This window comes from Alkaliphilus peptidifermentans DSM 18978 (assembly GCF_900101495.1).
Lineage (GTDB): Bacteria > Bacillota > Clostridia > Peptostreptococcales > Natronincolaceae > Alkaliphilus_C > Alkaliphilus_C peptidifermentans.
Map to the genome: position 1 here is coordinate 1 of NZ_FMUS01000014.1, position 57,671 is coordinate 57,671.

Genomic DNA, 57,671 nt, shown 5'->3' on the forward strand with positions numbered 1-57,671 from the left:
CTCCTTAACATCCTTTGTAAAATCCTTTTCCAGCTTAACAAGATCAAAAACATCAGAAATCTTCATTAAACCAATGAATTCTTCCTGAGGCATAATTTCACCTAGCTTACCATATCTTTCAGCTCCAGCAACAGCATGTTTATACCAAGGCATTTCATAGCCCCTTAAATCCTCAGGCTTAATAGTACCTATATATGCTTGGTTTGGTGGATAGCTAACAACATCTTCATATGAACGAAAATGATTTGGTAGCTTTTTTAAATATTCAGATTCAGGATTAGCTAATCTTTCCATCGTTTGCGTGGTACCATTGTGTAGAATCATATCAGGTGTATGGATTAATATATACCCTGCACCCTTTACTACTGCATTTGACATTTAATGCACCTCCCATTATTAAACACATATACAATTGAAATAGATGGGTAATTTATACCCATCTAAAACCACTCATAATATTATATCCGATAATTTATTAATACTTTGTAAATTCGCTTCTAATGGCTGTCATTTCTGTTATTATTTCATCAACCTCTAAAACCATTTCCATCATACTTATTTGATCATCATATGCAGTTGGGTCTACTGTTTCTTTAAATTCTGGCTCTACTGCATGAAATACCTTAAGTCCTAACTGGACTCCTGCTAATGGACCTGCAAAGGTTGGATCTCCATTGGTTACAGTTTCAGCAGCTAATCCTGCTGCTTCTGCTTCTGCTGCACCTAGAAGAACAATCACGTTTTCAGCACCGTGTTGTTCACATAGATCCTTAACTCTTTTTTGGTTCTCCAAATCCATAGCTCCTGCAGCGGTTCAGACAAAGCATTCGGTAGATGAGAAAACAATTTCTGCTGAGGTTGACTTTAAACATTCTTCAATGGCAGGTCCTGGAATACCATCTCGGTCACCAATGATGATGATTTTTTTACCATCAAACATACCCATATTACAACATCCTTTCCTTAGTTTTTTAGATTTATAAAATCAATTTGTTTATAATACTTTTTCTTTATATCATTAGTTTTATATAAGCTTTATATGTAAATTCTACAAAGTTCTACATTGATCTTCTATATATATTTTTGAATCATAGCTTCTATCTTTTCTACTGTTGCATCTTCCTTGGTTACTTCGTCGATTTTTTGTCCTCCCTTATATATGGAGATAGTGGGAAGTCCCAAAACTTTTTGCTGAATCGCCAATCTTCTTGCTTTTGTTGTATCCAATTTGCAAAATTTCATTTTGGTATTATATTTTTCAGATAGCTCCACAACTGAAGGCATTAATGCTTTACATGGCTCGCATCCTTCACTCCAGAAATCAACAATTACATACCCATCTGCTTCTAGCACCTCTGTCAGAAAAGTGTCTTTATCTAATACTATCATTGCTTCACCTCCTTCACCGTTAAATGTTATCAATGGATGTCTAATAAGAAGAATTTGTCTTTTATACTATTTCATAGGCTTACTTTGTGATAATTATATCATAGTGAAATATATATGTAAATGAGTTTATATTATAAACGCGTTTATTTATTTCAAAAACTACTTAGCTATAGTTAATATCAATGTTAAATTACTCAAATATGTCTATTTTCAATAAAAATATCTTTAACGTTGTGATATAATAAACAATGTGTTTCAGAATAATAAAGAATGGTGATAAAAAATGGCAATAGATAATAAATTGATTAAGAAAAAAAGAATGATGGGTTATTTTATTGAGGCTGCTAGTAATATTATTGAAAATGAAGGCCTTGAGGCTGTAACAGTAAGAAAAGTTGCGTCACTGGCAGGCTATAACAGTGCTACCTTATACAATTATTTCGAGAACCTCCATCATTTAGTATACTTTGCCTCCGTTAAATATCTTAAGGAATATGTAGATTGTATTTCTAGTAATATTAAATTTGCTAAAACTCCTATTGATAAATACCTTTGCATTTGGAAGTGTTTCTGTGAATTTTCCTATGACAAGGCACAAATTTATCACATGTTATTCTTCAATCAATTTAGTGACTCTTTTGTGGATGTAATACAGGAATATTATCAAATTTTCCCTGAGGAATTGGGCGAACACCCAGAGGAAGTGCTAGAAGTATTATTAAAACAGAACATCTATGAACGAAATAGCACCTGTTTAAAGGCCTACGTAAAAAACTCTGATATTTTATATGAAAGTTTAGAATCAATTAACGAAATGATACTCCTAGTATATCAAAGTATGCTTTATCGTATTATGAACAATCAAGTAAATTATACCAATGAAGAGGCAGTTAAGATTACTATGAATTACATTAAAAAAACCCTACTATCTTATGGATTAATAGGGCAATAACGCATACAGACTGAAGACAAAGTAATATTTATAAGATAAACTCGATTTTTAAAACTTAAGTAAACAGTTAGTGAAGTTAAAATAGAAAGAGCGAAAAGATAATCAGATAAGAGTTTTCAACTGTTTGAGCGGAAGCGAGTTTTGAAAGCTCCTGATTATATTTAGCTCATTCCAGACTTAGTTCTGAGCGGGTTTACGTAGTTTTGAAAATATCAGAGTTTGTCTAAAACTTCGCCGTCTATTTACTATAGACGGCTTTTCCTCTCCAATACCTTCTTTAATAAGGAAACTGATGTGTTAGCTATAAGATTACTGTCAACATTAAGATCAGTAATCATTTTCATAGCCATAGTAAAGTTGCCAATTTCCAATGCTATGTGTGCATCACTTCCTAAAGCTACAGGAGTCTGTTGTGAAAAACATTCTTCTAAAATTTCATAGCAGTTTTTACTACTCCCCACCCTGAAGCTGTCAGGTTTAAGGGAGCTATTATTAATTTCGATAAGAGTACTGGTTTCTTTTGCACCAGATACAAGACTTTTTATATCTATTGGAAAGCTGGGATTTCCCGGATGACCAATCATATGGATATATGGTTTTTCCATAAGTTTACGTAAAACTCTCGTATTTTCTTCAATGGTAGATGGCTTAATACATGGTCTATGAAAACTGGCTATTACAAAGTCCATTTCCATCAATACACATTCCGGAAGATCCAGCTTTCCATCATAGTCAAGTATATTAACCTCTACTCCCTTTAGAATCTCTACCCCAGCTATTTTTTTTGGTATGGCCTTTAAATTGCGAAAATATAAAGAATCTGCAGCTCCTGGCATGGCAGGACCATGATCTGTTAAGGCTAATAGTTGAAAATCTACCGATGCTGCGAAGCTTGCCATTTCCATCACAGTACTAAAGGCATGTCCACTCGCTATGCTGTGACAATGAACATCGAGAACAAAATTCATATTAACACCTTCCTCTTGATATAATAGCTCTTACCATTATTATAACAAAGGATAAGAATAAAAGCATTTCATATATCCTATGCAAAAAACAATTAAAGGGGATCAAATCCCCTTTAATTGTATCTAGGTACCTTTAGCACAAGAAGCTTCTTCCTCCAAAAAGAACAATTAATAATAAGAAGAAGAATAGTAGACTATCTCCAGAGCCTCTAAAAATACCGCAGTTGCAGAATATAACTACCAGCAACAGAAAGAAAAATAATAGGCTATTCTGACCACCAAATAATCCGCCGAATATACCTTTTGATGCATCACTCATTAATATCACCCTCCTGAATCATTAAATTAGAACCATTTATGTTCTACACCATAATATGATTGTAATTGTCAATTTGTTACAATATTGAAAGTCCCTCCTTCTAGCATATTCCTGATGGTCCCATAAATAAAACCACTAGTATTAAGAAGAAGAATAGTAAGCTATCACCTGAATCTGCAAATATTGGACAATTGCAGAAGATTATCACTAGTAAAAGGAAAAAGAATAAAAGACTTGTGTTTTTAAAGCCTCCAAATAAAACATTTGACTTTACTTCTGACATGCTATTCACCTCCTATAAAATTAATGGAAAACATTATCTTACTTTTATACTATGTATATTTCATTATATGGGTACCTAATTAACCCAAATTAAAAGAGGGTGTACTCACCCTCTTAACTATTTAACAGAAAAATTTTGACCCTCCAAATAATACTATTAACAATAAGAAGAAGAATAATAAACTATCTCCAGAGCCTTTAAAACAAGGACAGGCACAGAATATTAAAACCAGTAGTAAGAAAAAGAATAGTAAGCTACTATCGGTACCTATACCTAAAAACCCTCTACCTGTTGACATCCTCCTCACCTCCATTTACTATAATATCTAAATATTTAATATGTTTTTGCAATATAATAAGTCTATAGAGTTTTTAATTTACTTTAATAAGCAGGTAGAACCCTGAGGTTCTACCTATTCATTACCAACCGCCAAATAATCCGCGACCACCAAAAAGAACTACTAACAATAGGAAGAAGAATAATAAGCTATCCCCTGCATCTCTAAATAGGGCGCAATTGCAGAAAATTATCACTAGTAAAAGGAAAAAGAATAGTAAACTGTTATTTGATCCAAAAATACCTCCTAGGAACCCAGTGCCTTTAACAGCTTCACTCATGTACATACACCTCCCGGTAAAATATGGTACCCAATTCAGGGTCTCACTACATGATATGAATAACACAAAAAGTTGTGCCCTCTGAATTATAAAAAATACTTATAAACAAATATCATTGACTTTCTACAAGAACATTATTAATATAAAAGCATACTTTAAATATATAATTATTTTGATTACAAACAAACATAAGGTATGAGGTGGTATTGTTGAATATTGTAGTACAAAAATTTGGAGGAACTTCGCTTTCAACAAAAGAAAGAAGAGAAATGGTTGTTGATAAGATACTTGAAGCAAAGACCAAGGGAAAAGCTGTTGTTGTGGTTGTATCTGCTATTGGTCGCAAAGGCGACCCCTATGCTACTGATAGCTTAAGGAATCTAATTCTAGCAGATAATCCAAGCTGCAGTTTAAGAACAATGGACTTTTTAATGTCATGTGGCGAAATGATCTCGGCTTCTGTTTTATCAGCCTTATTAGAGCAACATGGCGAAAAAGTAATTGTTTTAAATGGTGCTCAAGCAGGAATATTGACAGATGATGATTTCAGCAATGCAGAAATCATATCAATTGATGAAAAGAAAATATTGTCTTATCTTCAAGAGGAAAAAATTGTTGTTATTTGTGGATTTCAAGGTATAAGCCAAAGTGGAGATATTACCACTTTAGGTAGAGGTGGAAGCGATACAACAGCAACAGCTTTAGGTGTTGCTCTAAATGCAGAGTTCGTAGAGATATATACAGATGTTGATGGTATTATGACAGCCGATCCAAACGTAGTACCAACAGCAAAAATTATTGAAGAAATTAATTATGAAGAAGTGTTTCAAATGGCTGATAAGGGAGCCAAGGTTATACATCCAAGGGCAGTAGAAATAGCTCAGAAAGATAACCTTGTTGTGAAAATCAAAAATACTATGTCTAAGCATCCAGGTACATCGATACATCATTATCGTAAAAATGGAGAAAGTCGCTATTCAACAAAGATGAAGGAGAAGCTTCTTACAGCTATAACCCATAAGGATAGTATCGCACAGGTTTCTATTTTTTTGGAGGATGACCTTCAACTGGAAAGCACTTTACTGACCACCCTTGCTAAAAACAACATAAGTATTGATATGATAAACTTTTTTGTAAACAAAAAAATATTCACGATAGATTTATCTCAAGTGCCGCTATTGAAAAAAATATTAAATGAATTAGAGTTGCCCTTTGAAATCATTGAAAAATGCAGCAAGGTTACTATTATTGGCAACCGTATTACTGGTATTCCTGGCGTAATGGCTACAATTGTTTCGGCGCTTTCAAAGGAAGGAATAAAGATACTCCAAAGCTCCGACTCCCATTCCACCATTTCTTGCCTGGTAAAGGAAGACGAAGCAACCCGATCTGTAAATATCCTTCATAATGCTTTTAACTTAAGTGTATAGCAAAAAGAGCTTGAATTTTATAATTCAGGCTCTTTTTCAATCAAGTACTTTAAATATTTACTCAATTAAAGCCAAAAACAATATTTATCTTTAGCTTTTAATTATTCTTCCTCTAGTCTTTGTAAAATAAGCTTATATCCGTCAGCACCATAATGTAGACATCTATTTACTCTACTGATGGTTGCAGTACTTGCTCCTGTTACTTCTTCAATATCACTATATGTTTTGCCTGCCTTCAATAGCTTAGCCACTTCTAGTCGCTGCGATATTGATTGTAGCTCTTTTATTGTGCAAACATCTTCAAAGAAACGATAACATTCCTCAATACTTTCAAGTCTTAATATAGCTTCAAATAGTGCATCTGTAAAAGGATCTTTAATTTTTGATTGATAGGACATAATTTCACCTCAATCCTTAGTATTGATGTATCTATTCGATTTATTTTCTGCTTTTCCTGTTAATTTAATAAAAAACTTTCTAAAAGAAAAGCTTAGCTAAATATATAATTTATATTAATATCTTTATGCATTATGTATGTTTGTTTTTAATTTATCTATAGCTTCACTTAAATCCTTACCAATTAGATTCTGCCCCTTGGATACATCATTTAACCTCTCAATTTCCTTTGAAACACCCTTTACTTCTTGATTAATTGTATTTAGTATGTCAGAAATCTGATTTGTAAAATCTTCGTTATTACTGGCTAGTTTTTGAACCTCTTTAGCAACTACCGCAAAGCCTTTTCCTTGTTCACCTGCTCTAGCCGCTTCGATAGATGCATTTAATCCAAGAATATTAGTCTGCTGAGTAATTCTACCCATGATTTTTATTATTTCATCGGTTTCTTGTACTAAATTAATGGTACGTGATGCAAATTGATTTAAAGCATTTGATAGCATTCCGATATTTTCTATGCTTGAATTCATTTTCTCAATACCGCCAGAAGTTACAGTGGTTAATTCATCTACTTCCTTTAGTTGAGCTTCAATTTTATTATGGAGTTTTTCTTCATTTTCAACCAGATGCATCATTAAGTTGGCAGCCTTACTACACATGATTGATACATTCTGTTTATTATGCTTCATTACCTCCTCTTTAACCTTACTTGCCCCTGTAGCTTCTATAACTATATCTAATTGCTTAGAAAATAAATCCTCTATTCTTGACGAGCTAAAAATATTAAGGCTTTTTGCCATTTGTATTCCTGGCGCCTCATCATTAATATCAATTATTCCTGCTATGTTTATTTCTTTCATCTTACTTAATGTTTTTAATATTGAAGTTCCACCATTTCCTCCACCTATAATCCCAACACGCATATATAAATCCCCCTTTTTATTTCCGTATCTATAAAGCACTCATCACTAACTATTTTATATTAATAAATATTATTCATCAATGAATATATAAAATTTTACCATATTAAATTTATATATAACTTCACATACTAACACTAATTCTGAAAATGGAGGAATTCACGTGAAAAAAAAATCCAAAGAAAGTTTTCGAAATCCACAGGATATTATAGATGAGACATATAATGGACGAGACTATGATATTATCAATAAATCAATGAACTCCTATGTAATGCCATTGGACATGGTTAAAGATGTAGATGCATTTAATAGTCAACACTTTTACCAAGAGACTTGGGACAGGATTTCTAAAGAAATCAAAAACAAACCACAATAAGGCACTATTGATAAAGATAATTAACAAAAAAATAACTGGTGAAAAAAACCAATATCTAAAGCATGTGACAATACATCAGAAAAGGTTTTTTCATCAGTTTTTTTAATTTGAAAGCTTTAAGTTAACAATTTCAGAGCTTGAAAATAGCCTCATGGGTGGACCCCATGTTCCAGTCCCTGACGATGTATAGATAAAACTCTTTCTATATTGGTATAAGCCATATGCATAACGGTAAACAATAGGAACAAAAAAATTCAATGGGGGTATTTGCCCTTTATGGGTATGGCCAGAAAGCTGAAGATCTATACCCTTTTCAACTGCCCTCTTAAAATTGACAGGTTGATGAGACAATAAAATATTATATCCATTTAAATCGTAATCTGACAAAATATCTTCAATTTTTACTGGGTTAGTTGTATTTCTACGTCCGTATAGATCATCAACTCCAATTAAATTTACTCCATCAAGTATAATACCTTTATTATCTAGTACCTCAATATTTGCTTCTTTACAAAACATGTTGAAATTATCTAAACCTGCATAGATTTCATGATTCCCAGAAACAGCATAAACTCCATATTTTGATTTGAGTTCTCTCATTATCGGAATAAATTCTTCTACCCTTTTATATTCATCATCTACCATATCTCCAGTTATAACAATTATGTCTGCCTCTAAGTTATTTACCTTTTCTACAATTCCCTTTACCCAATTAGTTGATGTCAGCATACCTAGATGAATATCTGAAAGATGAATAATTTTTAGTTCACCCACCAGGTTTTTAGAGGCCTTAACTTCTACCTCTTTAATCACAGGTCCCCTAAGTACATTGAGAATAGATAAAGCTACAAGAATAGGAATGGTAAGCATAGCAGTATTGATAATTAGTTGTGTGTACTTAGGTAATACAAAAGCAAATACATCATTTATAAACAAGACAAACACTGCTATTGATAAACAACCCATCCATGCAGCACCTAGATAAGATATCCAAGGTATAAATCTCCCTTTTTTTATTAGCTTTCCTAAAACATAGCTGCTTCCAGCAAACCAAAATACCAACTGAAGAAGGAGCCTCACATTCCCCGTAATAGTAAAGTAATTTACTAGATGTAAATATACATAGTAATTCATACCACCATAAATACTTATAAAAATTACAAAGAACATAAAAAATAATATTAATTTCTTTAGCATAGAAACCTCCAATTTATTAAGTTTATCTAGTAGCATTATATACTAAAATTATTCCTACTGGAAGATAGCGGAACAAAAGAGATCATACGGGGGACCGCCCCCTTAACAACCCCGTATTTAATAGGAAAGTGCCGGATTTACCGACACTTTTATTTTTGACACTATTTACTCTTAGTATGCAAAGAAAGTACGCCCGCCGAAAAGAACTATCAACAGCAAGAAGAAGAATAGTAAACTGTCACCAGAAGCTCTAAATATACCACAGTTGCAGAATATAATCACCAATAATAGGAAGAAAAATAATAAGCTATTTCCCCCAGTAAAAATGTTTGCAAATAAGCCATCTGCCATCTTTCTCACCTACCTTTCATATTTATATAAGTGTCCTAATTCATGGTATGTAAGCTTCCTATTATAGGTGCATTTCAATTACAATAAAAAAACCTACAGTAAAGGGTTAGGGAGATTTTGGGAGGTTCTTACCTATTTGCCCTATTTAACTGCAGGTTTAAAAATATATAAAGTTAGATGAGGTTTAAGAATCGCCTAAAAATAATTAGGGAATTTCCTTACTTAACAGCAATATCTTTTCTATAGAATTTTCCATTAAACTGAATTTTTTCTACATTCCCATAAGCTTTTTTACGAGCTTCTTCAATGGATTTACCAGTAGCAGTAATTCCTATTACACGTCCACCATTGGTTACAATGCTATTACTTTTGAGAGCTGTTCCCGCATGGAAAACCATAATGTCTTTATCTACATTTTCAAAGCCCGATATCTCTAATCCCTTAGGATATTCATTGGGATACCCTTCAGATGCCAAAACTACACAAACAACTGCCTCGTCAGACCATTCAACTTTAGTACTACTTAATTGTTTATTAATGATATTTATAAATATATCATATAAATCTGTTTTCAACCTCGGCAGTACCACCTGAGTTTCAGGATCACCAAATCTTACGTTATATTCCAGTACCTTTGGTCCGGCATCCGTAATCATTAATCCAACAAATAGTATTCCCCTATAGTCCATTTTCTCCTGTTGTATTCCTTTAAGGGTAGGTATTAGTATCCTACTCATAACTTCATTTGCAATATCATCAGTATAAACGTAATTTGGTGAGTAGGTACCCATACCACCTGTATTGGGACCCTGGTCTCCATCAAATATTCTTTTATGGTCTTGACTGCTGACCATAGGTACAATGCTTTTTCCATCAACAAAGCATAAAACAGAGGTCTCAACACCCTCTAAAAACTCTTCAATAACAACTTTACTTCCAGCTTCATTAAAGACCTTGTTTATTAAAATATCCTTCAACCCTTTTTCAGCTTCTTCCATACTCTCGCATATCAAAACTCCCTTACCTGCTGCCAAGCCATCAGCCTTAATAACTACAGGAAAGCTATATAGCTGTAGTGCTTTTAGACCTTCTTCATAGTTGGTAATTTCATTAAATCTGGCAGAAGGAATATTGTATTTTTCCATGAATTTTTTAGAGTATGATTTACTACCCTCCAGCTGAGCAGCATCCTTAGATGGTCCAAAAATGTTCAACCCTTCTCTTCTAAAGGTATCTACTATCCCCTCCACCAACGGTCCTTCTGGCCCAACTACTGTTAAATCGACATTTATTTCCCGGGAAAATTCGACTAGTTTTTGAATGTCAGAATCAGAAATATCTACACATTCAGCAATATCTGCTATGCCAGGATTACCAGGAGCACAATATATTTTCGAGACAAGGGGGCTTTGGCTAAGCTTCCATACGATAGCATGCTCCCTTCCCCCACCACCTATAACTAGTACCTTCATACCTTCACCACCTTTTTTTATAAGTTAAGAATTAATAATTAAGAGTTAAGAGTTTAGAGTTTTGAGTTAAAGTCAAAAGACTGGTCTCATTCACCATTCAACATTTAACATTCAACATTTATTCTTTCTTTTCCCTTTTCATTCTTCACTCTTCACTCTTCACTCTTCATTCTTCACTCTTCATTCTTCCCTTTATTTCTAGTGTTTAAAATGTCGCGTTCCAGTAAAAATCATTGATATGTTATTGGCATTACATTCATTTATTGACTCATCATCCTTCATCGAACCTCCAGGCTGGATAATTGAAATTATTCCAGCTCTACTTGCAACTTCAACAGTGTCCTTAAAAGGGAAAAAAGCATCAGAGGCTAGAACACTTCCCTTTAAGTCATGCTTAGTATTATTAATGGCATTTTCAAGGGCCCAAACTCTACTGGTTTGACCTGGCCCTAAGGCAAGGGTTTGACGATTTTTAACAATTGCAATGGCATTTGATTTCATATGCTTTACAACCTTAAAGGCAAAAATCAAATCCTCCATTTCTTCTGTTGAAGGCTGCTTTTCTGTTACCACATCTAATTTTTCTGTTAAATCTCCATCCTTTTGTTGTAGTAGTATACCTCCATATACCTTTTTCTGATCGTTATCCATCCGCTTTGTGCTTTTTATATTTTCCAATTGAATTAATCTGATGTTTTTCTTGCTCTTAAATATTTCAAGAGCTGCTTCTGTAAAACCAGGTGCAATAATTACTTCTAAGAAAATATCCTTCATAGCCTCTGCAGTTTTAACGTCTATAACATCATTAGCTGCTATAATCCCTCCAAAAATAGACACTGGATCAGCCTGATAGGTCTTCTGATAAGCTTCATATATGTTTGTTGCTGATGCAACTCCACAGGGATTTGTATGTTTAACAGCAACAATAGTGGGTTCATCAAATTCCTTTAGAAGCTCCAACGCACCATTGGCATCATTAATATTATTAAAGGAGAGTTCCTTGCCTTGAAGCTGTTTTCCCTCCACCAAGCTACCTGTTTGTTTACCAATTTCTCTGTAGAATGCAGCTTTTTGATGAGGATTTTCCCCATACCTTAGGTCCTGTACCTTTTCGTATGTCATAGTTATGGTTTGAGGATAGTCGGTAGTGTCTTTTCCAAGGTAATCTGCAATCATGGCATCATAATGACTAGTATGTCTAAAAACCTTTAATGCTAAGTTATATCTAGTATCTAAAGTTGTATTGCCTGTTACTTCTAGCTCCTTTAAGACTCTTCCATAATCGCTGGGATCAATAATAACTGTTACATCATTATAGTTTTTTGCAGCTGATCTAAGCATGGTGGGGCCACCGATATCTATATTCTCAATAGCCTCCTCTAGGGCTACTCCTTCCTTTAATATGGTTTCTTTAAAGGGATATAAATTTATGATAACCATATCAATAGTAGTAATCCCCAGTTCATTTAAGGTTTGCATATGCTCCTGATTCTCTCTAATTGCTAAAATGCCCCCATGAACAACTGGATGTAGTGTTTTCACTCTACCATCAAGGCACTCAGGAAATCCTGTTACATCCGAAACATCTATTGCATTAATTCCTGATTCTCTTAAAAGCTTAGCGGTTCCTCCAGTTGAGATTATTTCCACTCCCATTTTCTGCAGCTGCATAGCGAAATCTACGATTCCGGTTTTATCCGAAACACTTATTAATGCTCTATTAATCATTCCTCACCCTCCATTATCCTTACACGATTTTTGACAACCTCTATTCTTCCCTCAGAGAATAGCTTTACCGCTTGAGGGAGGATTTTATGTTCAAGCTTCAACACCTTCATTTGAAGAGTCTTTTCATTATCCTCATACTCTACTGATATTGCTTCCTGAATAATTATTGGTCCTCCATCGGTTTCTTCATTAACAAAATGGACTGTAGCACCGGAGACCTTCACTCCTCTTGCAATAGCTTCTTGGTGAACCCTTTCTCCATAATAGCCTCTCCCAGAAAAACTAGGTATTAAAGAGGGATGAATGTTAATAATTCTATTTCTAAAGCCTTCGATCACCTCATTTGAAATAATCTCAAGATAACCAGCTAAAACTACAAGGTCTATTTGATTTTTTTCAAGAGTATCAAGCACCATTTTTTGTCGCTTGTCTTTATTGCTATAGTTATATCTATCAACAATTATGGTGGGTATGTTATGCTTTTCAGCCCTTATTAAGCCGTAAGCATTTTTATTACTGGAAATTACTAGCTTAATTTCTGCATTAATGTAGCCCTTTTCTATTTCATCTATTAATGCCTGTAGATTGGTACCTCCACCTGAAATTAGTACAGCTACTTTTAACCTTGACATAATACCACCTGTCTTTGCCCTTCAAGGATATTTCCAATTTCATACCCTTTTTCACCTATTTCCGCTAGTGTTTCCAGTACGTCCTTTGCCTCATTTTTGTCAACCACCAGCATCATGCCAATTCCCATATTAAAGGTTTTGAACATTTCAGAATCATCAATGTTACCCTGCTGCTGTATGATATTAAATATAGGTGATATTGGCCAGCTTCCAACCTTTATATTGGCCGCTGTGTTTTGAGGTAATATTCTAGGAATATTTTCGAAGAAGCCTCCACCTGTAATGTGGACAATCCCCTTCACCTTAGATTTTTTTAGAACCTCCAGCACAGGCTTTACATAAATTTTAGTTGGTGTCAGTAGTTCATTCCCCAACTTCTTTTCTAAACCATCAATTTCGCTATTTATATCATAGCCTTTTATATCAAATAAAAGCTTACGTACTAAAGAAAAACCATTACTATGAATTCCACTGGATGGTATTCCTATTACTATATCCCCGGGAATAATACCTTCCCCTGTGATAAGATTTTGTCGGTCGACAATACCTACTGCAAATCCCGCCACATCATATTCACCATCCTGATAAAATCCAGGCATTTCTGCTGTTTCACCACCAATTAAAGAACATCCCGATTCTTTACAGCCCATAGCAATACCCTTAACTATTTCAGCTGCCTTTTCTGCCTGTAATCTTCCTGTAGCAATATAATCTAAAAAGAAAAGAGGCTTTGCTCCTTGGCATAATATATCGTTAACACACATTGCAACACAATCTTGACCTATTGTATCGTGTCGATCTGTCATAAAGGCAATTTTTAATTTAGTCCCTACTCCATCGGTACCAGATACCAAAATCGGCTCCTTCATATCCTTTACGTCAAGGGCAAATAAGCCTCCGAATCCACCTATATCTGTTAATACTTGAGGAGTAAATGTACTCTTCACATGCTGCTTCATTAAATCAACTGCCCTTTGTCCTTCATCTACATCAACACCAGCAGTGCTGTAGGTAAGCTTATCCATGTTATTTCTCTCCTCCCAATCTTTTAAAGGTTTTTTTACATGACGCTTCAGGCACTTCAATTGGATAAGTACCACAGAAGCATGCATGACAGAAGGGATCATCATCTATTCCAACAGAATCCTTCAAGCCCTTAAGACTAATATAGCCTAAACTGTCTGCTCCAATAATTTCACGTATCTCATCAACAGTTTTTATAGCTCCAATAAGCTGGTTACGATCTGGGGTATCTATACCATAATAGCAGCTATGGGCCACAGGGGGGGAGCTAATACGAACATGTACTTCTTTAGCACCAGCCCTTTTAAGACTATTTACTATTTGTCCACTGGTGGTTCCCCTAACTATGGAGTCATCAATCATAACAATTCGCTTTCCCTCGACAGTTTGTCTCATCGGATTCAGTTTAATTAGTACTGCCATCTCCCTCATGGTTTGATCTGGTTGTATGAAGGTTCTACCTATATATCTATTTTTTATAAATCCTTCACCAAATGGGATCCCAAGAGTATCAGCATAGCCTATGGCTGCAGGTATTGAAGTATCTGGTACAGCAATTACCATATCTGCATCTACAGGATGTTCATTTGCAAGAATTATTCCTGCATTTTTTCTTGCTTGATATACACTCACTCCATCGATAACGCTATCGGGACGAGCAAAATATATATATTCAAAAATACACGAGGATTTTTTTACTTCCTTTTCAATTTGCTTGAAACTCATTCCCTTTTCGTTAATAATAACCATTTCTCCAGGCTCAACATCTTTAACAAATTTAGCCCCAATTACATCTAATGCACAGCTTTCTGACGCAATAACATATCCATCATCAAGCTTTCCCACACATAGGGGTCTTAAACCATAAGGATCTCTAACACCAATAAGCTCCTTTTCCGTCATAACCACCAGGGCATAGGCACCCTTAATCAAATCCATAGTTCGTTCGATGGCATAGGCCAATCCTTCATTACTATAGCGGGCAATTAAATTAACTATGACCTCACTATCTATAGTTGTCTGAAATACTACACCGTCATCCTCCAGCCTTTCACGAAGCAAGGCTGCATTTGTTAAATTACCATTATGGGCTAAGCCTATGCTACCCCTTCTATATTTTACCACCAATGGCTGGGCATTGGCTATATAGCTTTCTCCAGTAGTGGAGTATCTAACATGTCCTATGCCAATATGACCCCTCAATTTCTCAAATATTGTGTCATTAAACACCTCAGAAACCAAACCCATTCCTTTATGAAAATGGGCAAAGTCGCCATCATTAGTGGCTATACCAGCGCTTTCCTGCCCACGGTGCTGCAGGGCGAACAATCCATAATACACTAATTTGTCTACCCGTGCATCATGATTGTTACGATATACTCCTACAACACCACATTCTTCCTTCAATTTATCAAAATCTATTCTATCAAGCATTTGATTGCCCCTCTCCATAGCTCCTCAATTTCAGCTACAGGAAGCTCAATAACTGTTTCTTGATTCATTACTATCTGTAGTTTATTACCCATTACCTTCCCAATTGACCTAAAGGGAACCCTTGACTCCTCTAGTATTCTTGCAACCGCATCAAGGTTTGCAGGCTTTACAGATATTAAAAATCTAGATTGACTTTCGGAAAATAGCTCTAGGTCTCTTCTTAAATTAGTATTTAATGTAATTTCAGCCCCTAAGCCCTTTTCCATAGAGCACTCAGCTAAGCCTACAGCAATTCCACCCTCACTTAAATCATGGGCAGATTCCAATAAACCTCTTTGGATAGCTTCTAAAATAGCCTCTTGAACTCTTTTTTCCATAGCCATGTTAATAAAGGGTATTTCTCCTGTCTCTAAATGGTGAATTATAGAAAGGTATTCGCTTCCACCAATTTCTGCTTTAGTTTCCCCAAGCTGCAATATAATGTCTCCTTCAGACTTAAAATACATGGTACAAGCCTTTTCAACATCATCCAATACTCCCACCATTCCAATAATTGGGGTTGGGTGAATGGCATGGGTATCTGTCTCATTATAAAAGCTAACGTTTCCGCTAATAACTGGTGTATCCAATTCTCTACATGCTTCGCTGATACCAAGAATTGATTCCCTAAACTGCCAATATCGGTCAGGCTTTTCTGGATTTCCAAAGTTTAAGCCGTCTGTTACGGCAAGGGGTTTAGCACCACTACAAACAATGTTTCTAGCGGCTTCAACTACTGCTATTTTACTTCCTTCCCTTGGATCTAGGTAACAATATCGACTATTACAGTCGGTTGTTAATGCTATCCCTTTTTTTGTTCCTCTAATCCGTAGTACAGCGGCATCAGACCCTGGCTTAACTACAGTATTAGTTCTAACCATATGATCATACTGTCTATATATCCATTCCTTACTTGCGATATTAGGTGATTTCAACAGGTTTAACAAGACTTCATTATACCCTGTAGGCTCTTTTATATCATTATATTTGAATTTCTTAGCTTCTTTATAATACTCAGGAACCTGATAATCGCTATAGTACTTAGGAGCACCTGAAGAATCTAGGCTTTCAGCTGGTATATCAGCCACCACCTTTTCGCCTTCCTTCACTACAAGCTTATCATTATCAGTAACCTTGCCAATAACAACAGCGTGTAATCCCCATTTTTCTACTATTTCTTCAACTTCTCTTTCTCTTCCCTTTTCAACAATCAATAGCATTCTTTCCTGAGATTCAGATATCATCACTTCAACAGGATGCATTCCCTTTTCTCGGCGAGGAATTTTCAACACATCTATTTCCATACCACCCTCACCCCTTGTGGCGGTTTCACAGCAGGCTGAAGTTAAACCAGCAGCACCTAAATCTTGAATCCCAACAATAGAGCCCGTATCAAGAAGCTCTAAACAAGCCTCCAGCAGTAGCTTTTCCATGAATGGATCACCTACCTGTACAGCAGAACGTTTTTCTTCAGACTCTTCAGTAAGCTCTACTGATGCAAAGCTGGCTCCTCCTATACCGTCTCTTCCCGTGGCTGCACCTACATACATTATTGAATTGCCGACACCCGATGCATTTCCCCTATGAATTTTATCATGCTCTATTATACCTACACACATGGCATTTACCAAAGGGTTGCCATTATAGGAGGAATTAAAGTACACCTCTCCTCCAACAGTTGGTATTCCTATACAATTACCATAGCCTGCTATTCCTTCTACAACACCTTCTAGAAGATATTTAACTCTATCATATTTTTCAATTTCTCCAAATCGTAATGAATTTAATAGTGCAATTGGTCTAGCACCCATGGCGAATATATCTCTTATGATTCCACCGACTCCTGTAGCAGCACCTTGGTAAGGTTCTATTGCTGATGGGTGGTTATGACTTTCTATCTTCATTGCAATTGCAAGATTATCCCCTATATCTACAATTCCTGCATTTTCACCGGGCCCTTGAAGAACCTTTTCTCCAGAGGTAGGGAAGTGCTTGAATAATGGTCTTGAATGCTTGTAGCTACAGTGTTCTGACCACATAACACCATACATATTAAGCTCCAGCTCATTTGGCTCTCTGCCTATATAGTCAATAATTCTGTCGTATTCGTCTCTGGTTAATCCTACAGCATCATAGTTATTCACTTTTCCAACCTCCTTCTAAAAAGCTTATTATGGACTGGAGTATAAATTTACCGTCATCATTTCCAAGTAAATCCTCACAAGCCCTCTCTGGATGAGGCATCATTCCTAATACATTTTTATTTTCGTTGCAGATTCCTGCTATATCTAAAACCGAGCCATTGGGGTTTTCTTGATATGTGAAAAGAATTTGTCCATTTTTTTTCATCTTTTCTAGTTCTTCATCATCAACAACATAGTTACCTTCACCATGGGCAATGGGAATGTTTATTATTTGTCCATGTGTACATCTATTTGTAAAGGGAGTTTCTTTGTTTTCAACCTTCAATGCAACAGTGTCACAAATAAATTTTAAGTTTTTATTCCGAACAAGGGCTCCTGGTAAAAGCCCCATTTCTGTCAGTATTTGAAATCCATTACAAATACCAACCAATAGCTTACCCTTATCTGCATGGACCTTAACTGCATCCATCACCCGCGAAAAAGGTGCAACGGCGCCACATCTCAAATAATCTCCATATGAGAATCCGCCGGGTAAAATAACACAGTCATACTCCTTAACTTCCTCTGTATCATGCCAAATATATTCTACATCTTGTCCTAAAGTATCCTTCAAGGCATGATAGCAATCTATATCACAATTTGAGCCAGGAAAAACAACGATTCCAAATTTCATGATAAGCCTCCTTATATGATTTAGTAAATATATGAGAAGAAATTTGTACTAGTAAATTTCAACAACAATTCAACATTCATCATTCAACATTTTATTTACTCTATTTCAAAACTATACTGTTCAATTACTGTATTTGCCAATAGCTTTTCACACATTTCCTTCAACTGAACTTCTGCCTCTTCCTTTGTTATCTGCCCCAGTTCTATTTCAATTAGTTTTCCTATACGCACATCCTCTACTTTATCATATCCTATTTTATTCAAAGCTCTTCCAATGGCATTCCCCTGTGGATCTGCAATACTCTTCTTAGGTGTTACATAAACCTTTGCCTTCATTATTATATTCCTCCTATTTGTTTAATCTTTTTAATACCTCTTGATAGGTTTCTTCAACATTACCCAAGTCTCTTCTGAAACGATCCTTGTCCATTTTTTCATTAGTTTTCAAGTCCCATAATCGACAGTTATCGGGAGATATCTCATCTGCAAGTATAACTTTGTCTTCATATCTGCCAAATTCAAGCTTAAGATCTATGAGCTTTAAGCTCTTTGTAATAAAAAATTGTTGTAGTATTTCATTTATTTTGAGAGATGTATATTTTATTATCTCCACTTCTTTCTTTGTTGCAAGGCCTAATATTTCTATGTGATCATCATTAATTAATGGGTCACCCAATTCATCATTTTTATAAGAGAATTCTAAAACACTTGATATCAATGGAATACCTTCTTCTAGCCCAAGTCTCTTGGCCATTGATCCCGCCGATACATTTCTAATAATCACTTCAAGAGGAATTATCTCTACAGATTTCACCAGCATCTCTCTGTCATTCAATAGCTGAATAAAGTGATTCTCAATTCCCATTTCCTCTAATAGCTGAAATAGGATAGCTGACATTTGGTTATTAACAACACCTTTGTTTAAAACAGTACCCTTCTTTTCACCATTAAAGGCTGTTGCATCGTCTTTATAAGTAACAATATATTGCTTACTATGATTGGTCTTATATACTTTTTTAGCCTTACCCTCGTAAAGCAACTCTAGTTTTTGGATTCCCATATTTTTTTCCTCCTTTAGAAGAAGTCACTTTAAACTAGCTAACTATTTATCCATCTGCAGCAAGTAATCCTCAAAGCCGATTTCCTCAAGCTTCATTGCCTTTTTAACTACCATATTCTTTAAGCCTTCCTTGTAGTGTTTCAATTTTTCAGCTATTATGTTATATTTTAAAGCAAGAATTTGTGCTGCCAATATTCCTGCGTTTTTTCCTCCATTAATTGCGACAGTTGCCACTGGTACACCAGGAGGCATTTGCACTATTGAGTAAAGTGAGTCTAACCCATTTAAGTTTTTAGTTTTTACAGGCACACCTATCACTGGCAAGGAAGTTATTGATGCCACCATCCCAGGTAAGTGGGCTGCTCCTCCTGCCCCTGCAATAATCACTTCTATCCCTTTATTTTCAGCGTTTTTGCTATACTCATAAAGCCTTTCAGGGGTTCGATGGGCAGAGACAATTGTACACTCATAGGTCACTCCAAGCTCAATTAATATTTCTGCTGCCTCCTTCATTACCGGCAGATCTGAATCGCTGCCCATAATAATTCCAACCTTAGGATTAGTCATTATATTCAGCCTCCTCACCTATAATTTTTATATATCCTCTAATCAGTTGTGCCTTCCCTAGTGCTTCATTTATATCAGAATCTAAAACAGTTACATGACCCATTTTTCTTTGAGGCTTAGATTCTTTTTTTCCATAAATGTGTAGATATGCCTCCGATTCCTTCAAAACCTTTTCAACCCCAATTATACTTGCAGTTCCTTTAGAATTAGCATCTCCCAGTAGATTAATCATTACACTTGATTTTCTTAGGTTAGTCGATCCTAAAGGCAGGCCTAATATCCCTCTTAAATGCTGTGCAAATTGCGAAGTGCTACAGCCTTCAATGGTATAGTGACCAGAATTGTGGACTCTAGGTGCAATTTCATTGACCAAAACATTACCTTCTCTATCAATAAACATTTCAATGCAGAAAACACCTATACCACCTAATACCTCCATGGATTTCTGAGCTACAGCCTTTGCTTTTTCTTCTATGGCTCTTTTCACCCTTGCAGGCACTATTGTAGTAATAAGTATGTTATCTTCATGGATGTTTTCCGATAGGGGATATACCTTTTGGTCTCCATAAATTCCCCTAGCGACAATAGCTGAAACCTCCATTTCAAAATCTACAAAGGCTTCTACCATTAATGTATCGTCTTTTCCGCCTAATGATTTATAGGCTATCTCTATTTCTTCCATTGTCTTGATCAGATAATTACCCTTACCATCATATCCACCTCTTCTACTCTTAAGTAGTATTGGTAGCCCTAGTTCCATTACTGCTCTATTTAAATCCTCCAACCCAGTTACAGCTTTAAATTTTGGTACAGGTAACCCCTGTTCCGTTAAAAACTTCTTTTGTTGATACTTATCTTGTATTATTTTCAATGTAGATGGTGATGGATAAATCTTATAGCCTTCCTGCTCCATGGTTTTCAGCAGATCAGCATGAATATGTTCAAATTCATAGGTTACAACATCCGTTTTGTTGGCTAGCTCTTTTATTTTTATTTCATCATAGAAGCTACCTATAATAAGTTCATCTACAACAGTAGCTGCTGGACAATCTGGTTGAGGATCAAGAATTATAAATTTTAACCCCAGTTTTTTACCTTCTATTGCCATCATTTTACCCAGTTGTCCGCCACCAATTATTCCAATCTTTATATCATTAAATTTACGAAGCATTTTTTCACCCCCAGAAAAGCTTTTAAGTAATTTTTTAGTAAATTAAGGCAGCTATTTTTATTTAGCTGCCCTATGAAAATCCTTCCCTAATGGGGTAATATTGTGAATCTAAGAATGAATAATATTGCAAGCAAAATCATAGTAGGATGTATATCCTTAGCTTTTCCAGTAAATAATTTTGTAATGCAGTAGAATATTATACCAGCTGCAATACCATTGGCAATACTAAAGGAAAATGGCATAACTGCAATTGTTAGAAATGCCGGCATTGCCTCTGCGAAATCATCAAAATCTATTTCTTTAATAGCACCCATCATCAAAACCCCAACAACAATTAATGCTGGTGCAGTTGCTTGGGGAGGTACCATTAGTGCGAAGGGGGCTAAGAAAATAGCCAAAATAAACAATACTCCAGTAGTGGTTGCTGTTAAACCAGTTTTCCCACCTTCAGCAACTCCGGCAGCAGATTCTACATATGTTGTAACAGTTGATGTTCCCAGCATTGCACCTGCAGAGGTTGCCACCGCATCTGCCAGTAGTGCTTTGTTCATATTAGGAAGCTTCCCTTTTTCATCCAGCATTCCAGCCTTAGCGCCGGTTCCTATTAGGGTTCCAATTGTATCAAACATATCAACTAAGCTGAAGGAAATAACGACAGTTAATACACTTGTTAATGCACCAACAACACCTGCCTGTCCAATATCTAATAATCCGATAAAATCCATTTTAAATAGAGTCGGTGTTATGTCAAAGGAAAATCCCATCAATTGTGTGCTAGTAACTCCTAAGGGTATTCCTAGAAGGGTAGTTGCAACTATCCCTATTAATATAGCACCCCTCATCCTTCTTGCCATTAATACGCCTGTAATAACTAAGCCTATAACAGCTAAAATTACAGCTGAGTCAGCAAAGTTACCAAACTCAACTAATGTAGCTGGGCTTGCTACAACAATACCGGCATTTTTAAATCCAATTAGTGCTATGAAAAGACCAATACCACCACCGATAGCATGCTTAAGGGAATGAGGAATAGCTTCAACAATTGCTTCTCTTGCACCTGTAACGGTTAGTATAATAAACAAAATTCCCGAAATAAATATTGCTGCCAAAGCTTGCTGCCATGTATAACCAAGATTTAATACGACCCCATAGGTAAAGAAGGCATTTAATCCCATTCCAGGGGCTTGTGCAAAGGGTAAATTAGCATATAAACCCATAATTAGTGTTCCAATAGCGGCAGAGATACAGGTTGCCATGAATACTGCATTAAAATCCATTCCGGCGGCAGATAAAATATCAGGGTTAACAAATAAGATATAGGCCATTGTAATAAAGGTTGTTATTCCTGCTATTATTTCTGTTTTAACGTTGGTATTGTTTTCTGTCAGCCTAAACTTAGAATCCAAAAATGATGTATTTCCTTTTGTCATAAAAGCTCCTCCTTCAATTTTCCTCGTATTTTGAAGAGATAAAATAATGTTTTTTACTCCAATATAAATAAGCCCGGACGGATAGGTTTGATAAACAAGTGAAACCTATCCGCCCGGGCTTTTATCCCCTCGGTGTAGCATATGTAATATGCTTGTACCGCTCGGTCCAGCTCTAAAAAGAAAGACGGAACCCTAGGTACACTTTCACCCATAGTAGAATGCTTTACGGCCATTCTGTAGAGACTGTCGAACCATATTATCGACATTATACGAGCAAATTATTCATTTGTGAGTTGCTACAACATAATAATAACAGAAGAAAAATAAAAGGTCAATATTGTTTTCGAATATTATTGGATAAATTCTATATATAATATGTCATTACACGAACATTGTTGCATTTAAATTGTTTTATAGTTCTTTATAAGTTCTACAATAGCTTCACCATTAAAGGTGTCATTATTAACAGCCCTTTGTAGGTATGGTGTAGCCTACCTGATACTATCGTAGGTTGATAGAAATCTATTTTTTCTTTAAGTCTTCATATAAACAAGTAACTTTTCCTCTGTCCCAATTTTTATAAATATTCTCAGAATGCGCTTTATCTAGTGGTAATGTTTGCAGTGCATTTTGGGAATATACTTCATAAATATCCTTTGAGTATTTATCACAAAGCCAGCAAGCTTTAGGTGTTTTAAAGCTCTCTTTCATCCTTGAATATATTGTATCAAAATCTTCTTCAATTAAATTTCCAAAGGATATGTTTAAGAATTCACATGGTTGAATATCTCCCTTTGCATTAATATAAAATCTGTCTGTTCCTCCGGCTGTGCATCCAAAATGCTTTTCATCTTCCTCAATAATCTGTGCGGAGATAGATGGATATCCTTTGTACTCAGCACTATCATTATACTGATTTACTCTAGATTTTATATATTCAAGACTCTTTATTTCATCATCAAAATTTTCATTAAGCCAAGCACCTGCAGCCTTTGGTTTAATAAGTTGAACAACTGCAACCCCCTGGTCTTTAGCAAATTCCATAAGCTTATCAAAGCTGTCATTTCTGAAATCCGCTTCCCTAAGGCATGCATTTATTGCTATGGGCATTTTTTCCTGTCTGCAAATTTCCATACCCTTGGTCATTATATCCCAGGCATTTTCACTGCTCATAAAATCATTTACTTTCATTTCGTCAGTGCTGTGGACAGAAAACATAATTGCCTTTACATTAAGTCTTTTTAGTTCATGTATTCTTTCATTGTTAATGCCGTCTCCAGTTGAGTTGACCCATATAACAGATCTATTATCAACTTCTTTACATACTCTTTTTAACCTATCAAATTTCAGGAAGGGATCGCCTCCCTCTATATTAAAAAATGCTATACCCATGTCTTGAAGCCTTCTAATAGTATTCACTAGTAACTCTATATCCAGGTCCTTTCCCTTATCTAGTCCTTGGTAGCAGTGCTTGCATTTAAATCTACAGGCAGAGGTTATAGAAACAAGCACAGTTGAGCAAGGGAATTCTCCAAATATATCGGTCTTAATAAATTTATCACAAGCTGTATAAAAAGCTTTAGAAGGAAATGCCGGGACATATAGATCGATTTTATATCCACCATTAATTCTTATATATTTGTTGCTGGACATAATATTAATAAAATGATTTAGTCTTTTTAGCAGTGTAATGAACTCTTTAGAATTTAACTCTCCTTTTACTAGGGAGATAAAATAATGGATAAACACAGATATTCTAATTCCAAGATTAATAATTCTTTGATTATATCTAGCCATACTACTTTTCTCCTTAAAGGTAGCCATTTTCCTGGTACCACTTTATTGTTTTATCAATACTCTCTTTTAGGTCACTTTTATCTTCAAATCCCATCACTTCTTTTGCTTTTGAAACGTCAAACATTATATTATCATAGAACATGTTTAATCGACCTCTTGTAAGGATTGGTGGAGTTTTAACCCTTAGCATTGTCCATAATACTTCCATAACAAAAGCTACTGGATAAGTAATGTATTTAGGCAGGTTATAGGGTTTCTTCAAACCAGCACCTTCACAAAGCATGGTATATAGGTCATTCATAAGTATGGGGCTGGAATTACCAATAATAAGTGCTTCACAACCTTTAAAATCATAATGAATAGCCCTTTCGTATGCTTTAGCCAACTCTTTAACATATATAACGTGAAAATAATTAGAATTGCTGCCTGGTAAGAATTTCGCCCCTGATCTTACAGTATTCAAATAATCATAAAAGCCTGTTCCAAACTCCCTTTCACCAAAAACCCAAACGGGCTCAATAAAAAGCAAATCTATATTGTGCTTTTTTGCAAATTCTGAGGCTTTATCCTTAGCAATTCTTTTTGTATCTCTGTAATAATTCATTTTACATGGAAAGATACTATCAAGAAAATATTTATAATGGGAGTTTAGTGGAGATTTTTCATTTTTAGCAAGGGTAGAGTGTTCTTCTCCATATACTGAAATAGAGCTGGTAAGAATAATTTTTTTTACAGCATTAACCTTTGAGGCTTTTATTAAGTTTAGTGTTCCCTCAACATTTGATTGATAAAACAGGTCGTAATCGCCCCAATCCTTTGCATGAGCCGCTGTATGAATAACAGCTTCAACGTTTTGGGTCGCCTTATTAAGGGCATCACAATCTAATAAATCACCATAGACATATTCACAATCAATATGCTCAATATTTTTAAGGTTGCTATTTCTTCTAATCAGACATCTAACATCATGTCCCATTTCTATAAGTCTATCTAAAATATGACTGCCAATAAAACCATTGGCTCCTGTTAATAGTACCTTCAAGGCTTATTACCTCCAAACATTAGACCTCCGTTATGTCCTCCAAAGCCATAGGAAAGACTTATAGCTCTATTTATTGGAGTACTGAGGTTTTCATAGCTAGCATTCAAATTATCCATAATATCTTCCACAAAATTTCCATGAATTTTACCATGCTTAATACTATAGGCAGTTATTGCTGCTTCAAGTGCTCCACTGGCCCCTAGAGAATGACCTATAATCCCTTTGCTAGAGTTAATATAAGGCTGGGTATCCTTGTTTCCGAAAATTCTTCTAATTACATCTGCTTCAACAGCATCATTTAAGTCAGTTCCAGTACCATGGGTATTGATATAATCTATTTTTTCCTCTCCAATGAGTTTTCTTATTAATTCTTCAATTGAGTTTCCATCTTTGTTCATTTGTACTATACTATAGGAGTCGCTGTTTTTTTCATAGTTCAATATTTCGCAATATATTTCTGCACCTCTATTTTTAGCATGTTGATATTCTTCTAGAATCAAAGCACATCCAGCACCATCATTATATAAGAAGCCACTTCTGCTCCTAGAAAATGGCTTTCCATAACCATCATTATCTTTGTTAAGTGTGTCTAATATATCAAAGCCCCTCATAGTAGCTCCGGTTTCATCAACTAAACACTCTACTCCGCCACTTATAACTAAATTGCTTTCGCCTGATTTAATTCTTTTATAGGCTTCGCCTATGGCATATGTCCCCGAAGCACAGGCAGTATTGAGTGTGAAATTATCACCCATTACACCAAAAATAATTGATATCCAACTGGCTGGTGCATTGGTCATTATCATTGGAATTGTCAATCTATTATATTTTTCATTATCTATATTACCTAGATGCCCTTTAAAGGAATTAAATGCCACTTCTATACTTGTAAATCCCGTTCCAATAATAATAGCGGATTCCTCTAGCAAATGAGAATAATATCTTTTATCCTTTTCCATCAAGGAAATTTTTGCGTCTTTAAGGGCTAGATAAACTGCCAGAACCATTATTTTAGAAGCATTGCTCATCATCTTATCTAAAGTTCTTGAAAAACCAAACTCCTTCAGATTAATCTCAGGAGCAGGCACATAGTGTTTAGATTTGAATTCATAATTTTTCTGATATACCTCTGGTATAGGCTGTATTACACGTTTATTTTCAAAGATGCTTTCGAAAAACTCCTCACCTATACCTAATGCAGTAACCGGTGCAATTCCTGTTATTACAACTCTTCTCATTTACACCATCCTGTTCTTTTCAATATATTGATGGATTTCATTAATATAGATTTTTAAATCATCATAATCCCGCCCGCGAATATCAAAAGCCTTGAAGTCTATGTAACCACCATCAATTTTAATCAATCTTTCTTGGGATTTTGTAAAATGACCTATTTTATATATTTTAATTTTGTTTTCAACTATGTACTCAATTAGTTTAGCTTCCTGTGACTTTTCAACAGAAAATAGAAACTCATATTCTCCTGCTTCACCCATTATTAGTAGCTCCCTTGGAAGCTTTGATATTTTAGCTATTAATTTACTATATTTAATATAAGGTATTTCTTCGATTTTATAGCCTAATCCATTTAAGCCTGCAAGTGTGTTTAAAGTGTTTACTAAGCCATCACTTGTATCAATGCATACATTTCCATAGTTTGCAATAAGATGGTGAAAATTCACATGAGTATTGAATATCGAAGAATACTTTCCCTTAATCAATGGAATTATTGATTTATCCTTTAAAATACTGACTGCTGCATTTAAGTTGCCCTTACCCACCCTACCGCTTATGTATATGGGGTCTCCTTCCTTAGCACCTATTCTCATGACTTCTTTCTTCATACATTCTCCTATAACAGTGCAGGTAACTCTCCATTGGTTTGCTATTCCAAAATCGCCTCCTAGGAAAGCAATGTTATGAAGCTTTAGAAGGTCAGAAATTCCTTTACTGAAGGCTGTAATAAATCCATCATCCCATGAGCTATTTATAGTCATGCTGTGTAGAAAGAATATAGGTTTTGCTCCAACAGCAATAATATCACTAACTGCTCCTAATGCAATATTATAGCCCAGCTCATATGGATTATCTTCAATAAAAAAATCCTCTTGTGAAAACTCATCAGTATTTATGGCCAGCTTCATATTATGCAAATTAAAAATTTCACTATCGCTTTCAAAAACTTTATTTATTTGATTCTCTGATTTCGGCATAATAGCATTTATCATATTTATGTAATTATATTCTTTACTCACCCACAATCACATCCAAACCATCTTTGTTTATTTCTATTTTACATTCCAAGTAACCTTGATGGTCACCGTCAAATTCAACTTCGCTTACCTTATCCAAATCATATATTTCGATCTCTTTGCAGTAAAGCAAGCTAAAATTGTTATTGTCGACTATTTTTCCCGTATAAATAGCCCTTAACACAGACAACACATTTGATAATTTCAGTTCTTTAACAATTAATATATAAAATTGGGTTTTCATTTCTTCAATATTTCCATGGACTTTGATACCTGAAGCAATGTAAGGCGTGATTCCAACTGAGATATTATGTACATTATTATAAATATAGGTCTCACCATCCACCACCAACCTATAATCCTTTTTTCTGTAGCTTAATAGAGTGCCAATTAGGGATACCAATGTCCCACCGAAATCTCCCAATATTTTTCTTATGCCATTATTGGCATATGTAGCTAATTTTGATCCTAAGCCAATATTTGCACAGCATGCAAAATAAGCTGTTTTAGTCCCATCATTAATATTATTCTCCCTAAACTCAATTCGACCTATTTTAATTTGTTTGATTTGTGGTTTAATAATGTTATTTATTGCATCTTCAATATTTAAAGGAATGTTATAGGATTTACAAAAATCCGGGCTTGTTCCTGTGTAAATTATGCCTATTGCATTATTTGAATGTCTCTTCCCCTCTATATCAAAAAAACCATTAATTACTTTATTGATGGTGCCATCTCCACCAACAGCAACAATAACATCATAGTTTTTATTTTCAGCATAGGAGATTTCATAGGCGTTTTGGAGGGATGCTGTTATTCGATAATCAAAATTGATTTGATTATCCTTAAAGAAGTCTAATATTTTTTCGAAGGACTTCTGGCTTTTACCACCCTTTGAACCAGGATTTAAAATTATTAAATATTTCATCTATAACACCATTTCTCTTATTTTGTCTTCAAGCTTATTCATATCTTCTTCTCTAAGTCCTGCATTTGCAATTAATCTTATTCGCGATTGATTTTGGGGTACAGAGGGTGTGATAAAGGTTGTAGTTAATATTTTTTTACTATAGAAGTTTTTTGCAATTGTAAAAGCATTTTTTGAATTACCAGCCTTGATTGATGTTATAGGCATAGAAGTTTCTACTATATCAAATTTTAATTGCTTTAGTATGCTTTTAAGTCTACTTGAATTTCTATCTAATTTATTTTTTATTTGAGGGAATTCATTTGTAATAATATCAATTGTTTTATCTATTCCGCCTAAAACAGCTGGAACCAAGGCTGTAGAATATATTAGCTGTGGAAGATAGTATGAAATATACTCCATAAGCTCATTATTACCTGCAATTATACCACCTTGATTGGCCAATCCCTTTCCTAATGACGCAGTATAAATAATTTTGTCGTGTTCAGTCTTAATATCACTTAAAATACCCTTCCCCTGAGGGCCAATTATGCCAATTCCATGGGAGTCGTCTACAACCAAATAAGCTGAGTATTTCTTTGCGATTTCTATGTATTTATTAATATCTATTACTTCTCCCTCTGTGGAAAATACTGACTCAGTTACAATAAATACATTCTTATATTTCTCTCTCTTTTCCAGTAGTTTCTCAAGATGCAATATATTATTATGTAAAAACAATCTTATCTTTCCGCTGGTTGCTTGGGCTCCTTCAATCAAAGAAGAATGTGCATAATGATCAATCAATATTAAATCCTTTTCTTTAGTGATAGCTTTAAATAGTCCATTATTAGCTTGATAGCAAGATGGAAGTAACACAGCCCTATCTAAGTTAACAAATCTTGCCAGCTTAAATTGTACATTCTCATATAAATCAATGTATCCACTTGCAATGGGAGTACCACACATAGAAAGACCATATTTTTTTAATGCTACAATAGAATGCTTGACGATTCTTTCATCATTGGCCAAGCCTAGATAGTTATTGGAGGCCAAATCAATGTATTCTTCATCACCGATATTCACTGTGGTTTTGAGACCAGAATTCATCATCTTATAATATGGGTTAAAGTCAGTCTCCATTTCAAGTGATTTATCAACCTTCATTTAAGAACCCTTCCTTATATCAGATATTTTTTCAATAATATCTCTCACAGTAACAATATCCCTAAAGTCCTTATCATTTATTTCTAAATCCATCTCGTCCTCAAAAGCATTTAAAAGTATTGTAACTCCTAAAGAGTCCACTTCCAGATCGTCAAACAATTTACTATCTAAATTTACTTCTGTATCCGACTCAATATTTTCTTCAATAATTCTAATAATCTTTTTTTCTAGCTCCATTATTTCACCCCTTTTGTAAATTTATAGCATTTGCTTGCTACGCCTGTATCCGTCATAACGGCACAATAATTGCAGTTTATACATTTAAAGGTGTATTCCTGGCATTGGTTCAATGAATTCATTAAGTCTATTTCTGCCAAGAAAGGTCTACAAAGGCCAACATAGTCACAATAATTATTTTTTAATGCATCAACAATTGTTTTTTTAGTGCGAAATCCTCCCACTGATATAATTGGAGTATTGGTGTGCTCCTTTGCTAGCTTTGCATAATCTAGATTATATGCTTCACTATAGTCTTTCAATTTATTTTTATACCAAGGGAATATCACTTTTTTAGTTAAAGCTATCCTTAATGGATTGGTGCTATAGAATAAGGGGTTTTTATCTAATATCAATTGATAGGGTACATCCCCCCTAAAGATATTCAAGGCAAAATCCATTGTCCCGTAGCTTATTTCAATCATATGAAGACTTTTTGAATTTAGATACTTAATTAGATTTATAAATCTTTCTGTAGTAAATTTATCATCTATATCCACACCTCCGCTAATCTTTATTAGTAGAGGATATGCAGTTCCACATTTTTCTCTTATTCTATCGATGATTTCATCAAGAAATTTCACACCTAAGCCCAGTTCTTTAGATATACCATATTTATCTCTTCTATCATTTATGCCTTCTAGAAGAAACTGATGGATAAGATATCCATGGGCTCCATGAATTTGAACACCATCAAAGCCTGACTTCTTGGCTCTCAAAGCTGCTTCCCCAAATGATTCAACAATGCTTTCAATTTCCTGTATGGTAAGCTTTTTAGGTTTTTCCCTAAAATATACTGATCTTTTACTACTAGGGGATAAAAGTCTACTACCAGTAATATTACTTCTGCTTTGTCTTCCTGTATGGGCTATTTGCATATAAATTCGAGACCCATGTTCATGTACAATATGGCATAATTTTTTATAGTATTCAATTTTGTTATCATTATCTATTCCCGCCTGCCCTACATGCATCGCCCTTCCCTTAACATCAATAAAGGCAAAACCAGTAATTATATTTTTTACATTATTAACTGCTAGATCTTTGTAAAAGTCATAATACTGTTGAATGGGAAATCCATTAATATCACACAGGCCTTCATAAGTAGATGAGCTAAATATTTTACTGTTTAATTCATATTCCTTCATACAGACACCTACGCCTTATAATTGGTATGTAAATTAAAAATAAAACCAACAAGAATATAAGAAGAAATAAATAATACAAATGCTAGCTCAACATTGAATAGTGCTATTAGAGCTGCTTGTGAACATATACATGCTCTGAAATTTGTAATAAGTGAGTAATATGTTTTTTTCCCAATAGGATTTTTAAAATATAGTAAAGCAGTCCACATATGAAGAAAAAAGGATAATACAGCTAAAATAATAAATGCTTTATTTGCTCTTGCAATTATCATATCATTCATATAAATAAAGGCAAACAGTAAATATGGAATAAAGGATGCAACTAATCCTATGGTTCTTGCTTTTCTTAGTCCTTTAGCTACAATAATTGTTTTTTTATTTGATCTTTTATCACCTTTATAATCTTTAAAATATGTAAAATATGTCATTAAACTATTAATTATTACTATAATCAACCAAACCGAAACTCTGCTTTTAGTGAAATAGGGCTCTCCAATGGGTCCTGAAGCTAAAAATCCAAAAACAGGGGTCATGCTAATCATTAACCCAAAGCTAATATTACCCATTATCCCATGACCCTTTGCATATTCATATATTATGTTCAATAGCACCCCCAAAATCAGTGGAATTAATGCAATTGGCTCAAGCCAGAAATATGTTATAACACCCGTCAAAAATATTAGTATGCCAGACACTGACAGTGCCCATTTTACAGGTAATTCTCCTGTCACCATGGGTCTACTTGGTGCATTTAATTTATCTTCCTTTAAACCTAAATAATCATTTATAATTTGATTAATCCCCCAGCTTAAAAATAGTAAAAGTAATATAATAAACTTCCTACTCATACTAGGTGCGATTTCTCCAGTATCAAAATCATTTGCTATATGCTCATAAAACGCTACACCCAACCATCCGGGTATACCAGTAACAAATGCATAGTATAATCGCATTGATTTTATGTATGCTTTAATTCTACTGAACATCATATGCCCCCTTAACTTATAGTAAAACCTCTATAGCTTTAAAAAAAACCATAATTTATTATTATAGTTCCTTTTATTCTACATCAACGCCTTTTTGACCTTCTAAGTAAATCAAAATCAGTTAACATTCCAGAAAAAATAATAAAATAGTAGGATATATTGGTTGCTGCAGCGAAAGTATAATACTAATTATCCAAAACTTGGTTATTTGGTTATATTATAAATGCTTAGGATATTTGATTATCCTAAGCATTTATCAGACTATATCTATTTTGTAAATCTTGTTTCATTACTCTTCACCAACACTAGTTGACAAAAATACACTGGGTCTTTTTACCCTTGTGTCCTGTTTTACTCCCATTCTACTGTTGATGGCGGCTTTGAGGTAATATCATATACTATTCTATTTACTCCCTCAACTTCATTTACGATCCTTCTAGACATTTTTTCTAACACTTCAAATGGAATGCGAGCCCAGTCTGCCGTCATGGCATCTGAACTGGTGATTGCTCTAATTCCTACAGTGTGGGCGTAGGTTCTTTCATCCCCCATAACACCAACACTCATGATACCAGGTAAAACTGCAAAATATTGCCATATTTGTCTATCTAATCCTGCACTCTTAATCTCATCTCTTACAATGGCATCTGCTTCTCGAACTATTTCTAATTTTTCTTCTGTAATCTCCCCTAAAACTCTGACTGCTAAGCCTGGTCCTGGGAATGGTTGTCTCCAGACTATTTCCTCAGGTAAGCCTAACTCAGTACCTACAGCCCGCACCTCATCCTTAAAAAGGAACTTAAATGGCTCTATCAGGTGGAAATCCATATCTTCTGGAAGTCCGCCTACATTATGATGACTTTTTATTACAGCAGCAGTTTCTGTACCGCTCTCAATAATATCGGGATATAGGGTCCCTTGAACTAGAAAATCAATCTTACCTAATTTTTTAGCTTCTTCCTCAAATAATCGAATGAATTCTTCTCCTATAATCTTTCTTTTTCTTTCGGGATCACTAACTCCAGCCAATTTTCCTAAAAATCTGTCCTTAGCATTCACTCTAATAAAATTAATTTTAAACTTATTTTTAAATATATCCTCAACCCAGTCACCTTCATTTTTTCGCAGCAACCCATGATCGACAAAAACACAGGTTAAATTGTCACCAATAGCCTGATGTACCAGCACAGCTGCTACTGAAGAATCAACACCTCCAGACAAGGCGCAGAGTACCTTTCTATCTCCAACCTTTTCTCTAATGTAACTGATTTCTTCTTCAATATAATTCTTCATAGTCCAGCTACCCTTACAACCACAAATCTCATAAAGAAAGTTCCTTATCATTTCACTGCCCTTTTGTGTATGCTCAACCTCTGGATGAAATTGAACTGCATATAACTTAGCAGAATGGTTCTCCATTGCCGCTACAGGACAATCTGTAGTTGTTGCTGTAACTTTAAAATCTACAGGTGCCTCTTCAATAAAATCTGTATGACTCATCCAGCATATTGTATTTTGTTCAATATCCTTAAAGAGCAAAGATTTTTCATTTATATTTAAGGCTGTCTTTCCATACTCTCTATTTTTAGCCCGATTTACCTTGCCACCCAGTGCTGTTGCAATAAGCTGCCCTCCATAGCAAATACCTAAAATAGGTATCCCAAGCTTAAATATATCTTCATGACATTTTGGCGCAGTTTCACCATACACACTGGCTGGACCTCCTGTGAAAATAATACCTGTAGGGTTCTTTTTCTTAATTTCTTCAACTGAAATTTTATAAGGCACTACCTCACAATAGACATTAAATTCTCTAACCCTTCGTGCAATTAATTGGTTATATTGGCCACCGAAATCTAAAATTAATATTAATTCGTTGTTCATAGAATTCATCCTTTCATATCTCAATTAGTAATTAGTAATGAGTAATGAGTAATTACAGTTGAAATTTGCTGAGGAAATTTCTTCTTTAACTCAATATTTAACATTCATCACTCAACATAAAAATTTTTTTACTCATTAATACTATAGTTGGGTGCTTCTTTAGTTATTGTTATATCGTGGGGATGACTTTCCTTTAACCCGGCGCCAGTAATTCTAATAAATTTGCCATTTTTCTTTAAGTCTTCAATTGTTTCTGCTCCACAGTATCCCATTCCAGACCTTAGACCACCAATCAATTGGTAAACTGTATCCTTAAGAGGGCCTTTATATGGTACCTTACCTTCTACACCCTCTGGAACGAATTTTTTGTTTTCTTCTTGGAAGTATCTATCCTTGCTACCCATCTTCATAGCAGCTATTGAACCCATTCCCCTATAGGACTTAAAGCTTCTGCCTTTAAAAATAATAGTTTCCCCAGGGCTTTCTTCAGTTCCAGCCAGCAATGATCCAATCATCACGATATTAGCACCCGCAGCTATCGCCTTAGGAATATCACCAGAATACTTAATTCCACCGTCCGCAATAATTGGAACACCATAATCCTTGGCTGCTTTAGCACAATCATAGATTGCAGTAATTTGCGGAACTCCAATTCCAGCAACTACTCGGGTGGTACAAATTGACCCGGGTCCGATTCCCACCTTAACAGCATCAGCTCCAGCTTCTATCAATTCAACAGTGGCCTCTGCTGTTGCAACATTTCCTGCTATCAATTGTACATCGGGATACTTTGACTTAATGCTTCGCACTGCATCAATAACTCCTTTTGAATGTCCATGGGCAGTATCCACTACAATTACATCAACCTTGGCATTAACAAGTGCATTTACTCTTTCCATCATGTCTTTGGTAATTCCTACTGCGGCACCAGCAAGCAATCTACCTTGACTATCCTTTGCAGAATTAGGATATTTTATGGCCTTCTCTATATCTTTAATAGTAATTAAGCCCTTAAGCATGCCATTTCCATCTACTATAGGTAGTTTTTCAATTTTGTGCTTCATTAATATTTTTTGGGCTTCCTCCATAGTAATTCCTTCAATTGCTGTCACTAGGTTATCCTTAGTCATTACCTCAGATATTAGTCTTTGGTAGTTGGTTTCGAATCTTATATCTCTATTTGTTATTATACCCACCAGTTTACCCTTGGTGGTGATTGGTACACCTGAAATATGATAGCGTTCCATCAATTCTAAAGCATCTGAAATTATATGCTGAGGACTTAAATAGAAGGGGTCAACAATTACTCCATGTTCGCTTCGTTTAACCTTGTCTACCTCCAAAGCTTGTTCTTCAATAGACATATTTTTATGAATAATTCCAACGCCGCCTTCTCTTGCCATAGAAATTGCCATTTTACCTTCTGTAACGGTATCCATTCCAGAGCTTATTATTGGAATATTTAACTTAAGATTTTTTGTTAGATAGGATGTTATATCAACTTGATGGGGTAATATTTCTGATTTAGCTGGAATTAATAGCACATCGTCAAAGGTTAAACCTTCCTTTAAAAATTTTTCTTCCATTCATGTATCCTCCTTTTATATTTGAAATTAACAGTAAATTATTAAAAGCTTTTCCCTAATAAAAAATGATATACGCCTCTTTTAAGATAAATAAAAACCCATATAATAATTACCTCATAAGAGTGAAATTATTATATGGGTTAAAAATGCATAATCCAAAAACTATACAGCAATCATTATATAGTTCAAGTACTTATAAAATATAATAACTCCACCCATAGTCAAATGATTTCCGGTCATTTGGTAGAAACAGCCGATCCATATTATCGGTATTATATGAGTGAATCATTTATTAAATTGTTATATTATAAAATATCAAAAGGCTATATGTATGTCAAGCATAAATTTATTAATAAAAATTAATCATTAGAATATTAGACCTTATGCTTGATTATAGCATAGCTAAAATATTAATACTACTTTCTGCCTGCCCTACATCCTTATAATTAATTATTTATATACATATATTGTTCTTTTTGCAAGTTTAATGCTTTTACCATCCGATACAATAAATGTTATAATAATTATAACTATATTTTTAGGAGGTAATCATAATGGGAGCTAGAATGTTCTTTGGTGGCTTTGGATTGATTTGGGTTTTAATAAATATTGGACTTTTCGCTTATATGATTTATCTATTCCATACTTTAGCAATGTCAAATAAGAAAATTGCTGATACTCTTGAGCATATTTTGATAACATTGGAAAGTAAGAAAAAAGAATAAACACGGTTTTGCCGTATTTATTCTTTTGCTTTTTTTGAATTACTCTTTGATATGAACTTTTCTAATTCTATAATGTATCTGTCATGGCTACCTTCGCCGATTTTTTCTCTTTCATCGAAGGCCTCCACCTTAAAGTTTATTTTCTTCCTATCAATATCTATAACTTCTGCAATAGCATATACCTTCATTCCTATTGGTGTTGCAGCTAAATGACTAACATTCACATTGGTGCCAACAGTTCCGTAGCCATTAGGCAAATGAGGTTCAATAGCCTCCATCGCTGCCTTTTCCATTAAGCCTATCATCAAGGGTGTAGCCAATACCTTAACTCCGCCACTACCAAATTCTTCAGCAGTGTCCTTTTGCGCAACAATAATTTCAACCCTTGCCTTCATTCCCACCTCAAGGTTAAATTCATTCATTATCTCACCTCTTTTTCTCTAGTAATCTCTACATATTGTGGTTTTCTTTTATTCAATATTCCTGTTGAATTTATTTTTCTAAAAACCAATAGACATATCCACATTTATCACAAATATAATTTTGAGCAGCCTGATTTGCCCAATCAAATCCTAAAAAAGTAGCACCGGCAGTATTCATTAATGTCTCCCTTTTCCAAAATTCATCATAGCCACAAACAGGACAAACTAAGTTATTACCTGCCACTTGTACCTTTTCACTTTTAGCCATTTTTAAACTCTCCTTTTTTTGATATTTATTTCATTATTTCACTAATTTCTTTTAATCTTTGGATGATTGGTAGTTTTTGTGTACATAGCTTTTCACAGGCACCGCAAGCTATACATTCAGCTGCTAATGCATCTTCTTTAATATTACCCTTATCCTTCAACCTATTAATATGATTTTTCATTGCTTCTTTTCCATCTAAAATAGACAAATTATATGCTTCAAGATAGTTATGTATCATTATTTTCTTAGGACATTTTAAACAATATCCACAGGTAGTACATAGAGAATTCATTTCTTCTCCTATTCTACTTTGAATTTCCTTCATTTTATCATCAGAAACCGCGAGAGGGTAATTAGTTACATTAATATTTTCTTCCACTTCCTCCAATGTGCCCATTCCAGCCAACACAACAGTAATTCCTTTTTGAGCTGCATTAAATCTTAAGGCAGCCTGACTAACACTTTCCCCTTCACCTTCCTTTAAAAAGCTAAAATACTTATCATTTTGTGGAATCAGTCCTCCACCAAGAGGATTCATAGTAACAACTCCAATATTTTTTTCTATAGCTGCGTATACCCCTTCTTGACGATATGGATGGTTTATAACATTGTATCCTAGTAATACACCCTCAAAAACATCATCCTCAATTATCCTTCTAATATCTTCACCCCTACAGTGGGTAGAAAATACCAAATGCTCTATCAAGCCTTCCTCTTTAGCCTTAAGTGCTCCTTCATAGGCTCCACCTGGCGCCATAACCTTTTGGTATTGATTTAGGTCCATTATGCACCACATGTGGAAAAAATTAATTTTATCAATACCCATTCTCTCTAATGAGTTTTCTATTCGCCAACGAACCTTATCGGCAGTATCTTCTTTATTTACAGAGCTCTTGGTAGAAACAAAATAGTCTTTAGGCATTTTTTTAAATGCTTTACCAAAAATAAATTCGCTTCTGTCGTTACAATAAAAGGGCGCTGTATCAAAATAATTAATACCTAGCTCATTAGCTCTGCGTACCACTTCTGCTGAATAATCTTCATCTTCTCCAAATCGCATTCCACCAAAGCCTATTACAGAAACCTTCTTTCCTGTTTTTCCATACTCTCTATATATCATAGATCCAGCCTCCTTAGTATATGTACATAATAATATTATACAGAAAAATTATTTTTTTTCCAATTAACATTGTCTTTTAATTATAGAGATTAAGTAATTTCTTTCTCATGTGTTTAAAATTCAATTTGTTCTGTATTTAATTGGGTATTTTACTTGTTTTTCTATCATTCAGCATACAACATTTAACATTCAACATTTTATAAATCTATTATGCAATTCTATTGTATTCCCTTTATTTACTGGTTATATGAAGTTCTATATCTCCTTATACTATTAAAGATGTAGCAGAATTATTGTACAAAGGAGGGTAAATATGCAGTATAATAATCCAAATCAAAACATGCAAGGAAATCAACAGCAAAATATGCAAGGTGGACAAAATCAAGGAAATAAACAGCTGGATTCTCCAAACCTAAAAGTCTTAGAGGATCAATTGAATTATGAGTCAATGATGACCAAAAAATTCACTAATTATGCCGAATATTGTACTGATACTGAGTTAAAAAACCTTTGTCAGCAAGCAGCACAAAAACACAAACAGCATTTTAATGAGTTGTTAAATTATCTTAATGGATATCAATAATAGAATTAGTAATCATTAAGGAGGTAATACCTATGAATCATCATAGATCCTTTTCAGAAAAAGAACTGATGAATGACTTACTGACATCAGAAAAGCAGGTTTGTTCTGCATATAACGTTGGAATAACTGAATCTTCATGTAGCAATTTAAGACAACATCTTACAAGCTGCTTAAATGATAGCCAACAAATTCAATATCAAATTTTTGATGCTATGCGTCAAAGAGGCTGGTACCAAATCAAAAAAGCAAATTCTCAAGATGTTATGAGCGCTAAGACTAAATATAATCAAGAAAAAACACAGCTTCAATAGCAAATAAAAATAACCGGGTCTCATGGATTTTTCCTATGATTACCCGGTTATTATTTGAATCCTTCTCTATTCCACAGTTCTTCTAACATACTGCTCAGACTCTCAAATCCTTTCAACTGCGATACAAACAAAATCAAATTCAAATTCAAATTCATTTCAACGCATAATATTTTGATACGAAATACATCTTACATCTTACATCTTACATCTTACATCTTACATCTTACATCTTACATCTTACATCTTACATCTTAAATCTAAATTCTAAATTCTAAATTCTAAATTCTAAATTCTAAATTCTAAATTCTAAATCCAAAACCTAAATCCTAAATCCTAAATCCTAAATCTTAAATCTTAAATCTTAAATCTTAAATCTTAAATCTTAAATCTTAGATCTTAAATCTTAATTCTTAAATCTTAATTCTTAAATCTTAAATCTTAATTCTTAATTCTTAATTCTTAAACCTTAATTCTTAAACCTTAATTCTTTAAACAACTTCACACTTCTACTAATCAAATTTCCTTCAACCTTTTCTTCTACACCTGAACTGCTTCTTAGAGAAGGATTCATGGGAAGAAGTGTTATCTTCTTCTTGTTCTTATTATATCACCTTTTTTGCTATTTTACAATCTTTTTTCATAATTTTCTGATTTTTGCTGATGGTAATTTTTTACACTAAAAGATAAAAAGCACACCGTTACTTATGATACGATTCGCCGTAACGGGTATAACGGCGGTTTTTTTATTAGAATAAAGCTATTATATCATTCCTTAAGGTATCAATCTACAATCCTCAATCTTAAAATCTCCAAAGTTTGTTAATTCAAGTTCAGGGCAATCCAACAAAATATCTTCCTTAATTTTAAACACTTTTTTATCCCTTCATCTCCTCACTATTAAGAATACTAATAAATTCTTCTTTTACTTTGTCTACCTCAAATAATAGTCCAATATGTCCCGCATCGTAGCTAATATTATGTTTGCTTTTAAAAAAGTTTCTTAATTCTTGGACCCTTCTAAATCTAATTAACTTATCATATTTACCACCTATTGATATTACCTTTTCTGGAGGAATAATCGAATCATAATCTAATAATTCTATAGGTCTATACAGTTCTTCAAAATCAATTCCATTTTGAATCCACTTCTGCTTTTTCTCATTAAGACCCGGACATACAGTTAAATATTTCAAAGTTTCTGGCATACGGGCTCCCGCTTGCCCCATACAGTATAAGTCTGCTCTGTTATCGCATGTACCTAAAAAACTAATTATATGTCCTCCCAAACTAAATCCTGCAACAATAACTTTTTCATAATTTTCCTTTGCATAGGATATAACCTGTGACACATCATGCACCCCTTGTCTGAAACCCTCTATTGTAACAATAGGATATGAATCAAAAATGTAGGCTCCTGAATAGGGTTGATGCTCGGGACTTCTTCTCATATGATAGGGTAAATGTACAGCTAATATTTCTATATTTGGATTTTCAGCAATTAGAGGACTAAACAAATACTTTATTTCCTTATCATAACTCCTTTCAGAGAAACCATGAAGATAAATAATACATGTTTTAAATTTATTAATATTCTTACTACTAACTCTTTCAAAGTATATATTGTTATTAGTAGGTAAAGATTCATATGTTTTTTCAAATTCATCTATAGGTTTATATTTGGATTTCATACTATATATACTGATTTCAAGATTTGATTTTTCTTTTAACTCAATAAATTTAGGAGAACTATAATATTCACATTTACTAAATACGTTTAATCTAGAATACATTGATTTTATCTTGTTAGCATCAAATCCTCTGCAGTTATGAAATTTTGCTGTATTTTCTTTTTTTCTGTTTATATATTTAAAAAAATTCACCCCTAAATTCTCTATTGTATTAGATAATAATCTGTTCATTTAAGACCCCCTATATTTCTGTATAATCACAAATTCTATCTATTAGAAATTCTATAATTATTGGATATCTACCTTCCCCTATCTCTCCTTTATGAAACCATAAGTAAACTAATGAACGTAGGGACTCAATAACTATATTTATATCAGTATCCTTTATTAACCCTTTTTCTTTCCAATGTTGAATAAGCTCTATTATAGGATTTAATGACTTTTCACGTTCTTTTATCAATTCCTCTTCTGTCATCTGCTTAGTTATAAAACTATACTCATCTTTAACTAATATTGTTTTCATTATTGGATTAGCCTGTAATTCTTCAATTATTGTATAATAGAACCCCCTAAGTGCATTTTTAGGTTCGTCTATATTAGCAATCATTTTATTGTAAATTTTATTACGTATTTCATTCCTTTCATTCTCAAGTATTATAAGAAACAGTTCTTCTTTTGAATTAAAAAACTTGTAAAACATACCACTCGATATTCCTATTTCTTCCGTTAAGTCTCTTATTCCAAACTTCTTGTAACCATATTTGATAAACAGCTCTTTTCCTTTTATTATTAGTTGATTCTTTATAATTTCAGTTTCTTTTTGTGTAAAACCTTTTGACAACTATTCATTCCTCCTGTACTAAGTATTAAACTATACTAATACATATGAACAACTTGTTCATATGTTCATATAGTTACTATTATTCTATATTCTCTTATTTCAAAAGTCAACAATTTTAATAAAGTTTTTGCAATTGAAATGTAAAGTAATTTGCTCCACCTTTTGGATATTTAGGTATTTGTTGAAGATAAGCACAGGTAGCCTGTCTAGGTAAGTTAATCAACCCTTCATCATATCCTGGGCTAGATGTTTGCGGGTACCCTGGCCAATAGTTCATAGGCTACTCTCAAGATAACAAAAACTGAATTTACTAAGGGCTGCCATTTTAAAGCTCAGAAGAATTACTGCTAAAACTAGCTGATTATGTTAATTGGTTTAATAATATCAGAATTCATTCAACATTAGGCTAATTAAGCCCTTATTCAATATAAAGCACATAACCTTAAAAAAACTGTCTAATTAAGTGTTGACAATCCAGCTTACCTATTTTATTGGTACATAAAAGTATATTTTAGAATTGTGGTCATCGGGTTTGAAGTTTTCATTATAGTATTCAAAATCATAATTATCAGCAACTTTAAGTCCAGCTTTAGGAAGCCATTTACTAAATATCTCACCAACTGTCTTATGTACATCTTCAAGTACAGAATCTATTGTAAATACAGCATACCTATTACTTGGTATCTTTATACTTACCATACCCTCCGGAACATCACTATCATCTTCAACCTCAACCCCTGCAACATATATGAACTCTCCAGTTTCATTAATTTTTTCTGTCCAGGTATCATAGCCATATCTACTACTACCTATCCTATTCTTAATTTCTTTTAATCTCATAATAAAATTATCCCATAATGTAATAATTTCATTATTTTGATTTTTTCCCTCATACATTACTCCAACTAAAGTAAATCCCTCTTTTTCAATTATCTCTGGCATCATAATAATACTCCTCCCTTTCGTGTTTTTAGTACTTATCAACTAATAATTACTTGTCTATATAAGCATTGATGTATTATAGGAATAATACTATAATTCATTAAGACCTATAGACAATATTTTATCAGTATAATTTTTAACTTTTTTGATATTAATTGCTATGTTTAAATTTGAGTAAATCATGTGAAAGCACAATAGAAAGTTAGAACTGTAAAAAGGTTGTAATATAGAATGGAGTTTTAGTGAGTAATGCCTCAAGAGGTAGCCTTTATTGCCCGATTGAACATTTATCATATCTCAGAGTTTTCAAGCTAAGCATTATTTTATAGGTACATAAAAGTATACTTCGGAATTCTCATCATTAGGTATAAATCCTTCATTAAAGAATTCAAAATCGTAATTATCATCAAGCTCAAGGCCAGCCATTGGAAGCCATTTACTATATATATCACTTATTGATTTCCCTACATCTTCAATTAATGAGTTAATTGAAAACATAGCATATTTATTCCTTGGTACCTTTATGTATACCATACCTTCCGGTAAATCACTTTCGTCTTCAACTTCAACTCCAGCAATATAAGTAAACTCTCCAGTTTCGTTAATTTTATCTGTCCACGTATTATAACCATAGCTTACTTTATCATTTACTCTATGCTTAATTTCTTTTAACCTAAGAAAAAATTTATGCAATAACATAGGAATTTCACTGTTATCGTTTTTACCTTCATACTTCATTCCAACTAATGTAAACCCTTCTTTATAAACTATTTTTGGTACCATAGAACTAGCACCTTCTTTAATATTTAGTATTTTTTCTGTCAACAACACCTTGTCTAAGTAAATTTTATGAATGCCACTTTGTCTATACACATATGGTGTCTCACCGTACATATCCTTAAAGGCTCGTGTAAATGACTCTTGAGATGAATAACTAAATCTAATAGCGATATCTAGTATCCCTTCATCTGTATATAATAGTTCTTCGGCTGCTTTAGTGAGCCTTCTTCTTCGTAAATAACCATTTAAAGTGGTTCCTGATACAGCTTTAAAGATTCTTAGAAAGTGATACTTTGAAAAATTAGACATCTCAATTACCTGATTTAAGGAAATCTCTTCATTTAAATTTTCTTCAATAAAGCTTATGACATCTAATACACTTTGTAAATAGTAGTTCAATCCAATACGCCCCTTCTCACAAAAAACGCAGTCATTTATGATACGGTTCACCACATTATATTCTGAATTTATTTTCAGTACTATTATACTAGCAGATTACAAATACTATTTAGATCTTGAAAACCAATCCCAATAAAGTACCTAAAACTAGACCTCAACATCCCCGAGTAGACGTAGTAGTCTCTTCTGCTGTGGAGATGTGGTCAAATGAATCTTTTTGTCCATCATATCCGCATAAGTAAAGCTTACGGAGATGGACACTCCTCCCATCCACTTTTCCCCAGCGATGGTCCCAATCTGTTTTTCCCAATAACATGACTTAAGATCAAAACGTCCCTCACCGTAGGACTATATCCTCTCTTATGATTAAACCCATCAATGGCCAGTAAAACTGCTAGTTTTCTATCCTTTTCTCCTGCATTTTCAACCCTTCCCCTTATTTTCGCTTCCGAACATGCGTTCTAGTCTTATTTTACTTAAATTTACCTCGTTTGTAAAGAGTCAACTTTGCATTATACTTAATTTTGGAAATTCATAATCGCTAAAATTATAAAGATTGATATTAGCAGAGGGTAAGGAAGTGATTGAAAGAGTTTATAACCTACATTTATTATTAACTACCTTTTGTAGGTATGAGAGTCCTGTTTAATCTATATAATGCTTCTTGTAGAGTTGCTTTTGGACAAGCTATATTCATTCTAACAAATCCATCCCCCCCCTCACCAAAGCTGTGTCCTTGACTTAGTAATAATTTTCCATCTTTAATTAAACCCTCTGCTAAAATATGATTATCCAAGTTTAATCCATTGAAGTTTAACCATACTAAATATGTTCCTTCCATTTTAATAGCTTGAACCTCAGGAATATTTTCTTTCAGATACTTACATAAAAACTGGTAGTTTTCTTCACAATAGCCCACCATTTGGTTTAGCCATTCTTCACATTCTGTATATGCAGCCTGCAAAGCAGCAATCCCCAATAGATTAGGTTTATTGATACCATCACATGCTAGAACTCTTTTAAAGCTTTCCCTTAATTGATTATTGGGAATAATGGTATTTGATATTTCCAAACCCGCCATGTTAAAAGCCTTATGAGGAGAAGTACAGATGATGCTATTTTCTGAGAACGTTTCAGAAATAGTAGCAAAGGATGTATGCTTATTTCCACTAAAAACAATTTCAGCATGAATTTCATCAGACACAATAATCGTATTATTCTTAATACACAGTTCTCCTAGTCTTATTAATTCTTCTTGATTCCAGACCCTCCCTACTGGATTATGCGGGCTGCAAAGTATCATTAATTTCACTTCTTCATCAAGCTTTTTTTCCAAATCATCAAAATCCATTTCGTATGTTTCACCATTAAATTTCAATGGATTATTGACAACTTGCCTTCCATTATCCTGTATTACATAGAAGAAGGTTGCAAACACTGGAGATTGAATCATAATTTTGTCACCAGGATTAGTAAAGGTTCTTATAATTCTACTCAAAGTAGACACTACATTACCACCAAAAACAATCCACTCTTTTTGTATATCCCACTGGTGTTTCTTCTTCATCCAGCGGACTATAGCTTGATAGTATTGATCATAGCCACCTGCGTATCCTAGAATGCCATGCTCAATCTTTTTGTGAATGGCGTCTCGAATCGGTTGAGGTGTTTTAAAATCCATATCCGCTACCCACATTGGTAATAGTCCTTTTTCTTTCACCCCCAAACGTTCTTCTATGCCATCCCACTTAAGAGAATCCGTGTTAACCCGATTCACCACTTCATCAAAGTTATACTTCATACCACATCCACCTTTCCTACTAACTTTTTTATAAATAGTATCATTACAATACATATGCTCTAATGCCAATATTTCAACCTTTATATCGAAGATAGTAAAACGAGACCACCTTAACTTTCTAAGTAGTCTCGCTAATTCTTTTATGAGCTCAATCGACTGATAAACTTTGTGATTCTCGGACTTGTTGGGGATAGAAGTATTTCTTCTGGTGTTCCTTCCTGAAGTATTTTACCATCATCCATGAACAGTATTTTATCAGCTACATCCTTTGCAAAGCTCATTTCATGTGTCACAATAACCATAGTCATATTTTCCTTGGCTAGCTTTTTAATGAGTTCTAGGACTTCACCCACTAGCTCTGGATCTAAAGAAGATGTAGGCTCATCAAATAAAATGACTTTCGGATTTACCGCTAAAGCCCTGCCTATTGAAATTCTTTGCTGTTGCCCACCTGATAGTTTGGAAGGGTAAACATTCCTTTTATCTTCTAGTCCTACCTTCCTTAATATGTCCATACCCATTTCTATAGCACTTCTTTTATCTATTTTTTTTATTAATACCAAAGACTCTATAATGTTTTCAAGGGCAGTTTTATTTTTAAACAGATTAAAGCTTTGAAAAACCATAGCTGTAGATTTTCTAAGTTTATATATCTCTTGTTTTGTAATGGTCTTTGCGTCTAAGTCTAACTGGTCTATCATTATTTTCCCTTCATCTGGTTTTTCTAGGTAATTAATACACCTTAGTAGGGTTGATTTTCCCGTTCCCGAGGGTCCAATGATAGCCTTTACCTCTCCTTGCTTAATTTCTAGGTCGACGCCCTTTAAAACCTTTAAATCTCCAAAGCTTTTATGAATGTTCGTTAATTTTAGCATTAATCTCACCTAATATTCATTTAGTCTTAGTTCAAGCTTGTTTTGCATATGCCCTAAAACACTTATAATTAGCCAATAAACTAGGATAATAACTACAAAGGCCTCTAAATATCTATAGCTAGAGGCAGCTTCCATTTGTGCCATAGCCATCATCTCTGTCACTCCTATGGTATAAGCCAAGGATGAACTCTTCACTATATTTATAAAACTATTGGACAAAGCTGGTACTGCTGTTCGGATAGCTTGAGGTAAAATAATTCGTCTCATAGATTGCCAATAGGTCATTCCTATGGATAGGCATGCTTCCATCTGCCCCTTTTCTACAGACATAATCGCTCCTCTAATGGCTTCCGACATAAATGCTGCTGAGTTCAGGCTCAGTACAATCAACGCCGCATTAAATGCACTAAGTTTAATGAGTACTGGAAAAACTTGTGCCAATCCAAAGTATAATAAAAATAGCTGTGCCAATAGGGGTGTCCCTCTAAAGAAGGACACATATACTTTCAATAAGGGGGAAAGTATCTTTATTTTGGCATCAGTAATTAAGGCAATCACAAAGGCTATTGTTAATCCAATAACCATAGTGAATATGGATAGTATCACGGTCACCTGTAAGTATTGCAGCATTAACGGTATTAATCTTATGGCAAACTGAATATCAAAACTCATCACAAAGTATCTCCTAATTGTTTTTACGGTTTAACTGTTGTATCTAAATCAAACCATTTCTTTGAAAAATTCGATAATGTTCCATCTTGATGCATATCTCTTATGGTCTTGCTTATATCTTCTCTCAAAGCGTCCTTTTCACTACCTTTCACAAAAGGATATGCATTTGTTTCAAACACCAACTTAATATCTAAAAGCTTTAAATCAAGATTATTTTTTTCTATTGTTGCTAATGTTTTTACTTCCCCTTGCCAGCTGGCATCTAATCGACCTAACTCCACCTCTTGTTCAATAGGTACACCATCATAGGTTCTAATATCTAAATTAAGGTTATGCTCGTCATTGATGGCTCTTAATGTTCTTTCACCGTTACCACCTTGCCAACAGCCTACACTTTTCCCTATTAAATCATCTAATGATTCCATTGTGTTATCACTTCTTACAGCGAAGTCATAATAGCTATAAGCATAGGGCTCCGTAAAGTTATATTTTTCTTTTCTTTCCTCTGTTATAGACATTTGATGTGCTATTGTATCAATTCTTCCTGTGTCTAGCATACCAATCAGTCCACTAAATCTAGATGTCTCAAAGCTGATCTCTAAGTTATTTCTTTTTGCAATTTCGTTCCATACATCAATCTCAAATCCTTGTAACACTCCATCTTTCTGAAATGCCCAAGGATAATACTCTCCTGAAGTACCTACAACTATTTTTTCTTGTTCCTCTTCATCTACCTCCTCAACTACTCCTTCTACTACTGCGTCCTCCACATCCCCTTCAGCTGCACCTGTACTGCCAGTACAGCCCAACTGTGTCAATAAAACTACTATCATTAGTCCTACAATCGCAATCCCTTTTCTCTGATTAAACATCCCAAATTCCTCCTTCTTTACAATCTCTCTTCTATAGCTCTTACAAACAAGTTAATATTACCATCATATTACTTATTTGCAAAATTGAAACTTTCTATCGGATACAGTTCTTCTATAGTAAAAGTTGATAATTAATTAACAATGTGTGTGTATCTGTTTATCATACTCACTGAAATATCAACGCATAAAAATCCAGATTTTTCTTTAAGCTGTATAATCCTCACATAAAAACAACAGTGATTTATAGATGTAAACCTATAAAAACCACTGTTTTACTACCCGCAGCAGAGCTAATTGCGACACAACCTAAAATGCACTATTATTTTGTCCTCCTATTATCTAAAGTAGGGGAAGATTCCTATTCTCCTGCCAAAGAAGTACTTTATTGACTGAATGTTCATTTTTATTTTTATCTACCTATTTGTTTTCTCGGTGCTCTGTCTAAGGATCTATTGGATACTTTCTTAAAAAAATAGAGGAGATTCTAATTTTGAAAATCATTGTTTCCCCTTTGGTTGTCACTATTTTATTATATGGTTTTTCCGATAGGCTGCTGGAGAAACTCTTTATTCAGCCCTTTACTGCTTCGTGATATACCATGGGATTGATTAGCTTTGAGGTGTTGGTGAAATATAGCAGTATGAAAAACATAGGGGTGTTAGTGGAGGAAGTGTATCGGATAAAATGGTTGTGGAAAACAATATAAATAAGGCCTTTTGTAAAAGGGTAATTGGACTAAGACATTGCTTATGGCATAATAGAATACAAGGGGGTTTGGATATGCTTAAATTATTTCTTATAATTTCTTCAATTTATTTGTTTGCGCAAATGACATTGTTCTTATTCTCATCTAGAATATTTTATAAGTTTACCGATTTTTTTAGCGACACTATAAAATCAAACTTAAGATATAATAAGTTTAGTTACTTACTAGTTACATACATTACTTCTGTCTATGCTTTTATAAAAGGAATTCAAATGGACAAAAGTCAAAATTTAGATTTGCTTAAATTTTTTTTGCTAGTTGTTTTACTAGTAATATCTATACCTATAAATATTGGTTTGACAAGTATAAAAAATATACACTTAAGGCATGGTATAACAATGTTTTTGGGAATATTTTTAGCTGCTATTATATTTTGGGCCGCTTTATTTAGTTCTTTATAAGTTCACCTTGTACACATTACTCTCAAGATTTATTATGAAAAGTATTTACAAAAAATAAGATTGCCCACGAAAGATAATAAAAACCGTGGGCAATCTGTGTGAAAAACACTATTTTACATGGCACGAAGCACCGTCAAGCTAGTGTTTAACTTATTTAATTTTGTGGGTGATTACATCATCGGCATTCCGCCGCCCATTCCGCCCATTCCACCAGGCATTGCAGGCTCATCTTCTTTAATATCAACTATTGCTGCCTCTGTTGTAAGAAGCATTGCAGATACAGAAGCTGCATTTTGCAGAGCTGATCTTGTAACCTTTGTTGGATCAACGATTCCAGCTTCTATCATGTTAACATACTTTTCGTTTAATGCATCGAAGCCTAGACCCTTTTCGGATGACATAATCTTCTCAACAATAACCGATCCTTCTAATCCAGCATTTTCCGCTATTTGTCTTAATGGCTCTTCAAGTGCTCTTCTAATAATTTTTACACCTGTCTTTTCGTCACCCTCTGTTGTATCAAGTAATGCTTCAACAGCTAATGCAACATTAACTAATGCAGTACCTCCACCAGACACAATACCTTCTTCTACAGCTGCTCTAGTGGCATTTAATGCATCTTCTATTCTAAGCTTTCTTTCCTTAAGCTCTGTTTCTGTAGCAGCTCCAACTTGGATTACAGCTACGCCGCCAGAAAGCTTTGCTAGTCTTTCCATTAGCTTTTCTTTATCAAATTCAGAAGTTGTTTCTTCGATTTGTGCCTTTATCTGACCAATTCTATCCTTAATTGATTTTTGGTCTCCTGCTCCTTCAACTATAGTAGTATTCTCTTTATCTACCTTTACAGTTCTAGCAGTTCCTAGCATTTCGATTGTTGCAGATTTCAATTCATATCCTAACTCTTCAGAAATAACTGTTCCACCTGTTAGAATAGCAATATCCTCTAACATAGCCTTTCTTCTATCACCAAAGCCCGGAGCTTTTACTGCTACACACTCAAAGGTTCCTCTTAATTTGTTTACTACCAGTGTTGCTAAAGCTTCACCTTCAACGTCTTCAGCTATAATTAATAGCTTTTTGCCTTGTTGTACAATTTGTTCAAGAACAGGAAGTATTTCTTGTACGTTAGAGATTTTCTTATCTGTAATTAAAATATATGGATCATGTAATACAGCTTCCATTTTTTCTGTATCTGTAACCATGTATGGAGAGGAGTAGCCTCTATCAAATTGCATCCCTTCAACAACTTCTAAAGTAGTACCCATAGATTTTGATTCTTCTACAGTAATTACTCCGTCTTTTCCTACCTTTTCCATTGCATTTGCAATTAATTGACCAATTTCTTCATCACTTGCTGAAATAGCACCAACCTGTGCAACTGCTTCTTTATTTTCAACAGGTACAGATATTTTTTGTAGCTCTGCTACAGCAACATCTACTGCTTTATGTATACCCTTCTTAAGTATCATTGGATTTGCTCCAGCAGCTACATTTTTCAAACCTTCTCTTATAATTGCTTGAGCCAATAGAGTTGCTGTAGTTGTTCCATCTCCAGCAACATCATTAGTTTTAGTTGCTACTTCCTTAACCAATTGAGCTCCCATATTTTCATAGGCGTCTTCAAATTCAATTTCACGTGCAATAGTAACTCCATCATTTGTAATTAATGGAGAACCAAACTTTTTGTCGATTACAACATTTCTACCCTTTGGTCCTAATGTTACCTTTACTGTATTAGCTAATTTATTAACACCTGCTTCTAAAGAACGACGTGCTTGTTCACTAAACTTAATTTCTTTAGCCATAATAAAAACCTCCCTATTTCTTTAATATTTAAGTAAGTATTGAGTATTGTTTGTAACTTATTTATTCAACTATAGCCAAAATGTCATTTTGTCTCAATATGGTATACTCAACTCCATCATGTTTAACCTCTGTACCGGCATACTTAGAGAAGATAACCTTATCTCCTACCTTTACTTCCATAACTACTTCTTTACCATCAATCATTCCACCTGGACCTACTGCCATAATTTCTGCCATCTGGGGTTGTTCCTTTGCAGTTCCTGGAAGAACAATTCCGCTTTTGGTTTTTTCTTCAGCTTCAAGTCTCCTAATTACTACTCTGTCGCCTAAAGGTTTAATATTCATAGTGAACCCTCCTTAAATTATTATTATAATTAAATTTTATACTTTTTCCTGTTAGCACTCACCATCAACGAGTGCTAATCACAATTATAATGTTATATAAAAGTAAATATTGTAGCAAACCCCATTTTTCTTTATTTTAGCCTATATTTACCATCTATACGTTATTCATATTGATTATCACTTCTTTTCAATTATTTCCTTCGTTTTTCAAAGTCTTACTTTTATATTCATATTTTATCCTATTAATAATCTAATAATTGAAAATTTTTCACTAAAAAACACCCAAAATCGGGAGTTTTTAATAGCTTATGTTGGTTTATTCACCAGAGGAATGCATTTGGTTAAAACACAAATAAAGGTAGTATTCCGAAGAATAACTACCCTAAATATTAATACTTATTATTAATTTGCAATTTACTACAGAAGCATCTCAAAGAATGAAATTACCCTTATTAAAAATGGCTCTATAAAGGGATAAAAAATTGGTAAAAACACAGCAGGTAGCATATTACCAACTGATATCTTTTTAATATCCAAAATATTTATTGCTATTCCCATGATCAACAGTCCACCAATTGCAGACATTTCACGTATAACCTCTGCAACAAGAAATGGTTTCACAAAGGATGCAGAAAAAGTAATAATGCCTTGATAAACAAAGACTGCTATAGATGAAAACACAACTCCTATACCCAGGGTCGATGCAAATATTACTGCTGTTATTCCATCTATCAGTGATTTTGCAAATAATGTCTCATGGTTTCCTGTTAATCCACTTTCTAAAGAGCCCACAATAGCCATTGCACCAACACAGTATATTAAACTGGCTGTTACAAAACCCTTTGCCATCGATCCTTCTCCACCTCTACCTACGTTGCCTTCTAACCAATCGCCTACTTTTTGTAGCTTATCTTCTATTGCAAAGGCTTCACCTATAATGCTACCAATTACTATGCAAAAAATTACCAATATAATATTTTCACTTTTTAAGGCTCCCGATAGTCCTATTATAAAGACACATAGTCCTAAGCCTTGCATTATTGTATTTTTGAAGCTATCTGGAATTCCTTTTCGTAATAAAATCCCTGTTAACCCACCTATTATTATTGCTACTGCATTTACTATAGTACCTAACATATTAATCCCCCTTGCCAATTCCTAATTCTCGACCGTAGTAAAACAAATACTGTTGTGCATAGCCAGCATATGACCCATATTGATTTTTTGCAAAATCCTCTATTTCCTTTGGTTTCATTTCACTATGAAAATAAAAGTATTCCATCAGACGTTTAACCCACACGTCAACTGGAAAAGCATCTAGTTTACCAAAGGCAAAAAAAGCTATACAATTGGCAACCTTTGGCCCAACCCCACTGAAATCTATTAGGCCTTTTCTACAATGGTCTGTATTCTGTGCTCGGAGCATAGGAATTAGATTTGGGTTAGATAATACCTGATTTGCAGTTTTAATAATATAAGGACCACGATACCCCATATTGCAGGCTGATAAATCTTCTGGCTTAAGCTTGGCTATTATTTCAGGCCTTGGAAAACTATAATATAGCTTACCGTTAAAGCTTCCAATTTCTTCACCATATTTACTGCACAATAATTCAATTGCCTTCATGATTCTTGGTATATTGTTATTTGCTGAAACAATAAAAGACACAATAGTTTCCCATGGTTCTTGTTTCAAAATACGAATACCATTACCAAATGACGTTGCCCTCTTCATTACATCATCTTTTTTAATAAGATTCTTTTTTATGATTGCATAATCAGTATTTAAATCAAAATAATTAATCCAAATTTCCTCAAAATCAATAGGATTAGTATTGAGCAGATGAATATCTTCGTCTATTTTATTAATATTTAATAGTTTGTTATACGCAACTCCGGTGTAGCTGTTATCATCTTCTTTTCTCCACCGAAAACATTGTCCACACTCAAAAATATCCTTTAACTCAAAATCCTTAACATTCTTCACAATAATTTTATTGCTCTGATAAAGCCATTCATATTTCACTTAATCACCTATTTCTGTCTAATCTACTGCTACATATATATAGTACATTTCAAGAAGCTGCTGACCAGTTTCAGCATCAAATAAAATAATAATTTGCTGATCATTTTTGGTTGTTTTAAATCTGTGGGTTAGTCTAGGCAAATATCTTGTTTCAAAAGATCGAATAACAGCTAGCCCGTCATACTCCATATTACCAATATCCTCTTGATGTTTTTCTTGAATTTCCTCTACTTCTAAAATACTTTCAGTCACTGGAATTTGACTACTTATAAAGTCATTACTATACTTTATTACATCTCCAATGCCAGAATCAATATTTATAGTGAATGCATCACTAAACATAGTAATATTTTTCTTAATTGGAGTAAACCGAAACGAATAAATTACATTATTGTTTTTTCCCTCCAATTGCATTTTAAACATTTCTTCCTTTACATCTCCAGAATAGAAGTTGCTAAGAAAATCCCTAGCTAATATATTAGCTTGTCTTTGAGAAAAACTCCTGTTACTGCTTAATTCAGACTTAAGTTCATAATTCCTTATTTGACCATTTATAGCATCAACCCATACAGTATAGCTGATATCCTTGTTGTAAAAGGTTAGATTATAATAGTGAACACCATCACGAAGCTTAACATTTTCTGAACTTTCAATTTCTAATCGTTGTAAATATGGAAATACTTCCTTTGCTTTATCAACTGCTACATCAAAGGTAATGTACTTAGGATGCTTATTAGGAGTTACACTATGACGATATAATCTTGCCATCTCTTCTATATTTCCAGCCACCTGACCAAGGCCACCATCACTTTCTTTATCACTTTTTAAATCATTTCCCCTATCTTTAATTTTGCTATGAACAACAAGTAATCTGTCAAGATTTTCATGAACCTTGTCCAATAATTCTATATCCTGTTCTGTTAGACGATTGTTATTACTGGTATATTGTCTATTTAGGTGATTAACAACTGTGTTTCTTAAAACTTCAATTCCAGTTAAACCTCGTTGTAATCGCTCATTGGGCTTACGTTCAGATTGATTAATATTTACCCAATGACCAAATGATACAGTCAACTCCTGTAAAGTACTTTGCAGGTTCTGCATAGATAATGGAGATTGGGTCTCTTTAAGTTCCCGTGCATACATCATACTTTGTCTTATATTACTTTCTATCTGTTGTGAAACCATTTGATTAGTGTCATATAATTTAGCTTTAGCATCCTGTAATTGAAAGTAATAGTAAGAGTTACCTAATAAGCTTAAAATCAACACCAGATATATAAAATATCTCTTCCCCTGTACCAAGACTTCCCCTCCCTTACCTAATAACTCTTCATTTATCATACCATAAACTGATGGTTGTGAACAGATTTACGTGTATAGTAACTGTTTTATCATTACCTTCTAGCTACTCCCGTAATTGTTGCTGCTTTTGAAACAGCCTTTGCAACCTCAGCCACTACTTTTGGGTTAAAGGAGTCGGGTATGATGTAGTCAGAATTCAGCTCTTCATCTGTTATTATACCAGCAATTGCATAGGCAGCTGCCATCTTCATTTCCTCATTTATGTCACTTGCTCTTACATCAAGGGCTCCTCTAAAGACTCCTGGGAATGCCAATACATTATTAATTTGGTTTGGGAAGTCTGATCTACCGGTTCCTACAATAAATGCACCAGCCTCTTTTGCTAAATGGGGCATTATTTCCGGAATAGGATTTGCCATTGGTAAAACAATAGCTTTTTGTGCCATAGTAGAAACCATTTCTTTAGTAATCACATTAGGTGCCGATACTCCAATGAATACATCGCTTTTTTCCGTTGCAACCTCTAATCCACCTACTAATTTTCGTGGATTTGTTATTGCTGCCACTTTTTCTTGATGGAGGTTATTATAGGGTGCTCCTACATAGATAATACCTTTACTACCAACCAATACAATATCCTTTACTCCTGCAGATTGTAATAGCTTGCAAATGGCTATTCCTGCAGAGCCAGCACCGCTAATTACCACCCTTATTTCTTCAAAGGATTTATTAACCAGCTTAAGTCCATTAATTAAACCCGCTAATACAACTATAGCTGTACCGTGCTGATCGTCATGAAAAACTGGAATGTCAAGTTCCTTCTTTAATCTATCTTCTATTTCAAAGCATCTAGGTGCTGAAATATCTTCTAAATTGATTCCACCAAAGGTGGGAGACATATATTTGACTGTTTGGACAATTTCATCCACATCTTTAGTTGCCAAGCAAATAGGAAAAGCATCGATATTTGCAAAGGATTTAAAAAGAATTGCCTTCCCTTCCATAACTGGCATAGCAGCCTCTGGACCAATATCTCCTAAACCCAGCACCGCTGTACCATCAGTAACAACCGCCACTAGGTTACCCTTTGATGTATATTCATAGACTTTTTCTGGATTTTTATTAATTTCTTTACAAGGTTCAGCCACTCCAGGAGTATATGCTAAACTAAGGTCGTCACGATTATTCACCTTTAACTTCGATTCCATCGATATCTTTCCCTTTAATTTACCATGAAGCTCAAGGCTTTTTTGAAAAACATCCAATACTAACACTTCCTTCCAGGTTCAATAACATTTTTTTGTCTTAGCTCTATTTTATGATTATTAATACAGGCTGTAAAGTTAAATGTACTTTGTAGAAAAAAAAGATGACACAAATTTTTATATTTGGTCATCTTTTTATAATAGGCAAACCTGCATTTTTTATCCTCTTTTTCTTCTAATTGCTCACTACTCATTACTCATTACTCATTACTCATTACTCATTGCTCTTCATCAATATTGCTTCTAAAACACCACCTGCAATACATCTGCCTTTATCAGATATAGTGGTAACAAAACTAATGTCGCCTCTTGGATCAACATCTCCTATTTTATATCCCTTTGAAACTGTTGTTCCATCATAAATCAATCCTCTAATTATACCAGCTATATTTGATTTGATTTCTTTATCTTCCACCAGAGCAATAACATCATCTTTTTTTACTATATCACCGATTACCTTAAGATTTTTAATTTCTCCTTCTGCTGGTGCTCTTAACACCCTTTCTGTTGTATATCCCCCTATATCACCTGGCACTCCAGTATTTGCTTCGCTACAGCCATGAAATATAATGCGACCAAGATTATGACCCCTGTTGGTTTCAATTACCATATCAACATCTATACCTGCCACAAAACCTGGTCCTAATCCAATTACAATTGGTGCATCATCAATATGGGTTCCAGTATTTTTCTTGGCCAATATTGCATCAACAAGAAAGTCGAATTTCATTTCATTTTTAATGTTTCCGTAGCCATCAGCAATAACAGGAATAGCACCATCTTCTAGTATATTGGTGATATCCTGTATTGTTACTGCTCTCTTTGCCATGATCCCTTCTACCTGCCACTGACCTTCATATATACTATTGGCAAAGGACACATGTCTCCTAATACATGTGGGCTTTTCTACATCTGTCATAACAACCTTAAACCCACTTCTAAAAAGCTTGTGGCCTACAGCAGTAGCAATATCTCCTGCCCCTTTAATGAGCACTTTCTTTTGCATAATTGTTATACTCCTATTCATTATTATTACCTATATTCAGTATACAACAGCCTAAATTATTTATAAACTAGAAGATATCTTCCTTCTGTAAATTTAGTATTTCATCAGAGGTTAGATTTAAAAGCTCCTTCAATATTTCTTCTGTATGTTGCCCTAAAATTGGTGCAGGTTTAACAATTTCACCCTGTGTTTCACTCATCTTAATTGGTACTCCAGGCATCTTCAAGCCACCCGCAGTTGGATGGTAAACCTCTTTTATCATTTCTCTAGCATTTATCTGTGGATTCTCAAGAACTTTATCTATTGTATTTATTGGCCCATTAGGTACTCCAGCTTCCTCCAGTATCTGAAGCCACTCTTTGGAGGTTTTTGTTCCGATAATCTTAGCAATAATTGGCCTCAGTTCTGCATAATTTTGGTTTCTAAGGGGGTTTGTTTTGAACCTATCATCTGCTATAAGATCTTCTCTATTCATTATTTTACATAGCTTTCCCCATAGTCCATCATTTCCTGCTGCTATCATTATTTCTCCATCTAAAGTCTCAAAGGGCTCAAAGGGAACAATTGAGGTATGTCGGTTTCCTGCGGGCATAGGAATTTCTCCAGTTACTACATATCTGGCAATAGCATTTTCCAAAATAGCAACTTGGCAATCTAACATTGCAACATCCACCATTTGACCTTTTCCTGTCTGATTTCTATAGTTTAGTGCTGACAATATTCCTATAGCAGAAAATAATCCTGCAGTAATATCTCCAATAGAAGGTCCTACTCGAGTTGGTTTTCCATCCTTTTCACCAGTTATACTCATAATTCCTCCCATAGCCTGAACTACAG

Annotated in this window: 60 protein-coding genes, 2 pseudogenes and 2 riboswitches (1 of these 64 running past the window's edge); of the genes and pseudogenes, 8 read left to right on the plus strand and 54 right to left on the minus strand. The window is 34.2% G+C overall.

What is annotated here, in order from left to right:
* The 3 genes and pseudogenes from BLP68_RS10940 to trxA form a co-directional block, all read right to left on the minus strand.
* Positions 1 to 378 (minus strand): annotated as a pseudogene (locus tag BLP68_RS10940) (glycine/sarcosine/betaine reductase complex component C subunit beta); the annotation flags it as partial.
* 97 nt (positions 379 to 475) lie between these two features.
* Positions 476 to 946, minus strand: coding sequence for a glycine/sarcosine/betaine reductase complex selenoprotein A (gene grdA / locus BLP68_RS10945; protein ID WP_091543370.1), 471 nt, complete (start codon positions 944 to 946; stop codon positions 476 to 478).
* Between the two features lie 125 nt (positions 947 to 1,071).
* The gene (gene trxA, locus BLP68_RS10950; protein WP_091543371.1) at positions 1,072 to 1,389 is read right to left on the minus strand and encodes a thioredoxin TrxA; all 318 of its coding nucleotides are present in this window, start codon (positions 1,387 to 1,389) and stop codon (positions 1,072 to 1,074) included.
* Between the two features lie 283 nt (positions 1,390 to 1,672).
* Between trxA and BLP68_RS10955 the strand changes: the two genes are divergently transcribed.
* A complete protein-coding gene (locus BLP68_RS10955; protein WP_091543373.1) occupies positions 1,673 to 2,341 on the plus strand; it encodes a TetR/AcrR family transcriptional regulator in 669 nt (222 codons plus the stop codon).
* A 245-nt stretch (positions 2,342 to 2,586) separates the two neighbouring features.
* Here BLP68_RS10955 and BLP68_RS10960 read toward each other — a convergent pair whose 3' ends face one another.
* The 5 genes from BLP68_RS10960 to BLP68_RS10980 all read right to left on the minus strand — a co-directional run bounded on the left by BLP68_RS10960 (position 2,587) and on the right by BLP68_RS10980 (position 4,528).
* Positions 2,587 to 3,309, minus strand: a complete 723-nt coding sequence (locus tag BLP68_RS10960; RefSeq protein ID WP_091543375.1) for a phosphatase — start codon at positions 3,307 to 3,309, stop codon at positions 2,587 to 2,589.
* A 133-nt stretch (positions 3,310 to 3,442) separates the two neighbouring features.
* Positions 3,443 to 3,628 carry a hypothetical protein gene (locus BLP68_RS10965; protein ID WP_091543376.1) on the minus strand — a complete coding sequence of 62 codons (186 nt, stop codon included), beginning with the start codon at positions 3,626 to 3,628 and terminating at the stop codon, positions 3,443 to 3,445.
* Positions 3,629 to 3,728: 100 nt separating this feature from the next.
* Complete coding sequence (locus tag BLP68_RS10970; protein WP_091543378.1) at positions 3,729 to 3,911, minus strand: hypothetical protein; 183 nt, start codon at positions 3,909 to 3,911, stop codon at positions 3,729 to 3,731.
* A gap of 121 nt (positions 3,912 to 4,032) precedes the next feature.
* The gene (locus BLP68_RS21755; RefSeq protein WP_176758979.1) at positions 4,033 to 4,209 is read right to left on the minus strand and encodes a hypothetical protein; all 177 of its coding nucleotides are present in this window, start codon (positions 4,207 to 4,209) and stop codon (positions 4,033 to 4,035) included.
* A gap of 121 nt (positions 4,210 to 4,330) precedes the next feature.
* Positions 4,331 to 4,528: a hypothetical protein gene (locus BLP68_RS10980; protein ID WP_091543383.1), complete on the minus strand. Its 198-nt coding sequence runs from the start codon at positions 4,526 to 4,528 to the stop codon at positions 4,331 to 4,333.
* Positions 4,529 to 4,737: 209 nt separating this feature from the next.
* Between BLP68_RS10980 and dapG the strand changes: the two genes are divergently transcribed.
* Positions 4,738 to 5,958, plus strand: coding sequence for an aspartate kinase (gene dapG / locus BLP68_RS10985; RefSeq protein WP_091543384.1), 1,221 nt, complete (start codon positions 4,738 to 4,740; stop codon positions 5,956 to 5,958).
* A 101-nt stretch (positions 5,959 to 6,059) separates the two neighbouring features.
* Here dapG and BLP68_RS10990 read toward each other — a convergent pair whose 3' ends face one another.
* The gene (locus tag BLP68_RS10990) at positions 6,060 to 6,356 is read right to left on the minus strand and encodes a YerC/YecD family TrpR-related protein (RefSeq protein WP_091543386.1); all 297 of its coding nucleotides are present in this window, start codon (positions 6,354 to 6,356) and stop codon (positions 6,060 to 6,062) included.
* Positions 6,357 to 6,479: 123 nt separating this feature from the next.
* Entirely contained in the window at positions 6,480 to 7,277 is a 798-nt protein-coding gene (locus BLP68_RS10995) for a methyl-accepting chemotaxis protein (protein WP_091543388.1), read from the minus strand.
* A gap of 160 nt (positions 7,278 to 7,437) precedes the next feature.
* Here BLP68_RS10995 and BLP68_RS11000 point away from each other — a divergent pair, with 160 nt between their 5' ends.
* Complete coding sequence (locus tag BLP68_RS11000; protein ID WP_091543389.1) at positions 7,438 to 7,650, plus strand: hypothetical protein; 213 nt, start codon at positions 7,438 to 7,440, stop codon at positions 7,648 to 7,650.
* A gap of 102 nt (positions 7,651 to 7,752) precedes the next feature.
* Here BLP68_RS11000 and BLP68_RS11005 read toward each other — a convergent pair whose 3' ends face one another.
* From BLP68_RS11005 to guaB, 24 genes are all read right to left on the minus strand, one after another.
* On the minus strand, positions 7,753 to 8,847 hold the full coding sequence (locus BLP68_RS11005) for a metallophosphoesterase (protein WP_176758980.1): 1,095 nt from the start codon (positions 8,845 to 8,847) through the stop codon (positions 7,753 to 7,755).
* A 569-nt stretch (positions 8,848 to 9,416) separates the two neighbouring features.
* The gene (gene purD, locus BLP68_RS11015; RefSeq protein ID WP_091543395.1) at positions 9,417 to 10,670 is read right to left on the minus strand and encodes a phosphoribosylamine--glycine ligase; all 1,254 of its coding nucleotides are present in this window, start codon (positions 10,668 to 10,670) and stop codon (positions 9,417 to 9,419) included.
* A 198-nt stretch (positions 10,671 to 10,868) separates the two neighbouring features.
* On the minus strand, positions 10,869 to 12,398 hold the full coding sequence (gene purH / locus BLP68_RS11020) for a bifunctional phosphoribosylaminoimidazolecarboxamide formyltransferase/IMP cyclohydrolase (RefSeq protein WP_091543397.1): 1,530 nt from the start codon (positions 12,396 to 12,398) through the stop codon (positions 10,869 to 10,871).
* Positions 12,395 to 13,030, minus strand: a complete 636-nt coding sequence (gene purN, locus BLP68_RS11025; RefSeq protein ID WP_091543399.1) for a phosphoribosylglycinamide formyltransferase — start codon at positions 13,028 to 13,030, stop codon at positions 12,395 to 12,397. The genes purH and purN overlap by 4 nt, the downstream gene beginning before the upstream one ends.
* On the minus strand, positions 13,018 to 14,055 hold the full coding sequence (gene purM, locus BLP68_RS11030; protein ID WP_091543402.1) for a phosphoribosylformylglycinamidine cyclo-ligase: 1,038 nt from the start codon (positions 14,053 to 14,055) through the stop codon (positions 13,018 to 13,020). Before purM ends, purN begins: the two co-directional genes overlap by 13 nt.
* A 1-nt stretch (position 14,056) precedes the next feature.
* Complete coding sequence (purF, locus tag BLP68_RS11035; protein ID WP_091543404.1) at positions 14,057 to 15,487, minus strand: amidophosphoribosyltransferase; 1,431 nt, start codon at positions 15,485 to 15,487, stop codon at positions 14,057 to 14,059.
* Positions 15,472 to 17,670 (minus strand): phosphoribosylformylglycinamidine synthase subunit PurL, encoded by a 2,199-nt coding sequence (gene purL, locus BLP68_RS11040; protein WP_091543406.1) that lies wholly within the window; start codon positions 17,668 to 17,670, stop codon positions 15,472 to 15,474. Before purL ends, purF begins: the two co-directional genes overlap by 16 nt.
* Positions 17,663 to 18,343, minus strand: a complete 681-nt coding sequence (gene purQ / locus BLP68_RS11045; RefSeq protein WP_091543408.1) for a phosphoribosylformylglycinamidine synthase subunit PurQ — start codon at positions 18,341 to 18,343, stop codon at positions 17,663 to 17,665. Before purQ ends, purL begins: the two co-directional genes overlap by 8 nt.
* A 95-nt stretch (positions 18,344 to 18,438) precedes the next feature.
* Complete coding sequence (purS, locus tag BLP68_RS11050; RefSeq protein WP_242876964.1) at positions 18,439 to 18,678, minus strand: phosphoribosylformylglycinamidine synthase subunit PurS; 240 nt, start codon at positions 18,676 to 18,678, stop codon at positions 18,439 to 18,441.
* 13 nt (positions 18,679 to 18,691) lie between these two features.
* On the minus strand, positions 18,692 to 19,402 hold the full coding sequence (purC, locus tag BLP68_RS11055; protein WP_330389146.1) for a phosphoribosylaminoimidazolesuccinocarboxamide synthase: 711 nt from the start codon (positions 19,400 to 19,402) through the stop codon (positions 18,692 to 18,694).
* A gap of 42 nt (positions 19,403 to 19,444) precedes the next feature.
* The gene (purE, locus tag BLP68_RS11060; RefSeq protein ID WP_091543411.1) at positions 19,445 to 19,969 is read right to left on the minus strand and encodes a 5-(carboxyamino)imidazole ribonucleotide mutase; all 525 of its coding nucleotides are present in this window, start codon (positions 19,967 to 19,969) and stop codon (positions 19,445 to 19,447) included.
* A complete protein-coding gene (locus tag BLP68_RS11065) occupies positions 19,962 to 21,140 on the minus strand; it encodes a 5-(carboxyamino)imidazole ribonucleotide synthase (protein WP_091543413.1) in 1,179 nt (392 codons plus the stop codon). Before BLP68_RS11065 ends, purE begins: the two co-directional genes overlap by 8 nt.
* Before the next feature lie 86 nt (positions 21,141 to 21,226).
* On the minus strand, positions 21,227 to 22,570 hold the full coding sequence (locus BLP68_RS11070) for an NCS2 family permease (protein ID WP_091543414.1): 1,344 nt from the start codon (positions 22,568 to 22,570) through the stop codon (positions 21,227 to 21,229).
* A gap of 191 nt (positions 22,571 to 22,761) precedes the next feature.
* Positions 22,762 to 22,863, minus strand: a riboswitch (purine riboswitch).
* Between the two features lie 229 nt (positions 22,864 to 23,092).
* Positions 23,093 to 24,367: a radical SAM/SPASM domain-containing protein gene (locus BLP68_RS11075; RefSeq protein WP_091543588.1), complete on the minus strand. Its 1,275-nt coding sequence runs from the start codon at positions 24,365 to 24,367 to the stop codon at positions 23,093 to 23,095.
* 13 nt (positions 24,368 to 24,380) lie between these two features.
* Positions 24,381 to 25,409: an NAD-dependent epimerase/dehydratase family protein gene (locus BLP68_RS11080; protein ID WP_091543416.1), complete on the minus strand. Its 1,029-nt coding sequence runs from the start codon at positions 25,407 to 25,409 to the stop codon at positions 24,381 to 24,383.
* Entirely contained in the window at positions 25,406 to 26,647 is a 1,242-nt protein-coding gene (locus BLP68_RS11085; protein WP_091543417.1) for a beta-ketoacyl-[acyl-carrier-protein] synthase family protein, read from the minus strand. Before BLP68_RS11085 ends, BLP68_RS11080 begins: the two co-directional genes overlap by 4 nt.
* Positions 26,648 to 27,664, minus strand: a complete 1,017-nt coding sequence (locus tag BLP68_RS11090; RefSeq protein ID WP_091543418.1) for an AIR synthase related protein — start codon at positions 27,662 to 27,664, stop codon at positions 26,648 to 26,650.
* Complete coding sequence (locus BLP68_RS11095; RefSeq protein WP_091543420.1) at positions 27,657 to 28,589, minus strand: diacylglycerol/lipid kinase family protein; 933 nt, start codon at positions 28,587 to 28,589, stop codon at positions 27,657 to 27,659. Before BLP68_RS11095 ends, BLP68_RS11090 begins: the two co-directional genes overlap by 8 nt.
* The gene (locus BLP68_RS11100; RefSeq protein ID WP_091543421.1) at positions 28,590 to 29,735 is read right to left on the minus strand and encodes an aminotransferase class I/II-fold pyridoxal phosphate-dependent enzyme; all 1,146 of its coding nucleotides are present in this window, start codon (positions 29,733 to 29,735) and stop codon (positions 28,590 to 28,592) included.
* Complete coding sequence (locus BLP68_RS11105; RefSeq protein WP_091543423.1) at positions 29,736 to 29,972, minus strand: acyl carrier protein; 237 nt, start codon at positions 29,970 to 29,972, stop codon at positions 29,736 to 29,738.
* Entirely contained in the window at positions 29,972 to 31,159 is a 1,188-nt protein-coding gene (locus BLP68_RS11110) for an NADH:flavin oxidoreductase (protein WP_091543425.1), read from the minus strand. Before BLP68_RS11110 ends, BLP68_RS11105 begins: the two co-directional genes overlap by 1 nt.
* An 8-nt stretch (positions 31,160 to 31,167) precedes the next feature.
* Complete coding sequence (locus BLP68_RS11115) at positions 31,168 to 32,145, minus strand: UbiA family prenyltransferase (protein WP_091543426.1); 978 nt, start codon at positions 32,143 to 32,145, stop codon at positions 31,168 to 31,170.
* A 351-nt stretch (positions 32,146 to 32,496) separates the two neighbouring features.
* A complete protein-coding gene (gene guaA / locus BLP68_RS11120; RefSeq protein WP_091543428.1) occupies positions 32,497 to 34,029 on the minus strand; it encodes a glutamine-hydrolyzing GMP synthase in 1,533 nt (510 codons plus the stop codon).
* A 128-nt stretch (positions 34,030 to 34,157) separates the two neighbouring features.
* Positions 34,158 to 35,615 (minus strand): IMP dehydrogenase, encoded by a 1,458-nt coding sequence (gene guaB, locus BLP68_RS11125; protein ID WP_091543429.1) that lies wholly within the window; start codon positions 35,613 to 35,615, stop codon positions 34,158 to 34,160.
* A gap of 198 nt (positions 35,616 to 35,813) precedes the next feature.
* Positions 35,814 to 35,915: riboswitch (purine riboswitch) on the minus strand.
* Positions 35,916 to 36,169: 254 nt separating this feature from the next.
* Here guaB and BLP68_RS21760 point away from each other — a divergent pair.
* On the plus strand, positions 36,170 to 36,340 hold the full coding sequence (locus BLP68_RS21760; RefSeq protein ID WP_176758982.1) for a hypothetical protein: 171 nt from the start codon (positions 36,170 to 36,172) through the stop codon (positions 36,338 to 36,340).
* Between the two features lie 17 nt (positions 36,341 to 36,357).
* Here BLP68_RS21760 and BLP68_RS11130 read toward each other — a convergent pair whose 3' ends face one another.
* The 3 genes from BLP68_RS11130 to BLP68_RS11140 form a co-directional block, all read right to left on the minus strand.
* Positions 36,358 to 36,762 (minus strand): thioesterase family protein, encoded by a 405-nt coding sequence (locus BLP68_RS11130; RefSeq protein WP_091543431.1) that lies wholly within the window; start codon positions 36,760 to 36,762, stop codon positions 36,358 to 36,360.
* A 70-nt stretch (positions 36,763 to 36,832) separates the two neighbouring features.
* A complete protein-coding gene (locus BLP68_RS11135) occupies positions 36,833 to 37,030 on the minus strand; it encodes a hypothetical protein (protein ID WP_091543432.1) in 198 nt (65 codons plus the stop codon).
* A 25-nt stretch (positions 37,031 to 37,055) separates the two neighbouring features.
* Positions 37,056 to 38,150 (minus strand): aldo/keto reductase, encoded by a 1,095-nt coding sequence (locus BLP68_RS11140; protein ID WP_091543434.1) that lies wholly within the window; start codon positions 38,148 to 38,150, stop codon positions 37,056 to 37,058.
* 313 nt (positions 38,151 to 38,463) lie between these two features.
* Here BLP68_RS11140 and BLP68_RS11145 point away from each other — a divergent pair, with 313 nt between their 5' ends.
* Both BLP68_RS11145 and BLP68_RS11150 read left to right on the plus strand, forming a co-directional pair.
* Entirely contained in the window at positions 38,464 to 38,733 is a 270-nt protein-coding gene (locus BLP68_RS11145) for a hypothetical protein (RefSeq protein WP_242876965.1), read from the plus strand.
* A 32-nt stretch (positions 38,734 to 38,765) separates the two neighbouring features.
* Positions 38,766 to 39,044, plus strand: a complete 279-nt coding sequence (locus BLP68_RS11150; RefSeq protein WP_091543436.1) for a spore coat protein — start codon at positions 38,766 to 38,768, stop codon at positions 39,042 to 39,044.
* A gap of 875 nt (positions 39,045 to 39,919) precedes the next feature.
* Here BLP68_RS11150 and BLP68_RS11155 read toward each other — a convergent pair.
* The 3 genes from BLP68_RS11155 to BLP68_RS21765 form a co-directional block, all read right to left on the minus strand.
* Complete coding sequence (locus BLP68_RS11155) at positions 39,920 to 40,963, minus strand: alpha/beta hydrolase family protein (protein ID WP_091543438.1); 1,044 nt, start codon at positions 40,961 to 40,963, stop codon at positions 39,920 to 39,922.
* Positions 40,964 to 40,973: 10 nt separating this feature from the next.
* On the minus strand, positions 40,974 to 41,573 hold the full coding sequence (locus BLP68_RS11160; RefSeq protein WP_091543440.1) for a TetR/AcrR family transcriptional regulator: 600 nt from the start codon (positions 41,571 to 41,573) through the stop codon (positions 40,974 to 40,976).
* 115 nt (positions 41,574 to 41,688) lie between these two features.
* Entirely contained in the window at positions 41,689 to 41,850 is a 162-nt protein-coding gene (locus tag BLP68_RS21765; RefSeq protein WP_176758978.1) for a hypothetical protein, read from the minus strand.
* 64 nt (positions 41,851 to 41,914) lie between these two features.
* Between BLP68_RS21765 and BLP68_RS22460 the strand changes: the two are divergent.
* Positions 41,915 to 41,983 (plus strand): annotated as a pseudogene (locus tag BLP68_RS22460) (IS3 family transposase); the annotation flags it as partial.
* 73 nt (positions 41,984 to 42,056) lie between these two features.
* Here BLP68_RS22460 and BLP68_RS11170 read toward each other — a convergent pair.
* From BLP68_RS11170 to BLP68_RS11195, 6 genes are all read right to left on the minus strand, one after another.
* The gene (locus tag BLP68_RS11170; protein WP_091543441.1) at positions 42,057 to 42,518 is read right to left on the minus strand and encodes a GyrI-like domain-containing protein; all 462 of its coding nucleotides are present in this window, start codon (positions 42,516 to 42,518) and stop codon (positions 42,057 to 42,059) included.
* A gap of 315 nt (positions 42,519 to 42,833) precedes the next feature.
* A complete protein-coding gene (locus BLP68_RS11175) occupies positions 42,834 to 43,694 on the minus strand; it encodes an AraC family transcriptional regulator (RefSeq protein WP_091543442.1) in 861 nt (286 codons plus the stop codon).
* Between the two features lie 613 nt (positions 43,695 to 44,307).
* On the minus strand, positions 44,308 to 45,495 hold the full coding sequence (locus BLP68_RS11180) for a MalY/PatB family protein (protein ID WP_091543444.1): 1,188 nt from the start codon (positions 45,493 to 45,495) through the stop codon (positions 44,308 to 44,310).
* A gap of 140 nt (positions 45,496 to 45,635) precedes the next feature.
* Positions 45,636 to 46,370 carry an amino acid ABC transporter ATP-binding protein gene (locus BLP68_RS11185; protein WP_091543446.1) on the minus strand — a complete coding sequence of 245 codons (735 nt, stop codon included), beginning with the start codon at positions 46,368 to 46,370 and terminating at the stop codon, positions 45,636 to 45,638.
* 9 nt (positions 46,371 to 46,379) lie between these two features.
* Complete coding sequence (locus BLP68_RS11190) at positions 46,380 to 47,042, minus strand: amino acid ABC transporter permease (RefSeq protein ID WP_091543447.1); 663 nt, start codon at positions 47,040 to 47,042, stop codon at positions 46,380 to 46,382.
* A 23-nt stretch (positions 47,043 to 47,065) separates the two neighbouring features.
* A complete protein-coding gene (locus BLP68_RS11195) occupies positions 47,066 to 47,914 on the minus strand; it encodes a transporter substrate-binding domain-containing protein (protein ID WP_242876966.1) in 849 nt (282 codons plus the stop codon).
* A gap of 780 nt (positions 47,915 to 48,694) precedes the next feature.
* Between BLP68_RS11195 and BLP68_RS11205 the strand changes: the two genes are divergently transcribed.
* Positions 48,695 to 49,081 carry a hypothetical protein gene (locus tag BLP68_RS11205; protein ID WP_143003091.1) on the plus strand — a complete coding sequence of 129 codons (387 nt, stop codon included), beginning with the start codon at positions 48,695 to 48,697 and terminating at the stop codon, positions 49,079 to 49,081.
* Between the two features lie 170 nt (positions 49,082 to 49,251).
* Here BLP68_RS11205 and groL read toward each other — a convergent pair whose 3' ends face one another.
* The 8 genes from groL to BLP68_RS11250 all read right to left on the minus strand — a co-directional run.
* On the minus strand, positions 49,252 to 50,886 hold the full coding sequence (groL, locus tag BLP68_RS11210; RefSeq protein WP_091543451.1) for a chaperonin GroEL: 1,635 nt from the start codon (positions 50,884 to 50,886) through the stop codon (positions 49,252 to 49,254).
* Between the two features lie 61 nt (positions 50,887 to 50,947).
* A complete protein-coding gene (gene groES / locus BLP68_RS11215) occupies positions 50,948 to 51,232 on the minus strand; it encodes a co-chaperone GroES (protein ID WP_091543453.1) in 285 nt (94 codons plus the stop codon).
* A 417-nt stretch (positions 51,233 to 51,649) separates the two neighbouring features.
* On the minus strand, positions 51,650 to 52,369 hold the full coding sequence (locus tag BLP68_RS11220; RefSeq protein WP_091543454.1) for a DUF554 domain-containing protein: 720 nt from the start codon (positions 52,367 to 52,369) through the stop codon (positions 51,650 to 51,652).
* A gap of 1 nt (position 52,370) precedes the next feature.
* Entirely contained in the window at positions 52,371 to 53,258 is an 888-nt protein-coding gene (locus BLP68_RS11225; RefSeq protein WP_091543455.1) for a DNA-3-methyladenine glycosylase family protein, read from the minus strand.
* 18 nt (positions 53,259 to 53,276) lie between these two features.
* Positions 53,277 to 54,563 carry a PepSY domain-containing protein gene (locus BLP68_RS11230; protein WP_176758983.1) on the minus strand — a complete coding sequence of 429 codons (1,287 nt, stop codon included), beginning with the start codon at positions 54,561 to 54,563 and terminating at the stop codon, positions 53,277 to 53,279.
* 92 nt (positions 54,564 to 54,655) lie between these two features.
* The gene (locus tag BLP68_RS11235) at positions 54,656 to 55,771 is read right to left on the minus strand and encodes an NAD(P)-dependent malic enzyme (RefSeq protein ID WP_330389150.1); all 1,116 of its coding nucleotides are present in this window, start codon (positions 55,769 to 55,771) and stop codon (positions 54,656 to 54,658) included.
* Between the two features lie 271 nt (positions 55,772 to 56,042).
* A complete protein-coding gene (gene yqeB, locus BLP68_RS11245) occupies positions 56,043 to 56,834 on the minus strand; it encodes a selenium-dependent molybdenum cofactor biosynthesis protein YqeB (protein WP_091543463.1) in 792 nt (263 codons plus the stop codon).
* A gap of 67 nt (positions 56,835 to 56,901) precedes the next feature.
* Positions 56,902 to 57,671 carry the 3' portion of a CaiB/BaiF CoA transferase family protein gene (locus tag BLP68_RS11250; RefSeq protein WP_091543464.1) on the minus strand. 418 nt of this gene lie beyond the right edge of the window, so the window shows 770 of its 1,188 coding nt (coding positions 419–1,188); the start codon falls outside the window, past its right edge; the stop codon is at positions 56,902 to 56,904.

Excerpts from the sequence above, each read along its gene's own strand:
- trxA (WP_091543371.1), bottom strand. The coding sequence starts at position 1,389 with ATGATAGTATTAGATAAAGACACTTTTCTGACAGAGGTGCTAGAAGCA.
- BLP68_RS10955 (WP_091543373.1), top strand. The coding sequence starts at position 1,673 with ATGGCAATAGATAATAAATTGATTAAGAAAAAAAGAATGATGGGTTAT.
- BLP68_RS10960 (WP_091543375.1), bottom strand. The coding sequence starts at position 3,309 with ATGAATTTTGTTCTCGATGTTCATTGTCACAGCATAGCGAGTGGACAT.
- BLP68_RS10965 (WP_091543376.1), bottom strand. The coding sequence starts at position 3,628 with ATGAGTGATGCATCAAAAGGTATATTCGGCGGATTATTTGGTGGTCAG.
- BLP68_RS10970 (WP_091543378.1), bottom strand. The coding sequence starts at position 3,911 with ATGTCAGAAGTAAAGTCAAATGTTTTATTTGGAGGCTTTAAAAACACA.
- BLP68_RS21755 (WP_176758979.1), bottom strand. The coding sequence starts at position 4,209 with ATGTCAACAGGTAGAGGGTTTTTAGGTATAGGTACCGATAGTAGCTTA.
- BLP68_RS10980 (WP_091543383.1), bottom strand. The coding sequence starts at position 4,528 with ATGAGTGAAGCTGTTAAAGGCACTGGGTTCCTAGGAGGTATTTTTGGA.
- BLP68_RS10990 (WP_091543386.1), bottom strand. The coding sequence starts at position 6,356 with ATGTCCTATCAATCAAAAATTAAAGATCCTTTTACAGATGCACTATTT.
- BLP68_RS10995 (WP_091543388.1), bottom strand. The coding sequence starts at position 7,277 with ATGCGTGTTGGGATTATAGGTGGAGGAAATGGTGGAACTTCAATATTA.
- BLP68_RS11005 (WP_176758980.1), bottom strand. The coding sequence starts at position 8,847 with ATGCTAAAGAAATTAATATTATTTTTTATGTTCTTTGTAATTTTTATA.
- purD (WP_091543395.1), bottom strand. The coding sequence starts at position 10,670 with ATGAAGGTACTAGTTATAGGTGGTGGGGGAAGGGAGCATGCTATCGTA.
- purH (WP_091543397.1), bottom strand. The coding sequence starts at position 12,398 with ATGATTAATAGAGCATTAATAAGTGTTTCGGATAAAACCGGAATCGTA.
- purN (WP_091543399.1), bottom strand. The coding sequence starts at position 13,030 with ATGTCAAGGTTAAAAGTAGCTGTACTAATTTCAGGTGGAGGTACCAAT.
- purM (WP_091543402.1), bottom strand. The coding sequence starts at position 14,055 with ATGGATAAGCTTACCTACAGCACTGCTGGTGTTGATGTAGATGAAGGA.
- purF (WP_091543404.1), bottom strand. The coding sequence starts at position 15,487 with ATGCTTGATAGAATAGATTTTGATAAATTGAAGGAAGAATGTGGTGTT.
- purQ (WP_091543408.1), bottom strand. The coding sequence starts at position 18,343 with ATGAAATTTGGAATCGTTGTTTTTCCTGGCTCAAATTGTGATATAGAT.
- purS (WP_242876964.1), bottom strand. The coding sequence starts at position 18,678 with ATGAAGGCAAAGGTTTATGTAACACCTAAGAAGAGTATTGCAGATCCA.
- purC (WP_330389146.1), bottom strand. The coding sequence starts at position 19,402 with ATGGGAATCCAAAAACTAGAGTTGCTTTACGAGGGTAAGGCTAAAAAA.
- purE (WP_091543411.1), bottom strand. The coding sequence starts at position 19,969 with ATGACTAATCCTAAGGTTGGAATTATTATGGGCAGCGATTCAGATCTG.
- BLP68_RS11065 (WP_091543413.1), bottom strand. The coding sequence starts at position 21,140 with ATGCTTCGTAAATTTAATGATATAAAGATTGGAATAATTGGTGGCGGA.
- BLP68_RS11070 (WP_091543414.1), bottom strand. The coding sequence starts at position 22,570 with ATGACAAAAGGAAATACATCATTTTTGGATTCTAAGTTTAGGCTGACA.
- BLP68_RS11075 (WP_091543588.1), bottom strand. The coding sequence starts at position 24,367 with ATGGCTAGATATAATCAAAGAATTATTAATCTTGGAATTAGAATATCT.
- BLP68_RS11085 (WP_091543417.1), bottom strand. The coding sequence starts at position 26,647 with ATGAGAAGAGTTGTAATAACAGGAATTGCACCGGTTACTGCATTAGGT.
- BLP68_RS11095 (WP_091543420.1), bottom strand. The coding sequence starts at position 28,589 with ATGAAATATTTAATAATTTTAAATCCTGGTTCAAAGGGTGGTAAAAGC.
- BLP68_RS11100 (WP_091543421.1), bottom strand. The coding sequence starts at position 29,735 with ATGAAGGTTGATAAATCACTTGAAATGGAGACTGACTTTAACCCATAT.
- BLP68_RS11105 (WP_091543423.1), bottom strand. The coding sequence starts at position 29,972 with ATGGAGCTAGAAAAAAAGATTATTAGAATTATTGAAGAAAATATTGAG.
- BLP68_RS11110 (WP_091543425.1), bottom strand. The coding sequence starts at position 31,159 with ATGAAGGAATATGAATTAAACAGTAAAATATTTAGCTCATCTACTTAT.
- BLP68_RS11115 (WP_091543426.1), bottom strand. The coding sequence starts at position 32,145 with ATGTTCAGTAGAATTAAAGCATACATAAAATCAATGCGATTATACTAT.
- guaA (WP_091543428.1), bottom strand. The coding sequence starts at position 34,029 with ATGAACAACGAATTAATATTAATTTTAGATTTCGGTGGCCAATATAAC.
- guaB (WP_091543429.1), bottom strand. The coding sequence starts at position 35,615 with ATGGAAGAAAAATTTTTAAAGGAAGGTTTAACCTTTGACGATGTGCTA.
- BLP68_RS21760 (WP_176758982.1), top strand. The coding sequence starts at position 36,170 with ATGGGAGCTAGAATGTTCTTTGGTGGCTTTGGATTGATTTGGGTTTTA.
- BLP68_RS11130 (WP_091543431.1), bottom strand. The coding sequence starts at position 36,762 with ATGAATGAATTTAACCTTGAGGTGGGAATGAAGGCAAGGGTTGAAATT.
- BLP68_RS11135 (WP_091543432.1), bottom strand. The coding sequence starts at position 37,030 with ATGGCTAAAAGTGAAAAGGTACAAGTGGCAGGTAATAACTTAGTTTGT.
- BLP68_RS11140 (WP_091543434.1), bottom strand. The coding sequence starts at position 38,150 with ATGATATATAGAGAGTATGGAAAAACAGGAAAGAAGGTTTCTGTAATA.
- BLP68_RS11145 (WP_242876965.1), top strand. The coding sequence starts at position 38,464 with ATGCAGTATAATAATCCAAATCAAAACATGCAAGGAAATCAACAGCAA.
- BLP68_RS11150 (WP_091543436.1), top strand. The coding sequence starts at position 38,766 with ATGAATCATCATAGATCCTTTTCAGAAAAAGAACTGATGAATGACTTA.
- BLP68_RS11155 (WP_091543438.1), bottom strand. The coding sequence starts at position 40,963 with ATGAACAGATTATTATCTAATACAATAGAGAATTTAGGGGTGAATTTT.
- BLP68_RS21765 (WP_176758978.1), bottom strand. The coding sequence starts at position 41,850 with ATGAACTATTGGCCAGGGTACCCGCAAACATCTAGCCCAGGATATGAT.
- BLP68_RS11170 (WP_091543441.1), bottom strand. The coding sequence starts at position 42,518 with ATGATGCCAGAGATAATTGAAAAAGAGGGATTTACTTTAGTTGGAGTA.
- BLP68_RS11180 (WP_091543444.1), bottom strand. The coding sequence starts at position 45,495 with ATGAAGTATAACTTTGATGAAGTGGTGAATCGGGTTAACACGGATTCT.
- BLP68_RS11185 (WP_091543446.1), bottom strand. The coding sequence starts at position 46,370 with ATGCTAAAATTAACGAACATTCATAAAAGCTTTGGAGATTTAAAGGTT.
- BLP68_RS11190 (WP_091543447.1), bottom strand. The coding sequence starts at position 47,042 with ATGAGTTTTGATATTCAGTTTGCCATAAGATTAATACCGTTAATGCTG.
- BLP68_RS11195 (WP_242876966.1), bottom strand. The coding sequence starts at position 47,914 with ATGTTTAATCAGAGAAAAGGGATTGCGATTGTAGGACTAATGATAGTA.
- BLP68_RS11205 (WP_143003091.1), top strand. The coding sequence starts at position 48,695 with ATGCTTAAATTATTTCTTATAATTTCTTCAATTTATTTGTTTGCGCAA.
- groL (WP_091543451.1), bottom strand. The coding sequence starts at position 50,886 with ATGGCTAAAGAAATTAAGTTTAGTGAACAAGCACGTCGTTCTTTAGAA.
- groES (WP_091543453.1), bottom strand. The coding sequence starts at position 51,232 with ATGAATATTAAACCTTTAGGCGACAGAGTAGTAATTAGGAGACTTGAA.
- BLP68_RS11220 (WP_091543454.1), bottom strand. The coding sequence starts at position 52,369 with ATGTTAGGTACTATAGTAAATGCAGTAGCAATAATAATAGGTGGGTTA.
- BLP68_RS11235 (WP_330389150.1), bottom strand. The coding sequence starts at position 55,771 with ATGGAATCGAAGTTAAAGGTGAATAATCGTGACGACCTTAGTTTAGCA.
- yqeB (WP_091543463.1), bottom strand. The coding sequence starts at position 56,834 with ATGCAAAAGAAAGTGCTCATTAAAGGGGCAGGAGATATTGCTACTGCT.